55 protein-coding genes are annotated in these 57,671 nt (G+C 39.0%); 43 read left to right on the top strand and 12 right to left on the bottom strand.

Features of this window, described 5'->3' with window-relative positions; genetic code table 11:
* Positions 1 to 379: 379 nt before the first annotated feature.
* The 3 genes from ACVRWY_RS01410 to ACVRWY_RS01400 all read left to right on the top strand — a co-directional run bounded on the left by ACVRWY_RS01410 (position 380) and on the right by ACVRWY_RS01400 (position 3,226).
* On the top strand, positions 380 to 760 hold the full coding sequence (locus ACVRWY_RS01410; protein WP_354367395.1) for a PH domain-containing protein: 381 nt from the start codon (positions 380 to 382) through the stop codon (positions 758 to 760).
* Positions 761 to 932: 172 nt separating this feature from the next.
* Positions 933 to 2,495, top strand: coding sequence for a degradosome RNA helicase CshA (gene cshA / locus ACVRWY_RS01405; protein ID WP_354367393.1), 1,563 nt, complete (start codon positions 933 to 935; stop codon positions 2,493 to 2,495).
* Positions 2,496 to 2,614: 119 nt separating this feature from the next.
* On the top strand, positions 2,615 to 3,226 hold the full coding sequence (locus ACVRWY_RS01400; RefSeq protein ID WP_354367391.1) for an NAD(P)H-dependent oxidoreductase: 612 nt from the start codon (positions 2,615 to 2,617) through the stop codon (positions 3,224 to 3,226).
* A 45-nt stretch (positions 3,227 to 3,271) separates the two neighbouring features.
* Here the strand turns inward: ACVRWY_RS01400 and ACVRWY_RS01395 are convergent, their stop codons facing one another.
* The 4 genes from ACVRWY_RS01395 to ACVRWY_RS01380 all read right to left on the bottom strand — a co-directional run bounded on the left by ACVRWY_RS01395 (position 3,272) and on the right by ACVRWY_RS01380 (position 5,764).
* Positions 3,272 to 3,625, bottom strand: coding sequence for a potassium channel family protein (locus tag ACVRWY_RS01395; RefSeq protein ID WP_354367389.1), 354 nt, complete (start codon positions 3,623 to 3,625; stop codon positions 3,272 to 3,274).
* Positions 3,626 to 3,835: 210 nt separating this feature from the next.
* The gene (locus tag ACVRWY_RS01390; RefSeq protein ID WP_354367387.1) at positions 3,836 to 4,102 is read right to left on the bottom strand and encodes a GIY-YIG nuclease family protein; all 267 of its coding nucleotides are present in this window, start codon (positions 4,100 to 4,102) and stop codon (positions 3,836 to 3,838) included.
* Entirely contained in the window at positions 4,089 to 4,838 is a 750-nt protein-coding gene (locus tag ACVRWY_RS01385; protein WP_354367385.1) for a tRNA1(Val) (adenine(37)-N6)-methyltransferase, read from the bottom strand. Before ACVRWY_RS01385 ends, ACVRWY_RS01390 begins: the two co-directional genes overlap by 14 nt.
* Complete coding sequence (locus ACVRWY_RS01380; RefSeq protein ID WP_354367383.1) at positions 4,838 to 5,764, bottom strand: polysaccharide deacetylase family protein; 927 nt, start codon at positions 5,762 to 5,764, stop codon at positions 4,838 to 4,840. The genes ACVRWY_RS01385 and ACVRWY_RS01380 overlap by 1 nt, the downstream gene beginning before the upstream one ends.
* Positions 5,765 to 5,893: 129 nt before the next feature.
* On the opposite strand from ACVRWY_RS01380, the gene ACVRWY_RS01375 reads away from it, so the two are divergent.
* The 9 genes from ACVRWY_RS01375 (at position 5,894) to ACVRWY_RS01335 (ending at position 15,405) form a co-directional block, all read left to right on the top strand.
* The gene (locus tag ACVRWY_RS01375; protein ID WP_354367381.1) at positions 5,894 to 6,637 is read left to right on the top strand and encodes a lysophospholipid acyltransferase family protein; all 744 of its coding nucleotides are present in this window, start codon (positions 5,894 to 5,896) and stop codon (positions 6,635 to 6,637) included.
* A gap of 84 nt (positions 6,638 to 6,721) precedes the next feature.
* On the top strand, positions 6,722 to 7,378 hold the full coding sequence (locus tag ACVRWY_RS01370; RefSeq protein ID WP_354367379.1) for a helix-hairpin-helix domain-containing protein: 657 nt from the start codon (positions 6,722 to 6,724) through the stop codon (positions 7,376 to 7,378).
* Complete coding sequence (locus ACVRWY_RS01365) at positions 7,362 to 9,599, top strand: DNA internalization-related competence protein ComEC/Rec2 (protein ID WP_435533027.1); 2,238 nt, start codon at positions 7,362 to 7,364, stop codon at positions 9,597 to 9,599. The genes ACVRWY_RS01370 and ACVRWY_RS01365 overlap by 17 nt, the downstream gene beginning before the upstream one ends.
* 139 nt (positions 9,600 to 9,738) lie before the next feature.
* On the top strand, positions 9,739 to 10,368 hold the full coding sequence (locus ACVRWY_RS01360) for a Maf family protein (RefSeq protein WP_354367375.1): 630 nt from the start codon (positions 9,739 to 9,741) through the stop codon (positions 10,366 to 10,368).
* A gap of 173 nt (positions 10,369 to 10,541) precedes the next feature.
* Entirely contained in the window at positions 10,542 to 11,771 is a 1,230-nt protein-coding gene (locus ACVRWY_RS01355; protein WP_354367373.1) for a DUF1958 domain-containing protein, read from the top strand.
* Between the two features lie 97 nt (positions 11,772 to 11,868).
* Complete coding sequence (holA, locus tag ACVRWY_RS01350) at positions 11,869 to 12,903, top strand: DNA polymerase III subunit delta (RefSeq protein WP_354367371.1); 1,035 nt, start codon at positions 11,869 to 11,871, stop codon at positions 12,901 to 12,903.
* A 71-nt stretch (positions 12,904 to 12,974) separates the two neighbouring features.
* A complete protein-coding gene (gene sodA / locus ACVRWY_RS01345; protein ID WP_354367369.1) occupies positions 12,975 to 13,580 on the top strand; it encodes a superoxide dismutase SodA in 606 nt (201 codons plus the stop codon).
* Positions 13,581 to 13,783: 203 nt separating this feature from the next.
* Entirely contained in the window at positions 13,784 to 14,881 is a 1,098-nt protein-coding gene (locus ACVRWY_RS01340) for a serine hydrolase (RefSeq protein WP_354367367.1), read from the top strand.
* A gap of 128 nt (positions 14,882 to 15,009) precedes the next feature.
* On the top strand, positions 15,010 to 15,405 hold the full coding sequence (locus tag ACVRWY_RS01335; RefSeq protein ID WP_354367365.1) for a DUF5684 domain-containing protein: 396 nt from the start codon (positions 15,010 to 15,012) through the stop codon (positions 15,403 to 15,405).
* A 46-nt stretch (positions 15,406 to 15,451) separates the two neighbouring features.
* Here the strand turns inward: ACVRWY_RS01335 and queA are convergent, their stop codons facing one another.
* Positions 15,452 to 16,480, bottom strand: coding sequence for a tRNA preQ1(34) S-adenosylmethionine ribosyltransferase-isomerase QueA (gene queA / locus ACVRWY_RS01330; RefSeq protein ID WP_354367363.1), 1,029 nt, complete (start codon positions 16,478 to 16,480; stop codon positions 15,452 to 15,454).
* Between the two features lie 179 nt (positions 16,481 to 16,659).
* Between queA and ACVRWY_RS01325 the strand changes: the two genes are divergently transcribed.
* Positions 16,660 to 17,367 carry a glucosamine-6-phosphate deaminase gene (locus tag ACVRWY_RS01325; RefSeq protein WP_354367361.1) on the top strand — a complete coding sequence of 236 codons (708 nt, stop codon included), beginning with the start codon at positions 16,660 to 16,662 and terminating at the stop codon, positions 17,365 to 17,367.
* A gap of 40 nt (positions 17,368 to 17,407) precedes the next feature.
* On the opposite strand, the gene ACVRWY_RS01320 is transcribed toward ACVRWY_RS01325, so the two are convergent.
* Together ACVRWY_RS01320 and ACVRWY_RS01315 are read right to left on the bottom strand one after the other, a co-directional pair.
* Complete coding sequence (locus tag ACVRWY_RS01320; RefSeq protein WP_354367359.1) at positions 17,408 to 18,514, bottom strand: low temperature requirement protein A; 1,107 nt, start codon at positions 18,512 to 18,514, stop codon at positions 17,408 to 17,410.
* 63 nt (positions 18,515 to 18,577) lie between these two features.
* A complete protein-coding gene (locus ACVRWY_RS01315; protein ID WP_354367357.1) occupies positions 18,578 to 19,534 on the bottom strand; it encodes a glutathione S-transferase family protein in 957 nt (318 codons plus the stop codon).
* A 90-nt stretch (positions 19,535 to 19,624) separates the two neighbouring features.
* On the opposite strand from ACVRWY_RS01315, the gene ACVRWY_RS01310 reads away from it, so the two are divergent.
* The 24 genes from ACVRWY_RS01310 (at position 19,625) to ACVRWY_RS01195 (ending at position 43,844) form a co-directional block, all read left to right on the top strand.
* A complete protein-coding gene (locus tag ACVRWY_RS01310) occupies positions 19,625 to 20,344 on the top strand; it encodes a pseudouridine synthase (protein ID WP_354367355.1) in 720 nt (239 codons plus the stop codon).
* A 30-nt stretch (positions 20,345 to 20,374) separates the two neighbouring features.
* Positions 20,375 to 21,319: a competence protein CoiA gene (locus tag ACVRWY_RS01305; RefSeq protein WP_354367353.1), complete on the top strand. Its 945-nt coding sequence runs from the start codon at positions 20,375 to 20,377 to the stop codon at positions 21,317 to 21,319.
* A gap of 38 nt (positions 21,320 to 21,357) precedes the next feature.
* Entirely contained in the window at positions 21,358 to 23,157 is a 1,800-nt protein-coding gene (gene pepF / locus ACVRWY_RS01300; protein WP_354367351.1) for an oligoendopeptidase F, read from the top strand.
* 90 nt (positions 23,158 to 23,247) lie between these two features.
* Positions 23,248 to 23,859, top strand: a complete 612-nt coding sequence (locus ACVRWY_RS01295) for an HAD-IA family hydrolase (RefSeq protein WP_354367349.1) — start codon at positions 23,248 to 23,250, stop codon at positions 23,857 to 23,859.
* A gap of 185 nt (positions 23,860 to 24,044) precedes the next feature.
* Positions 24,045 to 25,205: an L-lactate MFS transporter gene (locus ACVRWY_RS01290; protein ID WP_354367479.1), complete on the top strand. Its 1,161-nt coding sequence runs from the start codon at positions 24,045 to 24,047 to the stop codon at positions 25,203 to 25,205.
* A gap of 104 nt (positions 25,206 to 25,309) precedes the next feature.
* Entirely contained in the window at positions 25,310 to 26,017 is a 708-nt protein-coding gene (locus ACVRWY_RS01285; protein WP_354367347.1) for an O-methyltransferase, read from the top strand.
* Positions 26,018 to 26,077: 60 nt separating this feature from the next.
* Entirely contained in the window at positions 26,078 to 27,091 is a 1,014-nt protein-coding gene (prsA, locus tag ACVRWY_RS01280) for a peptidylprolyl isomerase PrsA (RefSeq protein WP_354367345.1), read from the top strand.
* A gap of 635 nt (positions 27,092 to 27,726) precedes the next feature.
* Positions 27,727 to 30,345 carry an alanine--tRNA ligase gene (gene alaS / locus ACVRWY_RS01275; protein WP_354367343.1) on the top strand — a complete coding sequence of 873 codons (2,619 nt, stop codon included), beginning with the start codon at positions 27,727 to 27,729 and terminating at the stop codon, positions 30,343 to 30,345.
* A gap of 73 nt (positions 30,346 to 30,418) precedes the next feature.
* A complete protein-coding gene (locus ACVRWY_RS01270; protein ID WP_354367341.1) occupies positions 30,419 to 30,871 on the top strand; it encodes a cytidine deaminase family protein in 453 nt (150 codons plus the stop codon).
* Between the two features lie 185 nt (positions 30,872 to 31,056).
* Positions 31,057 to 31,245, top strand: coding sequence for a hypothetical protein (locus ACVRWY_RS01265; RefSeq protein WP_354367339.1), 189 nt, complete (start codon positions 31,057 to 31,059; stop codon positions 31,243 to 31,245).
* A gap of 62 nt (positions 31,246 to 31,307) precedes the next feature.
* Positions 31,308 to 31,496 carry a hypothetical protein gene (locus ACVRWY_RS01260; RefSeq protein ID WP_354367337.1) on the top strand — a complete coding sequence of 63 codons (189 nt, stop codon included), beginning with the start codon at positions 31,308 to 31,310 and terminating at the stop codon, positions 31,494 to 31,496.
* Positions 31,489 to 31,680 carry a hypothetical protein gene (locus ACVRWY_RS01255; RefSeq protein ID WP_354367335.1) on the top strand — a complete coding sequence of 64 codons (192 nt, stop codon included), beginning with the start codon at positions 31,489 to 31,491 and terminating at the stop codon, positions 31,678 to 31,680. Before ACVRWY_RS01260 ends, ACVRWY_RS01255 begins: the two co-directional genes overlap by 8 nt.
* Before the next feature lie 164 nt (positions 31,681 to 31,844).
* Entirely contained in the window at positions 31,845 to 32,411 is a 567-nt protein-coding gene (locus ACVRWY_RS01250) for a DUF3267 domain-containing protein (RefSeq protein ID WP_354367333.1), read from the top strand.
* A 12-nt stretch (positions 32,412 to 32,423) separates the two neighbouring features.
* Positions 32,424 to 32,645 (top strand): helix-turn-helix transcriptional regulator, encoded by a 222-nt coding sequence (locus tag ACVRWY_RS01245; protein ID WP_354367331.1) that lies wholly within the window; start codon positions 32,424 to 32,426, stop codon positions 32,643 to 32,645.
* Positions 32,638 to 33,018 (top strand): hypothetical protein, encoded by a 381-nt coding sequence (locus ACVRWY_RS01240; protein ID WP_354367329.1) that lies wholly within the window; start codon positions 32,638 to 32,640, stop codon positions 33,016 to 33,018. Before ACVRWY_RS01245 ends, ACVRWY_RS01240 begins: the two co-directional genes overlap by 8 nt.
* A 57-nt stretch (positions 33,019 to 33,075) precedes the next feature.
* On the top strand, positions 33,076 to 33,828 hold the full coding sequence (locus tag ACVRWY_RS01235; protein ID WP_354367327.1) for a DUF3169 family protein: 753 nt from the start codon (positions 33,076 to 33,078) through the stop codon (positions 33,826 to 33,828).
* A gap of 9 nt (positions 33,829 to 33,837) precedes the next feature.
* The gene (locus ACVRWY_RS01230) at positions 33,838 to 34,155 is read left to right on the top strand and encodes a hypothetical protein (protein ID WP_447455777.1); all 318 of its coding nucleotides are present in this window, start codon (positions 33,838 to 33,840) and stop codon (positions 34,153 to 34,155) included.
* Between the two features lie 139 nt (positions 34,156 to 34,294).
* Positions 34,295 to 35,317, top strand: coding sequence for an N-acetyl-gamma-glutamyl-phosphate reductase (gene argC / locus ACVRWY_RS01225; protein WP_354367323.1), 1,023 nt, complete (start codon positions 34,295 to 34,297; stop codon positions 35,315 to 35,317).
* Positions 35,318 to 35,328: 11 nt separating this feature from the next.
* On the top strand, positions 35,329 to 36,519 hold the full coding sequence (gene argJ, locus ACVRWY_RS01220) for a bifunctional glutamate N-acetyltransferase/amino-acid acetyltransferase ArgJ (protein WP_354367321.1): 1,191 nt from the start codon (positions 35,329 to 35,331) through the stop codon (positions 36,517 to 36,519).
* Between the two features lie 8 nt (positions 36,520 to 36,527).
* Positions 36,528 to 37,259: an acetylglutamate kinase gene (gene argB / locus ACVRWY_RS01215; protein ID WP_354367319.1), complete on the top strand. Its 732-nt coding sequence runs from the start codon at positions 36,528 to 36,530 to the stop codon at positions 37,257 to 37,259.
* A gap of 8 nt (positions 37,260 to 37,267) precedes the next feature.
* Positions 37,268 to 38,395, top strand: a complete 1,128-nt coding sequence (locus tag ACVRWY_RS01210; protein WP_354367317.1) for an acetylornithine transaminase — start codon at positions 37,268 to 37,270, stop codon at positions 38,393 to 38,395.
* 218 nt (positions 38,396 to 38,613) lie between these two features.
* Positions 38,614 to 41,592, top strand: a complete 2,979-nt coding sequence (locus ACVRWY_RS01205; protein ID WP_354367315.1) for a type I restriction endonuclease subunit R — start codon at positions 38,614 to 38,616, stop codon at positions 41,590 to 41,592.
* A 4-nt stretch (positions 41,593 to 41,596) separates the two neighbouring features.
* Entirely contained in the window at positions 41,597 to 42,622 is a 1,026-nt protein-coding gene (locus ACVRWY_RS01200; RefSeq protein WP_354367313.1) for an AbiH family protein, read from the top strand.
* A 10-nt stretch (positions 42,623 to 42,632) separates the two neighbouring features.
* Positions 42,633 to 43,844 (top strand): restriction endonuclease subunit S, encoded by a 1,212-nt coding sequence (locus ACVRWY_RS01195; protein ID WP_354367311.1) that lies wholly within the window; start codon positions 42,633 to 42,635, stop codon positions 43,842 to 43,844.
* A 189-nt stretch (positions 43,845 to 44,033) separates the two neighbouring features.
* On the opposite strand, the gene ACVRWY_RS01190 is transcribed toward ACVRWY_RS01195, so the two are convergent.
* Positions 44,034 to 44,180 carry a putative holin-like toxin gene (locus ACVRWY_RS01190; RefSeq protein WP_002940481.1) on the bottom strand — a complete coding sequence of 49 codons (147 nt, stop codon included), beginning with the start codon at positions 44,178 to 44,180 and terminating at the stop codon, positions 44,034 to 44,036.
* Positions 44,181 to 44,267: 87 nt separating this feature from the next.
* Between ACVRWY_RS01190 and ACVRWY_RS01185 the strand changes: the two genes are divergently transcribed.
* A complete protein-coding gene (locus ACVRWY_RS01185) occupies positions 44,268 to 45,863 on the top strand; it encodes a type I restriction-modification system subunit M (protein WP_354367308.1) in 1,596 nt (531 codons plus the stop codon).
* A 45-nt stretch (positions 45,864 to 45,908) separates the two neighbouring features.
* Here the strand turns inward: ACVRWY_RS01185 and nrdF are convergent, their stop codons facing one another.
* The 4 genes from nrdF to nrdH form a co-directional block, all read right to left on the bottom strand.
* On the bottom strand, positions 45,909 to 46,865 hold the full coding sequence (gene nrdF, locus ACVRWY_RS01180; protein WP_354367306.1) for a class 1b ribonucleoside-diphosphate reductase subunit beta: 957 nt from the start codon (positions 46,863 to 46,865) through the stop codon (positions 45,909 to 45,911).
* Positions 46,866 to 47,314: 449 nt separating this feature from the next.
* The gene (gene nrdE, locus ACVRWY_RS01175) at positions 47,315 to 49,474 is read right to left on the bottom strand and encodes a class 1b ribonucleoside-diphosphate reductase subunit alpha (protein WP_354367304.1); all 2,160 of its coding nucleotides are present in this window, start codon (positions 49,472 to 49,474) and stop codon (positions 47,315 to 47,317) included.
* Complete coding sequence (gene nrdI, locus ACVRWY_RS01170) at positions 49,464 to 49,829, bottom strand: class Ib ribonucleoside-diphosphate reductase assembly flavoprotein NrdI (protein WP_354367302.1); 366 nt, start codon at positions 49,827 to 49,829, stop codon at positions 49,464 to 49,466. Before nrdI ends, nrdE begins: the two co-directional genes overlap by 11 nt.
* Positions 49,829 to 50,056, bottom strand: coding sequence for a glutaredoxin-like protein NrdH (nrdH, locus tag ACVRWY_RS01165; protein ID WP_354367300.1), 228 nt, complete (start codon positions 50,054 to 50,056; stop codon positions 49,829 to 49,831). Before nrdH ends, nrdI begins: the two co-directional genes overlap by 1 nt.
* A gap of 273 nt (positions 50,057 to 50,329) precedes the next feature.
* Between nrdH and acnA the strand changes: the two genes are divergently transcribed.
* The 5 genes from acnA (at position 50,330) to ptsP (ending at position 57,536) form a co-directional block, all read left to right on the top strand.
* Complete coding sequence (gene acnA, locus ACVRWY_RS01160; RefSeq protein ID WP_354367298.1) at positions 50,330 to 53,008, top strand: aconitate hydratase AcnA; 2,679 nt, start codon at positions 50,330 to 50,332, stop codon at positions 53,006 to 53,008.
* Complete coding sequence (locus ACVRWY_RS01155; RefSeq protein ID WP_354367296.1) at positions 52,995 to 54,113, top strand: citrate synthase; 1,119 nt, start codon at positions 52,995 to 52,997, stop codon at positions 54,111 to 54,113. The genes acnA and ACVRWY_RS01155 overlap by 14 nt, the downstream gene beginning before the upstream one ends.
* A 3-nt stretch (positions 54,114 to 54,116) precedes the next feature.
* Positions 54,117 to 55,310: an NADP-dependent isocitrate dehydrogenase gene (icd, locus tag ACVRWY_RS01150; RefSeq protein ID WP_354367294.1), complete on the top strand. Its 1,194-nt coding sequence runs from the start codon at positions 54,117 to 54,119 to the stop codon at positions 55,308 to 55,310.
* A gap of 224 nt (positions 55,311 to 55,534) precedes the next feature.
* Entirely contained in the window at positions 55,535 to 55,798 is a 264-nt protein-coding gene (locus ACVRWY_RS01145; RefSeq protein ID WP_354367292.1) for a phosphocarrier protein HPr, read from the top strand.
* A 4-nt stretch (positions 55,799 to 55,802) separates the two neighbouring features.
* The gene (gene ptsP / locus ACVRWY_RS01140) at positions 55,803 to 57,536 is read left to right on the top strand and encodes a phosphoenolpyruvate--protein phosphotransferase (protein ID WP_354367290.1); all 1,734 of its coding nucleotides are present in this window, start codon (positions 55,803 to 55,805) and stop codon (positions 57,534 to 57,536) included.
* Positions 57,537 to 57,671: the final 135 nt, after the last annotated feature.

The following is a 57,671-nucleotide window of genomic DNA, read 5'->3' as shown; positions in this document are numbered from 1 at the left end:
GAATCCAAACGAAGTGAAGGATGATTGGCCGAGACCTACTGCGTCTCTGTACAGAAATCAGTAATCAACAAAGCTGATGTGATGTCGTCATCTTTCCCTTGCAAGATCGTCCAGTAATGTGTTAATGCCTGTTGCGTCGAGGTCTAGTAGGCCTTGTCTAGCGTGAAATGAGGTTTGACAGCAGTCAGTTTGCAACGATTCAGTTTTGAAAATCAGGTTAAAACCGTTGTGAAGTCACTTTGATGAACTTTAGTGTTATTTTTAGAGTTTAAAAAATTTCTGTTATTATCTGAAAAAGCAAGCCTTTCCTAAAGGTTTTTGCTTTTTTTATGGGCAGATTTTAAGTACAATAGTATTAAATGAGTAAAGGAGAACTGTTATGGGTTTATTTTCAGGTTTAATGGGAAATGCTTCTCAAAAAGATAATGACAAAGTAGAAAGAGATTTGGCTGACGTATTGCTAGAAAATGAGCAAGTTGAGATGGCTTTTGCTTTAGTCCGTGACTTAATTGTGTTTACAGAATATCGATTAATTTTAGTGGATAAACAAGGAATGACAGGAAAGAAAGTCTCTTATAAATCAATCCCCTATGGATCGATTTCACGTTTTACAGTTGAAACCTCAGGGCATTTTGATTTGGATTCAGAATTAAAGATTTGGATTTCCTCAGCTGCAGAACCAGCAGAAATCTTGCAGTTCAAGAGTGATAATAGTGTGATTCAGATTCAAAAAGCACTAGCTGCAGCTGTTTTGAAATAAAAATGATGTCGTTTCTTTATTTTGTGATAAAGAGAGAAAACGTTATCTTCTAGGAATGAAGAATAATTCGTGCAATATCCTACTTGGTGTGTTATACTAGGTAAGTTGTTTAACAAAATTTAGGTTTGATAAGGCAGCCTCGCACTGCCTTTTTAGAAAGAAGAAAAACACATTGAAATTTACAGAACTTAATTTATCTGATGCTATTTTAGCTGCAATTGAAAAAGCAGGCTTTGAGACTCCATCACCAATCCAAGAGCAGACGATTCCACTGGCTCTTGAAGGAAAAGATGTGATTGGTCAAGCACAGACAGGAACAGGTAAAACCGCAGCATTTGGTTTACCGACTTTAAATAAAATTGATGTTGAGAATCCCGCTATTCAAGCTTTAGTCATTGCTCCAACTCGTGAGTTGGCGGTTCAGAGTCAGGAAGAACTTTTCCGTTTTGGACGTGAAAAAGGGGTTAAAGTTCGTTCCGTTTATGGTGGATCAAGTATTGAAAAACAAATCAAAGCCTTAAAATCTGGAGCTCACATCGTTGTGGGAACACCAGGGCGTTTGCTTGATTTGATTAAGCGTAAGGCTTTGAAACTAAATGGTATTGAAACCCTAATCTTAGATGAAGCTGATGAAATGCTTAATATGGGCTTTTTAGAGGATATCGAAAGTATTATTAGCCGTGTTCCAGAGAGCCGCCAAACCCTTCTTTTCTCAGCGACAATGCCAGATGCTATTAAACGTATCGGTGTTCAGTTCATGAAAGATCCTGAGCATGTTAAGATTGCGGCCAAAGAGTTGACAACGGATCTTGTTGACCAATACTATATCCGTATCAAAGAGAATGAAAAGTTTGATACCATGACACGTTTGATGGATGTGGATCAACCCGAATTATCAATTGTTTTTGGACGTACAAAACGTCGTGTTGATGAGTTAACACGTGGATTGAAACTACGAGGCTATCGTGCAGAAGGTATTCATGGTGATCTTGATCAAGGGAAGCGCCTACGTGTTCTTCGTGATTTTAAAAACGACAATCTTGATATTTTAGTAGCAACAGATGTTGCTGCACGTGGGCTAGATATTTCAGGTGTGACGCATGTTTATAACTATGATATTCCACAAGATCCTGAAAGCTATGTTCACCGTATTGGACGTACAGGTCGTGCAGGAAAATCTGGTTTATCCATCACTTTTGTCTCACCAAATGAGATGGGCTACCTAAAAATCATTGAAGATCTGACAAAAAAACGTATGAAAGGGATGAAACCTGCAACAGCAGAAGAAGCCTTTAAAGCATCAAAACGCGTTGCTCTTAAAAAGATTGAACGTGATTTTGCTGATGAAAAAGTACGAGCTAACTTTGATAAGTTCAAAGGTGATGCCATTAAATTAGCTCAAGAGTTTACACCAGAAGAGTTAGCACAGTATATCTTGACCTTAACTGTTCAGGATCCTGAAATGATGCCAAAAGTTGAAATTGCAAATGAAAAGCCATTACCATTTAAATATGTAGGTGGTAAAGGTGGTGGTAGAGGCCGTTCAGATCGTCGTAGTAACGATCGCAATCGTGGTGGCCGTAATCGCTCAGATCGTAATGGTGAGCGCCGTGAGTTTAAACGCACATCAAATAAAAACCGTAAAGATTTTTATAACAAGGACAACAAAAAACCACACCGTACCTCAAGTGAAAAGAAAAATGGCTTTGTTATCCGCAACAAAGGTGATAAATAATTCAATGGAAACCTAAAAAAGCTGAACATCTGTTCAGCTTTTTTCAGTGAGCAAATGATTTGCTATCTGATTTGAAAGTGATACACTATAGTCATTAATTAGTATGAAGAGGAGAAAAAATGGCAAAAGTCTTATTTGTAAAAGGTCATCCTTTAGAAAAAGAACAATCCTATTCCTTAAAAGCATTTGAAGCCTTTAAAGATAGTTATCAATCGCTTTATCCAGATGATGAGATCATTGAAATTGATGTTTATGATGGTACGATTCCATCACTTGACAAGGAATTGCTAGAGGCCATGTCTTTAGCTAAAAAAGGTGGGGAGTTGACGAGTTCACAAGCAGATAAGCTAGATCGCTTTAATCATTCAACAGAAACCTTTTTATCTAGTGATAAAGTTGTTATTGCTAACCCTTTATGGAATCTGCAGATTCCAAGTCATCTCTTATCTTGGATTAATACCATTACGGTGGCTGGAAAAACCTTTAAATACACTCCAAATGGAGTTGTAGGGCGTGCAACCGATAAAAAACTTCTCCATATTCAAGCTAATGGTGGTCTTTATAATGGTCAAGATACTGCTAGTCAATATATCAAATCAATTTTTAACTTTATTGGTATTGATAGCATTCAATCTGTTTATGTGGAAGGACATGCTTATCAGCCAGACCAAGCTGATGATATTTTAAATCAAGCGATTAATGACTTAAAAGAAATTGCTAAGACGTTTTAATAAAAAAGCAGTAGGAAATCTAGAAGATTGATTTCCTACTGCTTTTTAAGATGATGATTTCTTTTTGTCTTTTTGTGTTATTGCTAAAGAATAGTGTTTACTAACTTCAGTATAGTAACTTACCACGATACCAGATAAACAACCAAAAAATAGCAAACCATACAGGGCTAAAAGGATACTCACGATACGTCCGATGGTTGTTTCAACCAACATATCACCATAGCCGAGTGTTGTAGAAGTGACAAAGCTATACCATAGACTATCTCCATAAGTTGTAAAATCTGGCTCTACCCAAAGCAAAATACCAGAAGCTACAAAAAGGTAGAGAATGAAAGAACTGATAAAGGTAGTAAAGCCTGTGACGGTTAAAATATGCCAAAGAATTTTATAACGTTTCATGCGAATCTCCTTTTTGATGAGAAGAGGTAAATTGTTTTGATAGGATAAATAGGAATGTGATAAGGATACTAATTGGCCATAGATTAATTGGGAAAAAGAGTGAGATAAAAAAAGTGAGAACTTGCCTTTTCTAATATCAAAAATAAAAAGGCAATTAGGGCAATCCCTGTGCTTAATAACATACCGTAGAGAATCAGCCCGTATTTTGATTTAGTGGTCATGAGGTTGTCTTTCTATATAATCTAACTTTTCTTTTCTAGATTTTTTTTTAAAAGCAGCTTCAGCTTTCATGGCTGAACTTTTATCGGGAAATCTTTCTGAGTAGAGCAGTTTTACGGGGCGACGATGGCGTGTATATTTTGCTCCTTTCCCGCTGTTATGGGTTTTTATACGTCGTTCAAGATCAGTGGTATATCCTGTGTAAAGAGTACGATCAGAACACTCCACAACATACATGTAAGCACTAGCTTTTTCCAAAATAAATCTCCGAAATCTCTTTTGTGTAACTACCATCTTCGTTGTGAACAAATAATGGGGGGAGGATTTTTAATCCCTCCAATGAGCCATCTTTGATCGCTTCAATTAAGAGCATGTTGGCTTCTTTACCGACTTTAGGGTAAACAAATTGAATCCGTTTTGGTGCTAATTTATAAGTCTTTAAAGTGTCAATAATTTCAAGAAAACGATCAGGTCGATGAACCATAGCTAAACGCCCATTAGTTTTTAAAGCTTGTTGACTAACACGACAGATTTCATCAAGATTAGTTGTGATTTCATGTCGGGCGAGTAGGTAGTGTTCACTAAGATTTTTAATAGAGGTCTCGCTAGCTTTGAAATAAGGTGGATTACAGAGAATCAAATCAATCTGAGAACGTGGAACATGCTCAAGAAGGTTTTTCAAATCATCATTGACAATAGTGACTTGTTCTTCTAGATGATTGAGAGAAATAGAGCGTCTAGCCATGTCAGCTAAACGTTCTTGCAACTCAACAAGAGTGATATGAGCCTTGGTTTGACTAGAGGCAAATAAGCCTACAGCACCATTACCACTACAAAGATCAACAATTTTTCCTTTGCTGGGTAGTTTTGGAAAACGTGAGAGAAGAACACTATCGACAGAATAGCTGAATACTTCTTTATTTTGAATAATTTTGACATCAGTAGAAAAGAGCTGGTCAACCCGCTCTTTTTTTTGTAATAGATTAGTTGGCATTAAGATAGTACTCCGAATTTATAACCTTGATCCCTATAGTATTTGATGATATGAGGAAGAGCTTCAACTGTTAATTCTTTATCATAAGCATCGTGCATGAGAACCACTCGCACATCACTTTCTGGAAAATGACTATAGGATAAGGTGTGATAATCTAGCATCTCTTGGAGATTGTTTGGTCGAATATTGGCTGCTTCAGCATCACCCACACTAGCATTCCAATCAATCCACTCAAAACCATTTTGAGCAAGAACAGCATTGCTTTCTTCTATGCCTTGCCATGACATTGCTCCACCTGGGTAACGCCAAACTTTTGAATTAAAATCAGCTCCCAAGATATTTTTCAAGTATTGTTGCTCTTCTTGAGCTTCTGATAGGATTTGCGTGACATTTGGTACCCCTCCAGGATAAAGAAGGCCCATGTCATGTGAAACACTATGAAGACCGATAGCGTGTCCTTCTGCAATTTGCCTTTGGAAAATGTCTGCAAATTCATCATAAACAGTTCTACCGATGACAAAAAAGGTTGCAGGGACTTGCTGATCTTTTAGGATATCTAAAATACGCGGTGTAATGTTATGGTTGGCACCATCATCTATGGTGATAAAGACCAATTTTTCTCCTGTGTATTCTTTTTCCCCTCTCATATAAGCTCTGATCTCAGCAGTATCATAAGCGTAGCTAGAGGCAGCGTTATTATGATTTGTACCAGTAGCGAGAGCAGTGGGATCTAAGACAACTTCTTCTTTTGGTTTAACTTTTTTTTCATATTTGATAAAAGGAAAAATGGCATTGAGTTTTTCATAGTCTATACTTCTTGTTCCTAGAACATAGAGAAGTGACAGGATGGTAATCAAACTGGCAAGTCCGATCATACCATTGATAGCAGGCAATTCCTTTTTCTTTGTTGATGATTGATGAGACAAAATTAAGCTCCTAAAAAATTTCTTTTATTACTATAATACACACAAAACCTATCCTTGTCTACTAACTCTATCAAAATTTTAAAAATTTTAGTATAATAGGAGAAATAATGTGAAGAAGGAGATAAGCAGATGTTTTATGCTTACTTACGTGGTTTAGTGGTATCATTATTGTGGATTGTTAACGGTAATGTTCACTATCATCATACGCATAACATTTTAGATGAAGAAGAAAATTATATTTTAGTATCCCCGCATAGGACATGGTGGGATCCTGTTTATATGGCTTATGCGGCGAGACCTAAACAGTTTATTTTCATGGCTAAAAAGGAATTGTTTGCTAATCGTGTTTTTGGTTGGTGGATTAGGATGTGCGGTGCTTTTCCGATTGATCGAGAAAATCCAAGCCAACAAGCCATTAAACATCCTATCAATGTCTTGAAAAAAGGGAACCGTTCTTTAGTCATGTTTCCAAGTGGTAGCAGGCACTCCACAGATGTTAAAGGTGGGGTAGCTGTGATTGCTAAGATGGCTAAGGTTAAGATTTTACCTTGCGTGTATGTAGGGCCAAGAAGTTTAAAAGGGCTTTTAGCACGCGAGCGTGTTGATATGAACTTTGGAGAAGCTATTGATATATCAGATATTAAGCGCATGAATGACGAAGGGATTGAAGAGGTTGCAAGACGTGTTCAAACGTCCTTTGATGCCCTTGATCAAGAAGCGCAAGCTTATCAAGATGGTAAAAAGCCAAATGTTTTATGGTTTTTCATTCGTATTCCAGCAGCCGTACTTGCTCTTGTTGTGGTAGTGTTAACCTTAGTTTTTAGCTATTTGGCAAGTTTTGTTTGGGATCCTGAAAAACACATTAAATTATAATCAAACGAAAAAGTGAGATTACTAACGCAAAAGTGACCTCACTTTTTATTTACCTTTACGAATAGAATCAATGGAGGTAAGTTTATGTTTGATTGGATTATGGATTTTATTGAGGATAAAAAGGCGTGGGTGGTAAGCCTAGTTTTAGGGGTTCTAGCGATGATACTTGCGGTATTTCTTTTGTTAGAGAAAGCACCTACCACTGAGTCTCAAACTCAACTGATGAGTTCAACCATTGAAAGTTCAATATTGACTTCTTCGGTTTCAAGTCACCAAGAAAGAGAAGCTAGTGATGAGCTTGTTGTTGATATCAAGGGCGCTATTCAAAAGGAGGGGGTCTATCACCTTAAACAAGGTAGTCGGGTGACAGATTTAGTCGAAAAAGCAGGAGGTCTAAGGCCAGATGCTGATAAAAAAAGGATCAACTTAGCTGCTAAGCTCACTGATGAAGAAGTTATTTATGTTGCGCGTGAAGGTGAGGAAGGTGCAGATGACGTTTCTGTAGCTTCTTCAATGTCATCAGATTCTTCTCATACTTCAAGTGAAAAACAAATTAATCTTAATAAGGCTACAGTCACTGATTTAACCAGTATTTCAGGTATTGGTGAGAAACGAGCACAAGATATTATTGATTACCGTGAACAAAATGGTGGTTTTCAGTCTATTGAGGATTTGAAAAATATTTCAGGTATTGGCGAAAAAACGTTTGAAAAGTTAAAGGATAATGTCAGTGTGGAATAAAATTTTTCCTTTAAAACCCATTGAAGTAGCATTTTTGTTGATTTGGCTATACGGGAGTTTTTACCTTCAAAATTGGTACTTACTCCCTATTTTTTTAGTATATTTACTTTGGATCGTTGTTAGTCGTGGACTTAAGTTGGGAGTTAGGTTGATTTTAACGTTACTCCCTTTTGCTCTTTTCTTTTCATTTTTAAATTGGAAAGTGGCTCTCTCATACCACTCAGCTCCTAAAGAGCTTACACAAATCACTATGCTCGTTGATACCATTAAAGTTAATGGTGATAGTTTGTCTTTTAGAGGACAAAATTCAGGAAGAACTTATCAGGTTTATTATCAATTGCAATCTGAGGAGGAACAAGCTTACTTTAAACGTTTGGATCAAACGGTCTTATTGATGGTTGAGGCTAAGACGCAAGAAGCTGAAGGAAGACGGAATTTTTCTGGCTTTGATTATCGGGCCTATTTGAAGTCGCAGAAAATCTATCGAACGTTGAAGGTTTCAAAGATTAAGTCTATTCACAAGTCAAGCAAATGGAACATAAGATGGCAAATTGCACAGTGGCGTCGACAATTATTGGTTTTTATTGAGACGCATTTTCCAACGCCTATGCGCCACTATATGACAGGTTTGCTCTTGGGTTATTTAGATGTCAGTTTTGATGAAATGGAAGATCTTTATTCTAATTTGGGAATTATTCATCTTTTTGCTTTGTCAGGAATGCAAGTGGGCTTTTTTATGAATAGAGTGCGCTATGTTATCTTAAGGTTAGGGGTGACACAGGAACATTCATTTTGGCTACAGATTCCTCTCTCCTTTTTATATGCAGGTTTAACAGGTTACTCCATCTCTGTTATCAGAAGTCTTTTACAACTTAGTCTGTCTCTAATGGGCTATAAAAAACTAGATAATTTTGCCCTGACCATAATTTTACTAATGCTTATCCTGCCAAATGCCTTGGCAAGTACGGGAGCGGTCTTAAGTCTAGCTTATGCTTTTATTTTAACTATTATGGATTGGGAGCATTTAAAAGGGGTTAAAAAGCTACTAGCAGAAGTCATGACCGTTAGTTTAGGGATTTTACCGCTTTTAATGTGGTACTTTGCAAGTTTCCAACCCTTATCTATTATCTTAACAGCTCTCTTTGCTTTAGTATTTGACCTCCTCATTTTGCCACTTTTGAGTATGGTCTTGCTATTAAGTCCCTTATTTATTATGGATTGGTGGAATCCTTGTTTTGAGTGGTTGGAAGTTGTGATTCGTCTTGTGGCTCACTATTCCCCAAAGCCACTGATATTAGGTACTCCAATGTTGATAGTTGGTGCGGGCATGTTATTTTTCCTAGCACTATGGCATGATTTTTATTTTGTTAAAAGCTTGCGCAGACTTAGTATTTGTTGCTTGCTTTGTTTATTTTGTTTCACCAAGCAACCTTTAACCAATGAAATTACTATTGTTGATGTTGGGCAGGGAGATAGTATTTTTATAAGAGATCAAAAAGGGAAAACAATTTTGATTGATGTAGGAGGTAAAGTTAATTTTAAGGCTCAGGAAAAATGGCGGAAAAAGGTATTGGATACGAATGCCGATAGAACCTTAATCCCTTATTTAAAAAGCAGAGGAGTAGGTAAAATTGATCAATTGGTATTGACCCATACCGATACTGACCATGTTGGTGACTTAGAATCGGTAGCAGATGCTTTTACGATTGGAGAGATTTTAGTCAGTCCAGGGGCTTTAGGAAAAGTAGATTTTGCAAGACGTTTACAGGCATTAGGCTATCCTGTTAGTGTGGTACAGGCAGGAGATCGCTTAGCCATAATGGGAAGTTCCTTGCAGGTTTTATATCCTTTTTCAGTAGGAGATGGCGGTAATAATGATTCCATTGTCTTATATGGAGAATTACTATCTAAGCGATTTTTATTTACAGGTGATTTGGAAGATGGAGAATTGGACTTGATCAAAGCCTATCCCAGCCTTGATATTGATGTTTTGAAAGCAGGGCATCATGGATCAAAAGGGTCGTCCTATCCAGAATTTTTAGCACAGGTCACACCAGAGGTTGCGCTGATATCTGCAGGAAAAAACAATCGCTACAAACATCCACACCAAGAAACTTTAGAGCGTTTTGAGAAAGCAAAAATACGTGTTTATCGAACTGATCAACAAGGTGCTATACGGTTTAGAGGGCGTAAAAGCTGGACGATTGAAACGGTGAGGTGAGTGTATTTTTTTAACAAAAATGTTATAATAAGACTCGGTTTTTAACTTCAGGGAAAGTACAGGTGAAATTTTTACTGGAGAGTTTTCTATAAGATAAAGAATTAGAAAGTAATAAAAGGTATAGGAAGAAGAGGAGAAGATGTCTTATTTAGTTGATTATGAAAAAAGAGGAAAAATAATACCAGCTAAACACGTTGTGCTATTAAGTCAGTCACCAAGAAGACGGCAATTATTATCTTTTTTATCTCCAGAGATTGCATCTGTTGAAGTGGATGAACGTGGTATTGAAACTACTTATATGGAGAAATTGAAACATTTGCCTTTTTTAGAGCGTGCTGCTAGGACGTGTTGTGAAATTTCTAAAGCCAAGTCAGCTGGAAAAGATGATAAGGAAACCTTGTATATTTCAGCTGATACCATGGTGGTTTTCAATGATCGCATTTATAACAAGCCTAAAAATCAAGAAGAAGCGAGAGAGATGTTTCATTCGTATTTTGGACATAAGCATCATGTGGTGACTTCGGTTTGTTTACGGACACGAGATGCTATAGAGGTATTTTATACCATAGCAGAGGTAAGTTTTGTTAAGTACTATCCTGCTCTACAACCAGTAATCGAAGATTACCTATCTTCTAAATCTCCCATGGATAAGGCTGGTGCTTATGGTTTTCAAGATTTAGATCCTCGTTTTATAGACTATGTTGCAGGTGATATTCATACTATTATTGGTTTGCCTGTGGCAGAAGTGTCTAAACGAATATATTCATAAGACACCGTTATCTAATGGTGTCTTATTTAATAATAGAAATAGTGGTTTCATTGTTATTAGATAAGGTATGAGAGCAGGGTGTAAAGAAAGGGCACTTGAATGTCGTTAATCTGAAATCTATGGTATTAAAAATTATGGTAGAATAGATAAGAAGTTAGGATGGAGGAGATGTGATGAAAAAATTAGGATTAGCCTTTATTGTAATCCTATGCGGGTTACTCATACCTGTTAGGATTCAGGCAGAGGATCTTTTGACCATGACCAAGGATGCGGGTTATAAGGTATCTAAGACAGATTTACCAAAGGCTTATATTCTTGTTGATTTGGAGACTGGTCAAATTTTAGAAGAAAACAATAGTGAGCTTAGCCGTGATCCAGCTAACTTAACAAAATTAATGACAGTTTATCTTGTATTGGAGGCTGTTGAAAATGGGCAATTGAAATTGGAGAAGAAAATTAATATCAATACCACTCTTAGCTACAGCCCTAATTATTACACTGTTGAAGACTTAGTAGCGCTAAGTTTGATTTCTTCTTCTAATGATGCCGCAATAGCTTTAGCTTCTACCCTACAGACTTTGACAGGCACTGATTTCGTTGAGAGTATGAACCAAAAAGCTAAGGATTTAGGAATGTTGCACACTAAATTTGTCAACGAAACAGGTGCTGCATCACTAAATGGAGAGACCACTCAAAGCGTCACGACAGCTAGAGATCTCGCTCTTTTAAGTTATGATATATTAACGAATTATCCAGAGGTGTTAACCTACACAGAGCAGACGACCTATACCATCCAAAAAGGGACGGCATCTGAAGAAATTCTTACCTCCTATAACCACTCACTTGAAGGCGATACAGAGGGTCTTGGGATGTCAGGGGTCAATGGTTTGATAACAGGTTCTAGTGCTAATGCTGGTTTTAATGCAATCGTAACAGCTAAACGAAATAATCGCCAGTTGATTAGTATTGTTTTAGGAGTTGGAGATTGGAATAATCAAGAAGGGGTTTATACACGTCATTATTTTGCGAATACCTTACTGGAGCATGGTTTTTCAGATTTTTCTTATCAGTTATTAGCCAAAAAAGGAGAGTATGAACTAGCTGGTCAAACTTATGACCTTAATAATAATCTGTATGGTCTGATTAAAAAAGGAGAGAGTAAACCTAAGTTAGAAGTGACAGATGGCTATCTTCACCTGAAATCTTCTAGCAGTTCTTCCTTGTTGACACCTCCAAAAGGGGTCAAAGCAACTCTTGTCAAAAAAGGTCTATTTAGCTCTAAATCTTCAACCAAAGATTATCCTTTTGTGGACATCATGTTTTATATTGGCTTACTCACGACGATAGCTGTTCTTATAGGAATGACATTTTTTGAACAACTCCGCCAGTTGATTAAAAGATAAATAGTGTTATGATGTAAAATAAAAACAGGAAATGAAGATTTTTAGGGATCCCCACTTCACTTCCTGTTTTATTTTTAGATTTGGTATAATAGATATTATGTTAGCGATTGAAAAAATAAAAAAACTAAAGCGCGATCATCTTCCACAGATTACTCTTGTCACAGGGGAGGATCTTGGTCAATTTGCGGTGATGAAACAAGCCTTACTTCAAGCTATTGCTTATGATCCTGCGGACCTCACCTATTCTTATTTTGATCTAGCAGAGACGGATTATTCTCTTATTGATATGGATTTACAGAGTTTACCTTTTTTTGCAGATCAAAAGGTGGTTATTTTAGATCACGTGTTGGATTTAACCACCCAGAAAAAGTCCTATTTAAGTGATACTGAAGCAAAACAGTTTGAAACTTATTTGGAACAACCTGTTGAGACCACGCGATTGCTGATTTTCGCGCCAGGAAAGTTAGATGGTAAGCGCCGTTTGGTCAAACTATTAAAGCGCGATGCCATGATTTTTGAAGCTGAGGCATTAAAGGAAGCTGAGTTAAAAACTTATTTTCAAAAATTAGCCCACGAAAAAGGGCTGGTGTTTGAAACAGGGGCATTTGATACGCTTTTGATAAAGTCAAACTTTGACTTTAGTGAGCTGGAAAAGAACTTGTTGTTTTTGGCATCTTACAAATCTTCTGGTCAGATTAGTCAGCAAGATATTTCAGAAGCTATTCCTAAAACGTTACAAGATAATCTTTTTGATTTGATTCATTTTGTGTTGACAAAAAAAGTAGATCAAGCAAGAGATTTAGTTAAGGATTTAGTCTTGCAAGGAGAAGATGAGGTGAAGTTGTTGTCTATTTTAATAGGACAATTTCGATTGTTTTTACAAACAAAGCTGTTGCTACAAAAAGGACAATCAGAAAATCAGATTGTAAAAGAGCTGTCTGATTATTTAGGGCGCCGTGTTAATCCTTATCAGGTACGATTTGCTATTAGAGATTCTAGGGCCTTATCTGTGGATTTTTTAAAAAAGAGTCTCTTACTTCTGATTGAAACCGACCGTGATATCAAAACAGGGCGTTTGGAAAAGGGTTATCTATTTGAGGTTGCTTTATTGAAAATCATGTCTATTCTTTAAGCAGATTGTTTGAATTCATCACTTTTTTGCGTTATGATTATGTCAGATGAAATAATGAAAGAGGTACCAACATGGCAATTATTTTACCAGATCTTCCGTATGCATATGATGCTCTAGAACCTTATATTGACGCTGAAACAATGACACTTCATCATGATAAGCACCATGCGACTTATGTGGCAAATGTCAATGCAGCACTAGAAAAACATCCAGAAATTGGTGAGGACTTAGTAGCTCTTCTTTCCGATGTTGAACAAATTCCAGCTGATATCCGCCAAGCTGTGATTAATAATGGTGGTGGTCATCTCAATCATGCACTCTTTTGGGAATTACTTTCTCCAGAAAAAACAGAGATTTCAGCAGAATTAGCAGCTGAAATTAATGCAACTTTTGGTTCTTTTGAAGCTTTCCAAGAAGCTTTTACAGCTGCTGCAACAACTCGTTTTGGATCAGGTTGGGCATGGCTTGTTGTAAATCAAGAAGGTCAACTTGAAGTGCTTTCAACGCCTAACCAGGATACACCTATTATGGATGGGAAAAAACCAATCTTGGCGCTTGATGTTTGGGAACATGCTTATTACTTAAATTACCGCAATGTTCGTCCAAATTATATCAAGGCTTTCTTTGAGATTATCAACTGGAACAAGGTTGAGGAGTTGTACCAAGCTGCTAAATAAACAGTGATAAAGTAAGCATTAGTTTGAACACAAAAACAGAGATTTACCGATATCGAGATGAGTCTCTGTTTTTTATTTTTTTGTAAAATATTTAACAAAAACTTTATCTTTTAATAAAAAACTAATGATATATTATAAAAAAGTAAATAGGGCTTGCTATTTTAGAAATAATTTTTTATAATACGAAGGTTGGGAGAATTATTGTGAGAAAAAAAGTTTTATCAATTATTTGTAAGAGTACACTCACCCTAGTGGTGACCATGGGTTCTATTAGCCAATCTTCCCTTGTTTATGCACAAGAGAAAGACACGCAGACAGTGGAGAATTGGTTGCTTCAGTTAGTGACAGGTGATTTAATCTCTGAGACCACTAAATCCATTTTTAGTGGTAAAAAGACTGATACCAGTGTGGAGAAAGAGACTGTCAAGCAGACAAATAAAAGTCAAGCAGCAAAAGATTCTGTGATGCAAGCTGATTTAGCGACGATGTCATCTTACGGTTTATACTATGACTATGCACACTTGAGTTTGGAAGATACGATTAAAGCTTATTTGGATGAGCATGGCATTCCACATTCTAGCATTGCTTTTTCTTATAAAAATACCAAGACTGGTGAAACTTTTTCAATGAATGACACACAAGTTATGACTGCGGGAAGTACTTATAAATTACCTCTTAATATGTTAGTCGTTGACGAAGTAGAAAAGGGTAATCTAAGTTTAGATGAAAAATTTGACATTACAGGAACAACTTACGAGTATGAGGGAGAGCATGATGCTTATGTTTCCGCTTTCAATGGTCAGATGACTATCCCAGACATGCAGGAATATTCTTTGGTTTATTCTGAAAATACACCAGCTTATGCTCTTGCCGAAAGATTAGGTGGTATGGATAAAGCCTACAGTATGTTCGATCGTTATGGAGAGTCAAAAGCAGAGATTAAAACCATTAGCCGGCAAAATAAGACAACTACCGACTATTATATTCAAGTCTTAAATTACCTATGGCAACATCAGAAGAAATATTCTGATATCTTATCATTTTTGGGTCAATCTTTCCCAGGAACTTATTATAAAACTTATCTGAATGATTTAACGATTTATCAAAAACCTGGATATGTTGGTGAGGCTTTAAATGTGGATGCCATTGTACTTGAAGAGGTACCTTATTTAATCGCCCTATATACAGCTGGACTAGGTGGTTCGACTGAATATAGTACAGAAATTAGTAATGAGGGACTTCTGCAAGTGGGTCAGCTAGCTTATGTGATTAATGAATGGCACCGTGTCAATATGAATTAAAGTGAACGAGACTATCAGTAATAGGAGAGATTAACCGAATCAGTGGGGTTAATCTCTTTATTTTTACTTTTTCTATTGTATTATTTAAATAATACTGATATAATAAAATTATAGAAAGGGTGATAAAAATGGAAGAGACATTTGTTAATGGATTATTTTTAGGTTTTTGGGGTGTGTCAGTAATCTTTTCATTTATCTGGTGGATTCTGACGATTATTTCAAATATTCTTCTTTTTAGTAAGGCTGGATATGCGGGTTGGAAATCAATTGTTCCAATTTATAATTTTTATATCCAACAATGTATTACTTTTGGAAAAGAAAAAGGTATTTTTGCTCTCCTATTGATCGTACCTTTGGTAGGTCAAGTTTATGGAGTTTACCTCTACTATTCTTATGCGCGTGCTTTTGGATTATCACAAGTTCAAGCGGTGCTATATATTTTCTTTGCACCATTATTTAATGTTTATATGGCTTTTAGTGATAACGTCACTTATGATGGGCCTCGTGCGTTCTTTATCGATTAATAAAAAAAGCTCCTTGATAGCCATCAGGGAGCTTTTTGAGTCATTTTTATTTTACAAACATGGCATCACCAAAACTGAAGAAGCGGTAGTGTTCCTCAACGGCATGTTTATAGGCATCTAGAGTAAATTCTCTACCGGCAAAGGCTGAAACCAGCATGACCAAAGTTGACTTTGGAAGATGAAAGTTGGTTGAAAAAGCATCAACAACTTTAAATTGGTAACCTGGTTTGATAAAGATATTGGTCCAGCCAGATTCAGCTTGTAGTTTACCTTGATACTTTTGTCCAATGGTTTCCAACGTACGAATTGAAGTCGTCCCAACTGCGATGATACGTCCTCCTTTTTCTTTGACTTGGTTTAGGGTATCAGCAGCTTCTTGAGATAAGGTGTAAAACTCAGAATGCATCTCATGCTCATCAAGATTCTCAACAGAGACTGGTCTAAAGGTGCCAAGACCGACATGAAGGGTCAGATAAACCAACTTAACCCCTTTAGCCTCAATTTTTTCAAGCAGCTCTTGAGTAAAATGCAGACCAGCGGTTGGGGCAGCCGCAGAGCCATTTTCTTTAGCATAAACGGTTTGGTACCGTTCACGATTTTCTAATTTTTCGTGAATGTAGGGAGGAAGAGGCATCTCACCTAAACTTTCTAGAACTTCAAGAAAAATACCCTTGTAGGAGAATTCGACAATACGTCCACCATGTTCTAATTCCTCAACAATAGTTGCCATCAAGCGTCCATCACCGAAAGACACTTGACTGCCAACTTTTAGGCGTTTGGCAGGCTTGGCGAGAACTTCCCATTGGTCTGCATGAAGATTTTTTAAGAGAAGCAGTTCCACATGACCATGGGTATCAGGTTTCTCACCATAAAGGCGAGCAGGAAGAACGCGCGTGTTGTTCATGACTAAAGCGTCTCCCTCATTGAGTTCATCGATAATATGGTCAAAATGGCTATCTGTCATGCTCTGCTTTTCTTTATCAATAATCAACAGTTTTGAGCTGTCCCGTTTTTCAAGTGGGGTTTGTGCAATCAGCTCATCTGGTAAGTGGAAATCAAAATCCTTAGTATTCAAAATAGTCTCCTTAGATCAAGTATTTTAGCTCATCTATTATACCATGTTCACTCTTATCCGTCAGTTTTAAATGATATGATGAGGATTTATTAATTTTCAAACCTTTTACTTGACAAAAATTGGTCTATACCATAAAATAAAACTATCAGTTATCGGTCTATACCAAATAGGAGGTTTTTATGAAAGTGATCGTTGTAAAGAGTCAACAAGAAGGTGCAGAGATTGCCTTTGACTTATTAAAAAATAAATTGGCAACTGGTGCGCAGGTTCTTGGCTTGGCGACTGGTTCTAGCCCAATCGAATTTTACAAAAACATTCGCCAGAGTGATTTAGATTTTTCTGAAGTGACATCTGTTAACTTGGACGAGTATGTTGGTTTGGATGAGGAGAGCGACCAATCCTACGCTTACTTTATGAAAGAACAACTCTTTTCTGCCAAACCGTTTAAGAAATCTTATTTACCAAATGGCTTAGCAAGTGACCTTGCAGCTGAGGTGGAACGTTATAATCACGTATTGGCAGAGCATCCAATCGATTTCCAAATTTTGGGAATTGGTCGCAATGGCCATATCGGTTTCAATGAACCAGGTGCTCCATTTGATGGTCAGACCCACTTGGTTGACTTGGCGCCGTCAACCATTGAAGCTAATGCTCGCTTCTTTGACAACTCAGAAGATGTACCAAAACAAGCTATCTCAATGGGCATCGCCAACATTATGGCAGCCAAGACCATTGTCCTCATGGCTTATGGTCAGGAAAAAGCTGACGCTATTAAGGCGACTGTGGAAGGTCCCGTGACAGAGGAAGTTCCAGCAAGTGTCCTTCAAAACCATGAGGATGTCGTCCTCATTATTGACGAAGCTGCAGCGAGTAAATTGACAAAATAAGAATTAAAAACCGACCACCTTTCTAGGCAGTCGGTTATTCTTATTCTTCTAAACTCTCTCTAACTGAGGTTCGATGGCGGTAGGTAATTCTAACCATCGTGTAAGAACTGATAGCTAATATGATAGCCATAAGAAGTAAATGATGTTGACTTATGATTAGCAGCGTAATGGTTGTTAACAAAGTGAAGGCATATTGTAACCAAACTGCCTTTCCAAGTCGATAAAGGTCTTGGTTATAACGAGTGGTCATAAGGATGCCGAGATAGTAGAGAAAGAATCCGATAAGTAGGAAAGGTAAACCAAAGCTAGCATGTTCACCATATAAGACTTCCACAGCAACGGTAAAGAAGTTAATTCCTAAAACTAAGACCATATGAGCATAAAGTAATACTGCAACATTTGTTTTCTGATGGTGATTGATATTAAGATAGGTTTGCGAAATGTAGAACATAAATGAGAAGGCCATAGCTAGGAAGAAGAAGATACCTGCTAGCAAGTGCGTTTGAATAGGATAATTCTTCAAAATAGCAATAACTGTTTCACCAAAGGTGATAATAGTAATCAGCTGGCAGCGTTCTACGATATGAGGAAAGTTCATCACATCATGGCTGAGTTTATCTTTGAACAAGTAAGAAATCACAAATGGAAGGTAGAAAACTAATAAACTTTTTTCATCGTAAGTCCAGACATTCAAAGCCATGGCAATACAAGATAGGAGAAAGACAAGAATATAAGCTCCGTACATGTATAGACTATTTTTAATATCATTAGTAAAACCGATACGTTTCCCACGTAGATAATACTGAAGTGAAATTAGCCCATAGGCTAGGCTGATAAAAATAAAAAATGGTAGAGCAGTCTGCTCAAAATCATTACTAAAGTTTAGAGATAACTGCCCTACTACAAACATAGAAGCAATGATAGTGTAAATATCTAGACCATCTCTTTCACCATACTTGTTGAGGTAGATAGTCTCATCGATCCACAAACTCATAATAATCAAGTTTGCAGTGATAAAGGTCGCTATCTCCTTAAAACCAATGTGGTCCCCATGTAGCAAGCCTGTTAGAGAAGAAGTGGCTAATACAAAGACCAAATCATAAAACAATTCGTAATTGGATACACGTTTTGCCTTAATGTCAGACATAAAAATCTCCTTTTCGTAAAAATCTGGATTATAAAAAGAGAGGCTGTCACCTCCCTTTTGACTCTAAAGTGTCCAATCCAAATCAGGTCCTACAGGAACAATGCCAGTTGGGTTGATGGTCTTGTGGCTACCATAGTAGTGCTGTTTGATATGGTCAAAGTCAACCGTCTCCGCAATACCAGCATGGTTGTAAATCCGCTTGGTATAATTCCACAGGTTTGGATAGTCAACCAAGGCCTTGATATTGCATTTGAAATGCCCAAAGTAAACAGGATCGAATCGTACTAAGGTTGTGAAAAGTCGGATATCTGCTTCTGTCAACTGGTTACCAACCAGATAGTCCTGATCTGCTAAATGTTCTTCCAGTTTATCCAAGGCAACAAAGAGATTTTTGACTTCTTTTTCGTAAACGTTTTGATTAGTTGAAAAACCTGCCTTGTAAACGCCATTGTTGATGTTTGGATAGACAAAGTCATTCATGGCATCAATCTCAGCTTGTAGGTGTTCTGGATAGTAGTCGTCATGATTGCCCGTAATATCATTAAAGGCACTGTTGAACATCCGCATGATTTCAGCAGATTCATTGCTGACGATGGTATTGGTTTTCTTATCCCAAAGGACAGGAACAGTGACGCGACCAGAATAGTGTGGATCAGCTTTCAAATAAACTTGATAAAGATAGTCGCTGTTAAAGAGGGAATCCTTGATGACGCCAGGTCCATCCGCAAAAGTCCAACCATTTTCCAACATCAAGGGATGAACGATAGAAAGTGAGATATGCTCTTCCAAGCCTTTCAATTTCCGCATAATAAGCGTTCGGCTAGCCCAAGGACAAGCCAGAGAAACGTAGAGATGGTAGCGACCCGACTCAGCCTTAAAACCACCTGTTCCTGTCGGACCCGCTTGTCCATCAGGTGTAATCCAGTTACGAAATTGTGTGACAGTACGGACAAACTTGCCACCTGTTGACTTGGTATCATACCATTTGTCCACCCATCTGCCATCTTGTAAAAGTCCCATAAGTTAACTCCTTTATTATATTACTAATTAGTATTATATCACATTTCATCCCTTAGACAAGGCTTATGTTTGTGTGTTAGAATAGAGAGTATGAGATTGGATAAATGTTTGGAAAAAGCGGGACTTGGTTCACGGAATCAAGTGAAAAGGTTGTTTAAAGCAAAACAAATTAAGGTTGATGGAAAAAGGGCAACGCGGCTTAGTCAGATTGTGGATCCAAATCTACAAGATATTACTGTTTCTGGGAAAACTATTGAGCTTGAGCCAGCCGTTTATTATCTCCTAAATAAACCAGCTGGTGTTGTCACGGCTGTCACAGATAAAAATCACCAAACAGTGATTGATTTGATAGATAAAAAAGATTTCCGTCAAGGGCTTTATCCGATTGGCCGTCTAGATCGTGATACGGAAGGTTTATTACTTCTAACCAATAATGGTCCGTTAGGTTATCGAATGCTACACCCAAAACATCATGTGAAAAAGACCTATGAGCTGGTAGTTAATGGCTTTTTAGCAGATGATGCTGTAGACTTTTTTGCAAAAGGGGTGAGATTTTTAGATGGTAGAGTTTGTCAGCCAGCAGAGTTGAAGATTGTAGAGGCTAATGTTCAAGAAAGCAGAGCCTTTATTACAATTTCAGAAGGAAAATTTCATCAAGTGAAAAAAATGTTCTTAGCTTATGGTGTAAAAGTGATTTTTTTAAAACGGGTCAGCTTTGGAGGTTTTAGGTTAGATCCGAATTTGCAAGTCGGAGCCTATCGCCCTTTAAACGATGAAGAGCAACTTCTTTTAAAGACTTATTTGGATTAATTTTCGAATAAAGTGAGTAAGGAGGAGTCTATGTTACAAGCAAGAAATCAGAAAGGACAGATGATCAACTTACTACAAGAGATTCCTGCCAAAAGGCAGGAATTTTTCTGTCCACTTTGTCAAAATCCTGTCCGCTTGCGACAAGGTGAGGTGATGCGTGCGCATTTTGCCCATGTTTCTCTTAAAAACTGTCACTTTTTTTCTGAAAATGAAAGTCAAGAACACCTTGCTTTAAAAGAAATGCTATATCAGGTTTTATTAGCTAAAGGAGAGGAGGTCGCCTTAGAAGCTCCGATTAAAGAAGTGTCACAAGTTGCAGATGTCCTTGTTAATCATCGTATTGCTCTAGAGGTTCAATGCAGTCGTCTATCCTTGAAACGATTAAAAGAACGGACACTTGCTTATCACCAAGCGGGTTACTATGTTTGTTGGCTTTTAGGGAAAGAACTTTGGTTAAAAGATAAGTTGACGTCTCTTCATCGTCATCTACTTTATTTTTCTAAAAATATGGGATTTTATCTCTGGGAGTTAGACCTTGATTTTTCTCAGATTCGATTAAAATATCTTATTCATGAGGACTTGCGTGGAAAGGTTCATTACTTGGAGAAATCTTGGAGCTTATCTGATTTTTCACTTGCTGTTTTACGCCTACCTTTTTTAAAACAGCCGTTATCTTTTTTAGAGGTAAAGGTAGATAAGGGGATTAAAACTTATATTCAGCGCCAGCTTTTTTATGGTTCAAAACGCTGGTTAAAAGAACAGGAGGCCTGTTATCTTAAAGGACAAAATCTGTTAAACCAAGACCTTAATGCTTTTTTCCCGCAAGTCAGACCTCCCTCTCTTGAGGCTGGTTTTTTGCAAGTACAAGAGCAAATCGGGTGGTATTATCAACATTTTTTGACTTATTATCAGCGTCAAAAGGAAAAACAAAGGCAAATCCTCTATCCACCAGCTTTTTATGATAAAATAAAATGATAATAATCATCCGTTTGATGCGGCTAAAGGAGGACAACATGTCAGAAAATCGCGCACATTTGAAGGAAAAGGATACTTGGGATTTAACCACTATTTTTGCGACAGATCAGGATTGGGAGCAGGCACTTGAGGATTTAGCGAGTGAATTGGAGAAGGCTGCAGACTTTGAAGGACACCTTTTAGATTCCGCGGCCTCTCTTTTGAAGATCACACAGACAGAGCTAGATGTGGAGCGTCGGTTGGAAAAACTCTATGTTTATGCTTCTATGAAAAATGATCAGGATACAACTGTTGCTAAATATCAAGAATATCAAGCTAAGGCCATGAATCTTTATGCTCAATGTAGTCAGGCTTATGCTTTTTATGAGCCAGAATTAATGGCACTAACACAAGAAAAATTGGCTGACTTTATAGCAGAAGAGCAGGAGCTTGCTCTTTATGCTCACTTTTTTGAAAAACTGCTGAGTAAAAAAGCCCATATTTTAAGCAAAGAAGCAGAAGAGCTACTAGCAGGGGCAGAAGAAATATTTAGTGCTGCAGGAGAAACCTTTGAAATCTTAGATAATGCAGATATTAGCTTTCCATATGTACCAGATGGTGAGGGTGATTTGATTGAGTTGACTCATGGCAACTACATTCGTTTGATGGAGTCTAAGGATCGTATGGTTCGTCAAGAAGCTTATGAAGCCATGTATGGTATTTATGAGCAATATCAACATACTTATGCTAAAACCCTACAAACCAATGTAAAAGTACATAACTATAAAGCTAAGGTTCGTCAATACGATTCGGCTCGTCAGGCAGCTTTATCGAGCAACCATATTCCAGAGGCGGTTTATGAGACGTTGATTGAAACTGTTAATCGCCACTTGCCTTTACTGCATCGTTATATCAAGCTACGTCAAGAGATTTTGGGACTAGATGAGCTTAAGATGTACGATGTTTATACCCCGTTAGCTGAGACGGATTATCACTTTACCTATAACGAGGCTTTGAAAAAAGCAGAACAAACCTTGTCTATTTTTGGAGAAGAGTATGCCAGTCGTGTCAAACGTGCTTTTAATGAACGGTGGATTGATGTCTATGAAAATAAAGGAAAACGTTCAGGAGCTTATTCAGGGGGATCTTATGATACTAATGCCTTTATGCTCTTAAACTGGCAAGACACCTTGGATAATCTTTTTACCTTGGTGCATGAAACAGGGCATAGCCTACATTCGACTTTTACGCGTGAAAATCAACCCTATGTTTATGGAGATTATAGTATCTTTTTAGCTGAGATTGCTTCCACAACTAATGAAAATATTTTAACCGAAACCTTGTTAAAAGAAATCAAGGATGAAAAATTACGTTTTACTATCCTCAACAATTACCTTGATGGCTTCAGAGCAACGGTCTTTCGTCAAACACAATTCGCAGAGTTTGAGGACTTGATCCATCAAGCTGATCAAGAAGGCGAGGTCTTAACAAGTGAGTATCTTAGCGAGTTGTACGCAACTTTAAATGAAAAATATTATGGTCTTTCTGCCCAAGAAAATCCCCAAATTCAGTTTGAATGGGCTAGAATTCCACATTTTTACTATAATTATTATGTTTATCAGTATGCTACTGGATTTGCAGCAGCAAGTTACCTAGCAGAAAAAATAGTTCATGGAAATGCAGAGGATAAAGAGCGCTACTTAGACTACCTAAAAGCAGGAAATTCTGATTATCCCCTTAATGTGATTAAAAAAGCGGGTGTGGATATGTTAGATGCCACGTATCTTGATGAGGCTTTTGCAGTCTTTGAAAAACGCTTGATGGAGTTAGAGACCTTAGTTGCAAAAGGGATTCGCTAAGGTTTTAAAAATGAGATTATAGGAGTGTGAGGAAGTAAAGTAAATCCCCTTATTTTCCAAACACTCCTTTTATCAAGAAAAGGAGATGCTATGCCCCTTAATTTTATTTGGGATTTGGATGGGACCCTTTTAGATTCTTATGGTGCTATTATGAAGGCACTGGAGGCAACTTATTACCATTATCAATGGGAGTTTGATGATAAAATGATTTTGGCTTTTATCCTAAACGAGTCGGTGGGGGCATTATTAAAAGATAAGGCTAGGCTTGAAAATGTAGATGAGCAAATGGTGAAAAGCTATTATTCTACTGATTTAAAAACAAGAGACCAAGAAATTCAGCTAATGTCTGGAGCGCGTGAGATTTTAGATTGGACTAAAGAGCGGGGAATAACGAATTTCATCTATACCCATAAAGGAGATAATACCTTCTCTGTTTTGAAGCAACTGGACTTGGAGTCTTATTTTACAGAAGTTGTTACAGGAGATTCAGGTTTTAAGCGCAAACCTCACCCAGAAGCTTTAGACTATTTAATCCAGACTCACCACTTGGATAAAAACAAGACCTACTACATTGGGGATCGTAAATTAGATATGGAGGCAGCATTGCAAGCAGGTATCTTTAGTTTGAATTTAAAGGAAGTTAGTCAAGGTAAAAACCAAAAAATAAAGAACTTATTAGATATTAAAAACCGAACATTCTAGTGTATTTTCCAGGAAATATAAAGGAAACGTTTTCTGGTTAAAATGATAGAGTTTTCAAATTAGGTGTGATAACCTTTATATACGAACATTTCGCGAAAGTGAAACTAAAAAAGTTCGTCAAAGGAGAAGTGGTGAAGAAAACTAATCGTTATTTAGTGGCTGCAGCAGGGGTGACTTTGCATTTGATGTTGGGTTCAACTTATGCTTGGAGTGTCTATCGTAATCCTATTATGGCTGAAACAGGATGGGATCAATCAGCGGTGGCCTTTGCTTTTAGCTTGGCAATCTTTTGCTTAGGTTTATCTGCTGCCTTTATGGGACAGTTGGTGGAAAAATTTGGTCCCAGAGTGACAGGGACCATTTCAGCTATCCTATATGCTGCTGGAAATATTTTAGCTGGTTTTGCACTAGATCACCATTCCCTTCCTCTACTTTATCTAGGGTATGGGATTTTAGGTGGCATGGGATTGGGTGCTGGCTATATTACCCCTGTATCAACCATTATCAAATGGTTTCCAGATAAGCGAGGTTTGGCAACAGGTTTAGCCATTATGGGATTTGGCTTTGCATCCTTGTTAACAAGTCCTATCGCTCAATATTTGTTATCTCATATTGGTCTAGCGAATACTTTTTATAGTTTTGGTCTACTTTATCTACTGGTCATGTTAGTGGCTGCGCAGTTTATTGTTAGACCAAGGCAGGAAGATTTAAAAGCCTTTGGAAATTATGGGCGCTCTGGAGAGAGTCAACGAGTAGTTGGCGAAGGAGTTCTAGCCAAAGAAGCTATTAGACGTCCCTCCTTTTATTTACTTTGGAGTCTTTTATTTATCAATATCAGTTGTGGTTTGGGACTTATCTCGGCTGCCTCACCGATGGCTCAAGAAATGACAGGAATGTCAGCAGAATCTGCAGCTTTGATGGTGGGAGTACTTGGTATCTTTAATGGGTTTGGTCGCTTGCTATGGGCAAGTTTATCGGATTATATTGGCCGTCCCTTGACTTTTAGTCTCTTGTTTATTGTAAATCTCTTCTTATCAGCTTTACTTTTAGTCTCGCAGATTCAACCGATTTTTATTTTTGCAATGGCGATTCTTATGACTTGTTATGGTGCAGGGTTTTCTTTACTTCCAGCTTACTTAAGTGATCTATATGGGACCAAGCAACTGGCTATTTTACATGGTTATAGTTTAACTGCTTGGGCCTTGGCGGGATTAGTAGGGCCTGTCCTTTTATCCTGGACCTTTAGTCTATCAGGAAGCTACATGACGACTCTACATGTTTTTATTGCTTTATATGCTTTAGGGCTAATTTTCTCTCTTTATTTGGGACGAAGTCTCAAAAAATAGGCAAACAAAGGCTGTTGCTCAGGCGCAGCTTTTTGTTTTGAAAAAATAACGAATAATAAGGGTAGAGGGATGAAAAAATAGCAAGAAGGTTGTATAATAAAGAAATGGTTAAATCATATAGTAAAAATGCAAATCATAATATGCGTCGTCCTGTTGTTAAAGAAGAAGTGGTTCGCTATATGCGCCACCACCTAGCACAAAATAAGGGACATTTAGAAGTTTTAGAGTCTTTTGCCAAAACAGAAAATATACCGATTATCCCACATGAAACAGTGGCTTATTTTAGATTTTTAATGCAAACTTTGAAGCCCAAAAAGATTTTAGAGATTGGGACAGCCATCGGTTTTTCAGCACTTTTGATGGCAGAGTATGCACCTGAAGCAGAAATTGTGACCATTGATCGTAATCCAGAGATGATTGGTTTTGCTAAAGAAAATTTTGCAAAGTATGACACACGTCAACAGATTCGTTTGGTAGAAGGTGATGCAGCAGAGGTTTTAGCTGATTTAGAGGCTGGTTTTGATTTTGTCTTTATGGATTCTGCAAAATCAAAGTATATTGTTTTCTTGCCTGAGATCCTAGAGCGACTAGAAGTTGGTGGTGTGGTGGTTTTAGATGACATTTTCCAAGGTGGTGATATCGCAAAACCGATTGAAGAGGTTCGACGTGGACAACGGACTATTTATAGAGGACTTCATAAACTTTTTGATGCGACCTTGGACAACCCTTCTTTGACGGCTACCTTAGTTCCTCTAGGAGATGGTTTGTTGATGCTTCGTAAAAATTCTGAACAAGTGACTTTATTAGATTAAGTCAATTTTAAGAAAATATGCTATAATAAGACAGTTAATGTAAAAAGGAGTTAAAACTAAATGAAATTAAGAAAAAAATGGGCAGCAGGTCTGGTAACGTTACTTTCTGTAACAACCTTAGCAGCGTGTAGTTCAACAGACAACGCTAATAAAGACATTGTCACAATGAAAGGTGACACAATTAAAATCACCGATTTTTACAATGAAGCTAAGACAACTTCAGCTGCTCAGATGTCTATGTTAAATTTGATTATGAGTAAAGTGTTTGAAGAGCAGTATGGTGATAAGGTTTCTGATAAAAAAGTAACAGAAGAATATAATAAGACAGCGGAATCTTATGGTGATTCCTTCTCGGCAGCACTGGCTCAAGCAGGAATGACAGTAGAATCATATAAACAACAGATTCGCACAACTATGTTAGTAGAGTATGCTGTTGAGCAAGCTGCTAAAAAAGAATTAACAACAGAAAACTATAAAGCGGCTTACACTGAATACAACCCTGAAGTAACAGCTCAAATTATCAAACTAGATAGTGAAGATAAGGCTAAGGAAGTTCTTGAAAAAGCTAAAGCAGACGGCGCAGACTTCTCTAAGCTAGCTAAAGAAAACTCAACAGATTCTGTGACTAAAGATAAGGGTGGCGAAGTTAAGTTTGACTCAGCTTCAACAGAAGTACCAGCAGATGTTATGTCAGCAGCCTTCAAGTTAAAAGAAGGTGAAGTGTCTGATGTCGTTACAGTCGTAGATACCTCAACTTATACAACAAGTTATTATATTGTGAAACTCACAAAAGCTGGTGAAAAAGATACAGATTGGAAAACTTATAAATCACAACTTAAGAAAATCATTATGAATGAAAAAACAAGTGATACCAATTTCAAAAATACTGTTATCGCAGCAGCCCTTAAAAAAGCTAACGTGAAGATTAAAGACGATGCCTTCTCATCGATCTTATCACCATATACAACAACAAGCTTATCATCAAGTAGCGCATCAAGTGCTTCATCTTCTGAAACAAGCTCATCCTCAACAGAAGCATCAAGCACAACAGAAAGCTCATCATCAGCTGAGTAAGCAGTTGACGAAAGTTTAAAAAGTCTCTATAATAGAGTGGTTGAGAATTGATTTTTCATCCCTTTACTTCAGAAAACTGGCGGTTGTTGCGAGCCAGGTAAAGCGAAAAGTCATGCTACTTAACCTTACAATTGCATCATAAAAGAGAATGACAAGTCATTGAATGAAGGTGGTACCGCGGTTTTTCGCCCTTCGTTTAGTTTCTTGTCATTTTTTGGAGAGTGTGATAAGCCACTTTAAGTGAGAAAATATTTTACCTTTAGTGGTGAAATGTTTAATCTTCACGACAGTCATAATCAGCTAGTAACTGAAATCTCCAAAGCTCTTTTTTACTTGATATCTCATGACATCGTAATCGTTGATGTCATGGAAGATTCTTTCAACTAAATTTATCATTTATGAAAGGAAAGGTTCAATTTAGCAGGTTAGTTAAATTGAACCCGCCCGAAAGGCTTACTTCTTTCTAACAACAACTTTTCAAAAATATCTAAACGAAAGGAAAGGGTATCGAGTTCATGTTGAAATGAACTCGGGTTACGGACTTTGTCAAAAAGAGAAACACTTCCTAGACGCAAGCGTCTTCGTCAAGTTTCCTATTTTGACGGTGTCCGCTTAACACCCTTAGTATCTTAATTATGAAACAATTATCATCTGCACAAATCCGCCAAATGTGGCTCGACTTTTGGAAATCAAAAGGACATTCTGTTGAGCCATCTGCTAATCTTGTACCCGTCAATGATCCAACTCTTCTTTGGATCAACTCTGGTGTGGCGACGTTGAAAAAATATTTTGATGGCTCTGTTATCCCAGACAATCCACGCATTACCAATGCTCAAAAATCCATCCGTACTAACGATATTGAAAATGTCGGAAAAACTGCTCGCCACCATACCATGTTTGAAATGCTTGGAAACTTCTCAATTGGTGATTATTTCCGTGATGAAGCGATTGAGTGGGGATTTGAACTTTTAACTAGCCCAGAATGGTTTGCTTTTCCTAAAGACAAGCTTTATATGACTTACTATCCAGATGATAAAGATTCTTACAACCGTTGGTTAGCCCTTGGGGTGGATCCTAGTCATTTGATTCCACTCGAGGAGAACTTCTGGGAAATTGGTGCGGGTCCTTCAGGTCCTGATACTGAAATTTTCTTTGACCGTGGCGAAGCTTTTGACCCAGAAAATATCGGCATTCGTTTGCTAGAAGAAGATTTGGAAAATGATCGCTACATCGAAATCTGGAATATCGTATTATCTCAGTTTAATGCTGATCCAGCTGTTCCACGTTCAGAATACAAAGAATTACCAAATAAAAATATTGATACGGGTGCTGGTTTGGAGCGTCTAGCAGCCATCTTCCAAGGGGCTAAAACCAACTTTGAAACAGACCTCTTTATGCCAATTATTCGTGAGGTAGAAAAGATTTCTGGTAAGACTTACGACCAAGATGGCGACAATATGAGCTTTAAAGTGATTGCTGACCATATCCGTGCCCTTTCCTTTGCGATTGGTGATGGCGCTCTTCCTGGAAATGAAGGGCGTGGTTATGTGCTTCGTCGTTTGCTCCGTCGTGCTTCTATGCATGGTCAAAAATTAGGCATTACAGAGCCGTTCTTGTATAAACTTGTGCCAACGGTTGGTCAAATCATGGAAAGCTACTATCCAGAAGTTCTTGAAAAACGTGATTTTATCGAAAAAATCGTTAAAAGTGAAGAAGAGTCCTTTGCACGCACTATCCATACAGGGTCACAATTTGCTGAACAATTGATGGATAAATTAACAACTGAAGGTAAGACAGTTATTGATGGGCGTGATATTTTCAAACTTTACGATACTTATGGTTTCCAAGTAGAGTTGACTGCTGAGCTGGCTGAACACCGAGGCATGACACTTGATATCGCTGGCTTTGAAGCCGCTATGAAGGAACAGCAAGACCGTGCGCGTGCTTCAGTCGTAAAAGGTGGTTCAATGGGAATGCAAAACGAAACCCTGGCAGCTATTACAGAAGCTTCAACTTTTGTTTACGAAGCAGACCAATTAGATGCGACTTTATCCGTTCTTGTGGTTGATAATAGTCGTGTAGAAAACACTAACTCAGGTCAAGCCCTTCTTGTCTTTGATCAAACACCGTTTTATGCTGAAATGGGTGGTCAAGTAGCAGACCATGGTCAAATTTTGGATGCAGAAGGTCAATTAGTGGCTCGCATCACTGATGTTCAAAAAGCCCCTAATGGACAGCCACTTCACACTGCTGAGGTTTTATCAGAGATCAAGGTGGGAGAAACTTACCATTTGGCTATTGATACAACTCGTCGTCACCGTGTGATGAAAAACCATACTGCCACACACTTGTTACATGCAGCCCTTCACAATGTGATTGGTCAACATGCGACTCAGGCAGGTTCTCTTAATGAACAAGAGTTTCTACGCTTTGACTTTACGCACTTTGAGGCAGTGACTGCAGAAGAACTTCGTCGCATCGAAGAAGAAGTGAACCAAAAGATCTGGGATGCTATTCCAGTTGTGACAGTAGAAACAGATATTGACACTGCTAAAGAAATGGGAGCAATGGCACTCTTTGGCGAAAAATATGGTAAAGAAGTTCGTGTGGTGACTATTGGTGATTACTCTGTCGAACTCTGTGGTGGTACCCATGTTGGTAATACGGCAGAAATCGGAATCTTTAAGATTTTGAAAGAAGAAGGAATCGGATCAGGAACACGACGTATTGTAGCGGTGACTAGCCGTGAAGCCTTCTTGGCTTATCGTGACGAGGAAGATGCCCTTAAAGAAGTGGCAACGACCATTAAATCTCCTCAAATCAAAGAAGTGCCAAATAAGGTGGCAAGCCTTCAAGAGCAGTTACGTGACTTACAAAAAGAAAATGCTGAGCTAAAAGAAAAAGCAGCAGCAGCAGCGGCGGGTGATGTCTTTAAAGATGTAAAAGAAGCTAATGGTGTTCGTTACATTGCTAGCCAAGTTCAAGTCTCAGATGCAGGCGCCCTCCGTACTTTTGCAGATAATTGGAAGCAAAAAGATTACTCTGATGTCCTTGTCCTTGTAGCAAGCATTGGTGAAAAAGTGAATGTCCTTGTCGCAAGTAAAACCAAAGATGTTCATGCTGGTAATCTTATCAAGGTTCTTGCCCCAATCGTATCAGGTCGCGGTGGTGGTAAGCCAGATATGGCCATGGCAGGTGGTTCTGATGCCTCTGCTATCCCAACGCTATTAAACAGTGTAGCGGAGAGCTTATAATATAATTTGTGTATATCCCTTTGTTAGAACAACTGACAAGGGATATCTTTCTATTCTAATGTGAGGAATAAGTATGGAACACATAAACGATATTTGGCAAGAGATGTATGAGAAAGCAAAACGTCACTATGATCCGCATTATGTCTCACCTTTCATTTATTCAAATCATGTCGTCGCTGCCATTGAAGCTAAAAATGGGAAAATTTATACTGGTTATTGTGTCGAGGCGACGGCTGGTGTATTTCACCTTTGTGCAGAGCGATCAGCAGCCTTTAATATGTTTCAAGATAGTGGTCAGACAGCAATAAAACGTATCATAGCATTTCGAGATCAAGCTCCCTTTGGAGAGGGGTCGGGAATGCCTTGTGGAGCTTGCCGTGAATTTTTGATGCAGCTGTCGGCTGATAATGTACAAACAGAAATCATGCTTGATTTTGATAAACGAGAAATCATCAAACTAGGAGAGCTCATGCCTTACTGGTGGGGTGCAGAGCGTATGCAAGCTGGTATCGACAATTTAGAATAATTCCTAAACTCTTTTATCCTATGGGTAAAGGAGTTTTTTGTATGAGATTTTATTGATTTTGACAATAATAATAAACTTTTTGACAATGATAGTTGTCAAAATGAATAAGAAGTGTTACAATGATATCAAGATAAAGAGATGAAAACGCATTCATCGAACAAATAAGTAGAAAGTAGGAAACAATTATGAAAAAGGCAAATACTATTCACATCGTACGATTTGTACAACTAATGGCTATCGTCTATCTGGTTTTTATCCTACTAGCAGACATCATGAAGTGGCAGCAGTTGGATACAACCCATGTCGTTCTTGCCATTTGTACCATCGCAGTGACAGATGAGCGCTTGAGGAAGCTAGCTGGCAGAAAAGAGTAAAAGGAAAAATTAGTCGAGAGTAAGTGGTGGAAAGTTATGAAAAACAATAACAATAAAAAAGAATGCTGATTACAGGAACAAGTGTTGTGCGAGGAGTGCAGGTTCTAGTTGCACTATATTTGATTTATAGTTTAGTTAAAAACATCGTATTTGGTCGGGAGATAGATACCATGCTACTCTTGATGATGACGAGTTCTTTCCTTCTTTTAGAAGTCACTCTCAGCAGAGAAAAGGAGAAGAAAAATGAATAAGATAGTTAAAAGTGGAATGAAAGTAGTCCTACTGTTTTTCGCACTCTCCTTGATAAATATTTTGGTGTTTAAAATTTTAGCCTTACTAGGATTTGACCTTAGTTTGACGGAAATGAGTTATCTTTTTCCTCCATTGATGGCGACACTGGTGTTAGCTCTTCAATTTAACAAAAAGAAGAAATAATGACAAAATCAAGAAAAAGATAGGAGATTACTTATGAAACGTAGAATTTCATCAGATATGGCAGCGATTATGATTGCAGGAGCCTGTATTATCGGCTTACTGATTGGAGTTGCTCTAGGACTATATAGTTTAGTCTAGCTTGTAGGCAAATGAGGAGTAGAAAAATGGAAGTTAGACAAAAAATATATGAAGTCAATATCATGGAAAATAAGAAATTTGTTTGGGGATTGAATATTCTTGCTGTGGTACTCATCTTTCCATTTGCCTTCGTATTTGGAATGATAGGCAGTTGGTTGATAGCTAACGGTTCGCAATACTTGGAACTGAGCGTGTCGGAGGTAGGGTTACTTTTCCCTCTCTATATTCTTTTAATAGTTGTGCACGAGGCTATCCACGGCATCTTCTTCAAAATTTTTTGTCCCAAAAATCCTGTCAAATACGGGTTTAAATGGAAATCAGGGATGGCCTATGCGACCAGTCCAGGTTCCCTCTACAATCGGATGCAAATGCTAGTAATCAGCCTGGCACTCTTTGTTGTGATTAGTTTTGGCTTGACCATGGTAGCAGGTTTTGGGATGATGAATATTACTCTTTACTTCATGCTGGCAACCATGCATGCTGCCTCTTGTGCAGGTGATTTCTACTATACCTATCTTTTGTTGTTCAGGTTTGCCAAGGGGGATATAGCTGTCGAAGACACAGAAACAGGCTTGATCATCTACCAAGCCTAGAAAGGAAATATCATGGAATATGTCTTAAAAAATCGGCTCAAGGAATTGCGAGCTAGAGATGGAATCAATCAGACGGAAATGGCAAAATTAGCTGGTATTTCTAGACAGACAGTTAGTTTAATTGAGCGTGGTGAATACACTCCCTCCATTTTAATTGCTTTAAAAATAGCACAAACCTTTAAAGAACCTGTTGAACAAGTTTTTCATCTTGAGGAGGTAGAAAATAATGATTGAGCGTTCTTTTCGTAATACGAGATTCGTGGGGATTATCTTAATAGTAATAGGTTTATTATTGATTGGATTAGATTGGTATGCGGGTGAACCCATTTCTCTTTTTAGCATACTTTATATTCTAACAGGAGTGCTAGAGTTAGCTAATCAAAAGGTGACAAAGTTATTGATTCAAAAGCGAGCGGTGGTAAAACCTTTTCTAATCATACTCCTTGTCTTGCCTATCTCATTGTTAATCTTATCTAAACTGGGCTGGCTGTCTCTACCACATTGGGTGCGAGTAGAGGAAGTTCCACTGGTTTATCTCTATTTACTATTGTTCATCAATAAAATTGACAAATCATCACGAGATAGCAGAAAAACTCATCAAGATTAGGGAAATTCCCCCTTTTAGTGCTATGGGAATGTCATCAAAAATTAAAGGAGAAAAATAATGAAACAAGGTAGAAATGTAGCAGTTAGGATTTTACAATCACTCGGAATTGGTGCCCTTATCGGAGGGCCGATTGGTTTTTTATCAGGCTATCTCAGTTTAACATCTTTTGAAGACATCATCAGTATGGATCAAGTACTTGAACTTTGTTCGTTAGGTTTATCTATAATAGCGGGGCTTTTACTTGTTGTGGTGCTTTATTATCTTGTTCAAAGCAACAAGGTGTTTACAACTTATCAGAAGGTGGATGAAGAGAGTGAGCAAGGAGAGGAGCTTTATCGTGTGTTGAACTTGAGACATTCTTATACGTCAACTTTTAATGCTCTCTTATCTATTATTTGTATTTTAAACCTTATGCTTAGTCTTCGTTTGGATGTTTCTGAACTGGGGTTCAATGTATTTTTTGAGTTTTGGCCTATTTTGGGAATTGCTTTTACAACAGGTGTTCAGATATTTCTTTTAAAACGCTACAATCAGATGCGTGGTATAGAAGCCCCTTTGTCACCGACCCTTAAAGAGTTAAAAAATAATATCCTTGAACAAGATGAAGCAGAGCTAGAGGCTAACTATAAAAACTCTTTTGAGATTGTTATGAATCTTAGTGGAGCTATCTTACCTGTATGCTATATCGTCTGTTTAGCTGTTTCTTTTTTGACAGGAAAAGTAGAGTTGTTGGCGCTCTTAATAACGGCTATGATTCATATTTACATTATGTTGAAGCAGTTTAAAATGGCGAAAGAGTTTTATAGATAGGAGTAAGGTATGGGATTTTTATTGCTATCATTACCGTTTATCTTGATGTACATTTTTTCCGTGGAAGAAAAGCTTAAAAAAATGACGAAGCAAATCCAAAAACTCGAAAAAAGTAAAAAAGGAGAAGAGTCAATGTCAAAAATGCTAGAAGAATTGGTCGGTCAAAAGGTTAAACTGATCTTTGATGGGATTATCAATACAAACGAGCCTTATCATATTTTGGCTGTTGATGAAGAGTGGCTTAAGGTGAGTCGTGTCCATAAAAACGGACAAGAAGAAACAAGGTTAGTAAGAATTGATACACTTCAAGAGGTGAGATGGGATTAGGGCTTCTCTACTTGGTCACTTATAAGAGTGAAAGATCCAGTTTAACTGGATTTTTTTGTATTTTTATACAAAAAATATTGACATTTGTATAAAAATGCTATAAACTATTCTGCATAAAGATTCTAAAAGAGGTATAAATATGAAAGTATCAGTTGTAGGAGTAACAGGGTATAGTGGGTTAGAATTAGTAAAGATATTGGAGAGTCACCCTAATGCTGATTTGGTTTCCGTTTATGCCACTAAAGAGGTTGGTCAAGAGTTATCGTATATTTATCCACATTTGGATGAGGTAACAGCCTTAAAAGTAGAGGCTTTTGATGCAGAAAAAATAATGTCAGAAGCAGACTTGGTCTTTTTTGCCACCCCAAGTGGTATTGCAAAAGATTATGCGCACTATTTTGTTGAAGCTGATTTTCCTTTTATTGACTTATCAGGTGACCATAGACTTCCAGCTGAGACTTATCAAAAATGGTATCAAAAAACGCCAGCTAAAACGGAGGTCTTAGAGCAGTTTACCTATGGCTTGTCTGAGTTTACTGCCTTGAAATGCAAACATCACATTGCTAACCCAGGTTGCTATGCAACTGCTACTGAATTAGCGCTCATTCCTCTCTTAAAAGCACAAGTGATTGATTTAGAATCCATTATTGTTGATGCCAAGAGTGGTTTAAGTGGGGCAGGGAAAAATCCAACCAGTGCCAGTCATTTTGTTCATGTACATGACAATTACGTCACTTATAAGCTGAACCAGCATCAGCATATCCCAGAAATTGTTCAGACATTGCAGAGTTATGAACCCAACTTATCCCATATCCAATTTTCAACTTCCTTAATACCTGTAGCACGTGGCATTGTAGCTACCTTATATTTAAAATTGACCGCAGATTTAACAGAAAATGAGCTTTTAGAGATTTATCAAAAAGCTTACGAGAATAAGCCTTTTGTCCGTGTGAAATCTCACCTTCCTCATCTACACCATGTGATTGGTTCAAACTATACTGACATTGGCTTATCTTACAATCCTCTTACTCAAGTGCTGACAGTAGTTGCTGTGCTTGATAATCTTGTAAAAGGGGCAGCAGGTCAAGCTGTTCAAAATATGAATCTGATGTTCGGCTTTGCCGAAACAGCAGGCTTGTTGGCAGCGCCAGCTTTTATCTAAAGGAGAAAAAAATGAAACTTATTGATGGTAATATAGCCAGTCCGCTAGGTTTTTCAGCAGATGGTTTGCATGCAGGATTTAAAAAGAGAAAGTTGGATTTTGGTTGGATTGTTTCTGAAGTGCCAGCCAGTGTAGCAGGTGTTTATACGACCAACCAAGTTATTGCCGCCCCTCTTATCGTTACGAAGCAAGCCCAGCAGCTAGAAAAGATGCAGGCTATTGTCGTAAACTCAGGTGTTGCCAATTCCTGTACTGGTCAAAAAGGACTAGAAGATGCCTACACCATGCAAGAGTGGACTGCTAAAAAATTAGGGATTGCAAACGATTTGGTTGGGGTTGCTTCAACAGGTGTTATTGGCGAGTTTTTACCACTGGATAAGCTAGAAAATGGCTTATCTAAGATTGTGGTTAATGGCAATGCAGATGATTTTGCCCAAGCAATCTTAACAACAGATACGGTCACAAAGACCATCACAGTTGAAGAGACATTTGGAAAAGATGTGGTGACCATGTCAGGAGTGGCTAAAGGATCAGGGATGATTCATCCTAATATGGCTACCATGCTCGCATTTATTACCTGTGATGCTAATATTTCAAGTCAGACTCTGCAAAAAGCTCTCAGTCAAAAGGTTGAAACAACATTCAATCAAATCACGGTTGATGGTGATACGTCAACTAATGATATGGTCCTTGTCTTATCTAATGGTTGCACCCAAAATCAAGAAATCATTGAAGGAACAGAAGATTATGATCGCTTTGTGGCGATGTTGCATGTTGTGATGACTGATTTGGCTAAAAAGATTGCAAAAGATGGCGAAGGGGCAACCAAGCTGATTCAAGTTGATGTGACAGGAGCTAAGGACAGTCTGTCAGCTCGTATGGTGGCAAAAAGTATAGTGGGATCTAGTTTGGTGAAAACCGCCATTTTTGGTGAGGATGCCAACTGGGGACGCATCATTGCAGCTATCGGTTACGCTGGTGTGGATCTGGATGTGGAGAAAATTGATATTGCACTAGAGCATCTTCCTGTGATGATCCAATCTAGTCCTGTCAGCTTTGATCAAGAGGAGATGGAGGAGGTCATGCAAAAAGATCAGATCACCATCTCTGTTAATCTCAATTCTGGTTTGGAGAGTGGGCGAGCTTGGGGATGTGATTTATCCTATGATTATGTCAAAATCAATGCCTTGTATCGCACTTAGGAGGAAAGATGAAAGAAACAATTGTGATTAAAATTGGGGGAATAGCGAGTCAACAATTACCCCCTGACTTTGTTCAAGACATCAAAGAGTGGCAAGCAGCTGGCAAACAAGTGGTGATTGTACATGGGGGTGGCTTTGCCATCAATAAAATGATGCAAGAAGAGGGGATTTCAGTTGAAAAGATTGATGGATTGCGCGTGACCAGTAAAAGAGCCATGCAGCTGGTGGAGAAAGCTTTATTTGATCTTGGAGAAAAGCTTACAGCCACTCTCTTAAAAGCTGATTGTGACGTTATCCAACTCCAAAGCAACTTGGAAAACCTCTTTGAGGCAGATTTTTTAAATCAGGATAAGTATGGCTACGTGGGGCAGATCAATCAAGTCCATGAGCCTGTTTTAGAGAAGTTTTTTAAGGTAGGTCTGATCCCTGTGATCGCCTCTATGGCAGCAAAAGGTGGGGAGTGGCTAAATGTCAATGCTGACTATGTTGCAACAGCACTTGCCATTGCTGTTAAAGCAGACCAACTTATCTTGATGACAGACGTTCCTGGTGTCAAAGAAAACGGTCAAGTCTTAGCACAGTTACCCCTGCATCAAATTGATCAGAAAATCAACTCAGGCATCATCACAGGTGGTATGGTTCCAAAAATCAAAGGAGCTAGCCAAACGGTAGAAGCAGGCGTACAAACTGTCTTAATCAGCGATAACCTCAAAACAGGAACCTTAATTTGTCAAGCTTAGGAGAAGATATGAGTAAATTATTTCAAAACTACAAACGTGATGCGATTGAGTTTGTTAAAGCTAAAGGCAATACCCTCTACGATCAAGAAGGAAAGCCCTATCTTGATTTTTCATCTGGGATTGGCGTGACCAATCTTGGTTTTCATCCTTTGGTAAAAAAAGCTGTCGCAGAGCAGTTAGAGGCCATCTGGCACACCCCTAACCTCTATCACAATCAGCTACAAGAAGAAGTAGCCAGTCGCTTAATTGGTGACAAAGACTACCTTGCCTTTTTTTGTAATAGTGGAGCAGAGAGTAATGAAGCAGCGATTAAATTAGCCCGAAAAGCAACCAACAAATCCCATATCATCACCTTTAAGCGGTCCTTTCATGGAAGGACCTATGGAGCAATGTCTGCGACAGGTCAAGAAAAGATTCAAGTGGGTTTTGCTCCTTTAGTGTCAGGTTTTTCTTACGCTACCTATAACGACCTTTCCTCTGTCAAAGCCTTGGTGACAGAGGAAACTGCTGCTGTGATGTTGGAGCTGGTGCAAGGTGAGGGAGGCGTGATTCCTGCAGATGCCCAGTTTGTCAAAGACCTGGCAGATTTTTGTCAGAAAGCATCGATTCTCTTGATAGTAGATGAGGTTCAGACTGGTATCGGACGGACAGGAAGCTTATATGCTTTTGAGCAATATGGGATTTTACCAGATATTGTGACCTTAGCCAAAGGCTTGGCAAATGGTTTGCCAGTTGGTGCCATGTTAGGTAAGACAGGGTTAAGCTCTGCTTTTTCCTACGGTAGTCATGGCACAACCTTTGGAGGAAACAAGATAGCTTTAGCTAGCAGTCAAAAGGTCCTAGACATTTTAACACCTGAGTTTTTAGATGAGGTCCGTCAAAAAGCAGCCTACCTCAAAACTCAGTTAGAAGAGCGTCTTTCCTCTTATGACAGTGTTAGTGCCATTCGAGGGATGGGGATGATGCTTGGGATTGAGACCACTAAAGACCTTTCTCAAGTCTTAGATGAGGCTAAGAAAAAAGGGCTTATTCTCCTAACAGCAGGAAGCAATGTGATCCGCCTTTTGCCCCCTCTTACCATTAGTAGGTCCGAGATAGACTCAGCACTTGAGGTTTTAGAGGACGTTTTGTCTTAAAAGAGACTTCATAGATGATTAAAAATATGATAAAATAGTTGTCAAACTAAGACCATAAAAGGAGAGCCTCATGCTCAGAAACCTTGTAACACTATATATATATATATATATATATATATATATATCAACGCCTATCGGCTAAAAGCATTATCTCATCTACTAAAAACAACCTGTCAGAGATGGCAGGCTTTTTGCGTTGTCAAAAGGAGGTGGTCTAGATGCCAGCTCAGCCATTAACTAGTGAAGTTCAGTTTGAAGCTGAGTTGATTCGTCAGCTGATTACAGGTGACAGTCAGTGGGTCTATCGCCCAGACTTGACTACAGAAGAGCAACTTTGGGACAACTTTTTTGACAAGCTAGAAGCTAACAACGTCCGCCTCCTATCTGACCATCCCTTGACTGATCAAGAAAAGCATCAGATTAAAAACCAGCTAAACTTTGTCAATTTCTACGAGGCGGCCAAGTGGTTAGCAGGTGAAAACGGCATCGCCAAAGTTCAAGTACAACGTGAAGATGCTAGCTTAGGTATCGTTCGTTTGGAGGTCATTTGGCGCCACAATGTCGCAGGTGGCAAGTCCAGTTATGAAGTTGTTCACCAAGTTGTGACCAAAGGAGAGGCCAATCGTCAACGACGAGGTGATGTGACGCTCTTAATCAATGGCCTGCCCATGATTCAGATTGAGCTGAAAAGCCGTTCTCATCCGTTTATGGATGCCTTTCGTCAGATTAAAAAATACGAAAAAGAAGGACAGTTTAGAGGGATTTTCTCAAGCCTCCAGATGTTTGTGGTCTCAAACATCAATGAAACCCGCTACATTGCAGCGGCTAAAGAAACCAAGCTCAACGACCGCTTTCTCACCAAGTGGGTAGATAAGAATAACCAAGCCCAACCTCATCTTTTTGACTTTGCCCAAGGGGTCTTGTCCATCCCGATGGCTCACCAAATGGTCATGCAGTATAGCGTGATTGATGACGATAAAAAAGCCCTGATCTTACTTCGTCCCTATCAGGTCCATGCCATCGAGGCTATTAAGGATGCTAGTCGCAACCGTCAGTCAGGTTATATCTGGCATACCACAGGCTCAGGAAAGACCCTGACCAGCTACAAGGTAGCAAGAAACCTCCTGCAGATCCCTTCTATCGAAAAGACGATTTTTGTCATTGATAGGACTGACCTTGACCAGCAGACCACAGCAGCCTTTTTGTCTTACGCTGAAAATGACATGATCGATATTGACGAGACTGATGATACCAAGCACTTGATCAAAAACCTGGCCTCAGAAGATCGACGTGTGGTGGTGACTACCATCCAAAAGCTTAATGCCATGTTACGTCAGTTTGAGGAAGGCCGCCACCAAAAGTCTTATCAGCGAATTAAAACGCTCAAGCTGGCCTTTGTGGTCGATGAGTGCCACCGTGCAGTGACACCAGAGCGAAAGCGGATCCTAGAGCAGTTCTTTGTCAACTCTCTCTGGTATGGCTTTACAGGCACGCCCATCTTTAAGGAAAACAAACGGGAACAAAAAGGTGACTTGGCACAGACCACCAAGGATCAGTATGGGCCTTGCTTACATGAATACACCGTCAAAGAAGCCATTCATGACCGAGCGGTCTTAGGTTTTCAAGTGGAGTACCAGACTACTCTTCCAACTTGGGCAGAAGAGGACATTGAAGATCATTTTTATGATGATGAAGACCACATGCTTAGGGTATTGGATGCGATATTAAACAAGTCCAAGCGCAAGCTCGGTTTTCAAAACGGTGTCGGAAAGACCTATGAGGGGCTTTTGACAGTTAAGTCAATCGCGCGTGCTCAGGCTTACTATGAGCTGATACAAAAGATCAAGGCAGGACAAAGCAAGCTTACTATCTCCGAGTCCAGCAAAAAAGTCCTTCCAGACTTTCCAAAGGTTGCCATCACTTACTCCGTAACGGAAAACGATGATACCTCCATGCTTAACCAAGAGCAGATGACAAAGAGTTTGGACGACTACAATGCCATGTTTGGCACCCACTTTAGCTTAGCCACCTTAGGAGCTTATAACACCGATCTCAACGAACGCTTGGCACGTAAAAAAGACAAGTATGCCTTTCGTGAGGAGCAACTGGATCTGGTTATCGTGGTGGATCGCTTGCTGACAGGATTTGATGCGCCTTGCTTATCGACCATCTTTATGGACAGGCAACCTATGAAACCTCAGCACATCATCCAAGCCTTTTCACGGACCAATCGTCTCTTTGATGAGGGCAAGAAGTTTGGGCAGATCGTCACCTTCCAAACGCCACAGCGCTTCAAGGAAAAAGTTGATGAGGCGCTAAGTCTCTACTCAAATGGTGGAGAGCATGCTGTCCTTGCGCCAACTTGGTTGGAAGAAAAAGCCAAGTTTGAAGAAAAGGTAGCAGGGCTTCTAGCTGTTTCTCCAAGCCCAGAAGAAACCCCAGACCTAGATAGTAGCTCAGATGCTGAGCTAAAGCGTTTTGCTAAGGCATTTCAGGAGTTTGATAAGCTCTTTGCCTCGGTTCAAGTCTATGCCGATTATGATGAAGCTACCCTCCTTCAAGAAGTTGGACTCACACGTGACATCATAGAGGACTTCACCGCCCAGTACCAAAATATCATCGACGAACTGAGACGCCGCCGTCAGGAAGATGATGACGACGGGCTTCCCTTTGATATTGAGTATGAGCTGGAGTCTGTCCGTACAGATGAGATCAACTACCACTATATCCTCTCTTTGATCCAAAACTTGATCGACCTCAAACGTCAAACTATCCCAGAAAAAGAAAAGCAGATGATAGATCACTATCTCTCAGACCTTGATAAGACCAACCCTAAACTGTCTCAGCTCATCTCAAAACTCTGGCAAGATGCCCAGACTAATGCCAGCCACTATCAAGGGCAATCCATCGCCCACAAGCTTGACGAGATGATTGACCTAACCATCCGTGAGCAAGTCGTCACTACAGCACGAGATTGGTGTGTTGGCGAAGACGAACTCCAGTTTATCGTGGACAACTACCGAGTCGGCAAGGACAAGCAAATCGGAGAAAAAGCCCTGGTCGATACCTACGACTATACAAGCTACAAGGAAAACAAGGGCGACCAAGCCCTCAACAAGCTTAAATACAAAAAAGCCCTCAAAGAGGACTATATGAACATGATTGCGGAAGAAATCCTACCATTGAGGGGGAGGTAGAAAGATGGATAAACTATTCATTATTGGAAATGGGTTTGATTTGGCACATGGATTAAAATCAGACTATCTGTATTTTAAAAAGTATGTCTATGAAAAAGCTTATGGTGAAAATCAAATCTTATCCTCCTTAGACGAGATAGAACAAATTGAAGAATTTTTCTTGGAAGAAGACGAAAAGATTGAGATAGAACTGGATAGCATTGAGTTGCCAACTTCAATTAACTTTGAGTATTCAATAGATAATAATTTTTATCGCTATTTCTACCAAATACTATTAAAGATATCCAAGATAGAAGAATTTTGGAGAGATTTTGAAAAATCTTTGGTTAATATTGGTGGATTGTTTGTCGAAACTTTTCCATCAAGCCCAGAATATGCTCCACATACAGCGGAAGATACAGCAGAAAACATCAAGGAGTTTGTATCTTATGCAATCCCAAAGTTATTAGGAGAGTGGATTTATTATGTTTATCAGGATTGGGAAAAAGAGTTAGAAGATAGAACAATTACAAAGCATATTTCAAAAGATACGATTATGCTTTCAAAGGATGCCTACTTCTTGACTTTTAACTATACGCATGTTTTGGAAGATTATTATGGTATTTCTCCAAAACAAATTTGCCATATTCATGGCGAGTTAGTTAAAACAGAACTTTTAATGGGGCATGGTAATTACTATTCGAAGTTACATGAGGACCCAACTTCAACTCCATACTATTTAGATGGGGCTGTTGAAGCAACTAGGAAACCTGTTCAAAAGCAATTGCAAAGACACGCTGAGTTTTTTGATGGCTTGAAAGATGTTAAAGAACTCTATGTAATTGGTTTTAACTTGACCGATAGTCATACAGTAGATAGACCATACTTTGAGGAAATATTTAAACGAGTACCTCAGGTGGACATTTTCATCGATAACTACAAATATAACGAAGAAAAGGAACGTAATATCAAACGAACTTTACAATCTTGGGGTGCTAAAAAAGCTCATCAATTGAGGTTTATTGATACAGATACAAATACAGTAGTGTAAAGGAGATTTAATGAAAACAAACAATAATATCCCAGCCTATCGTTTTCAAAGCTACACTGACGCTTGGGAACTGCGGAAGTTGGGGGAAGTAATTGAACAGCAAATAAGAGAAGTTGATAAACCTGATGACGCTTATAGGAGGCTATCTGTACGTTCTCATGCGAAAGGAACTTTTCATCAGCTTGTTGAGGATCCAAGCACCGTTGCTATGGATAAACTTTACATTGTTAAAGCAGATGATTTAATAGTAAATATTACATTTGCTTGGGAACATGCTATTGCAGTTGCGAATTTGTATGATGATGGTTTACTGGTTTCTCATCGCTTCCCTACTTATAGAGCTAAGTGCAATTCAGATATAAAATATTTAAAATATTTAGTATCACAAGAAGACTTTCGTCGAAAATTAGAATTTATCTCTCCAGGTGGGGCAGGACGAAACAGGGTAATGAATAAAAAGGATTTCATCAATTTAAAGGCTGTTTTCCCCACCCTTCCCGAACAAACCACCATCGGCACTTTCTTCTCCACCTTGGACCAACACATCACCCTTCATCAGCGTAAGTTGGACACGCTCAAGGAGCAGAAGAAGACCTATCTCAAACTCCTCTTTCCAGCCAAGGGACAAACCAAACCAGCCCTCCGCTTCCGAGGCTTTGAAGACGACTGGGAAGAAGTGAAGTTGGGGGAAGTGTTGATTAAAAATTCTAAAAGAAATAAAGATTTAAGAATTATCAATGTAGAAAGTGTTTCAAATAGGCTAGGATTTGTAAAACAAACAGAACAATTTGAAGATTATTCTGTTGCGAGTTCAGATTTATCTAATTACTATGTTATTTCAGAAAAGCAATTTGCATATAATCCTTCTCGAATTAATGTTGGTTCAATAGCTTATAAAAAACTTGGTGAGGAATCTTCTGTGGTATCACCGTTGTATGTTTCATTTTCAACCAGTGAAAATGTTGAAGATTATTACTTATGGTACTGGTTTAAAACAGAGTTATTTCACTCGCAACGGATAGTCTTTTCAGAAGGTGGAGTACGAGATACACTATCTTATAATCAACTTTCTGAAATTATTCTCTCCCTCCCTTCCCTCCCCGAACAGGAAGCTATCGGCACTTTCTTCCAAACCCTCGATCAAGAGATTGCTCAGGTAGAGGATAAGCTGGCTAGCTTGAAAGAGATGAAAAAGACCTTACTCCGTAAATTATTTGTATAGCTCTGCTAAGCCTCAAATGCTCCTAAGTTATCCAATATAAAAATCTTGATAAACTGACGATATTTTGTTAGAATAAGCATAGAAAAAGAGTTGGACGGCAATCCAACTCCTAGTAGAGCCATTTCGGTGGTTCACAATGTTTGTTTTATATTAAAATAAAATCGTCAGTGTCCCAAAATATTGACGGTTTTATTTTTTGTCTGCGAATGTTTTATAGATAATAATGACTAAATTGATGAGATTTAAGATAAATCCACCGAAGGCAATCATTACCATCAAAACATCAGTTAGAGACATTTGTTCCCCCTTTCTGTAAGATTTCGGACTTATTTCCATAAGCACCACCTCCAGTTAGAAAGTTGGAACCACCGTCATATTTCTCTACCTCTCGATTATACCATATCTTTAGAAAGAATCACAGACATGAACAATTCAAACAACTCTCAATCCCTTTACCAGTCCCTTTGGAATGCGGCAGATATTCTCCGTGGCAAGATGGACGCTAACGAATACAAGTCCTACCTTTTGGGCTTGATTTTCTACAAATACCTGTCAGATAAGTTGCTTTTGGCAGTGTGTGACAACCTTGATGAATCCTTTGACAGTTTGTCACAGGCTCAAAGGCTCTATGAAGAAAATTTTGCGGATCCAGATGTTAAGGAAGATTTGCTAGATGTCCTTGATGATGAGCTAGGTTACTTTATCGAGCCTGGTCTGACCTTTACGGCCTTGGTAGCAAAAGTCCATACTAGCAACTTCCAGTTGGAAGACTTGGCACAGGGCTTCCGTGATATTGAGCAGTCCAATGAGATTTTTGAAAACCTGTTTGAAGACATCGACCTCTACTCTAAAAAGCTAGGGCCAACACCACAAAAGCAGAATCAGGTGATTTCAGCCTTGATCAAAGAACTCCATGAACTCAACCTCAGCAACCATGATGGAGATGTCTTGGGGGATGCTTATGAGTACCTGATTGGTCAGTTTGCCAGTGACTCCGGTAAGAAAGCAGGCGAATTCTACACACCTCAAGCTGTTTCCCACCTCATGACCCAGATTGTCTTTCTTGGACGGGAACATCAAAAGGGCATGACCCTCTATGACCCAACCATGGGATCAGGTTCCCTCCTTCTTAACGCCAAACGTTACAGTAAAGAGGCTTCGACTGTTTCCTACTTCGGTCAGGAGATTAACACCTCGACTTACAACCTTGCTCGCATGAACATGATGCTCCACGGGGTGGCCATCGAAAACCAAAAACTTCATGTTGGTGATACCCTTGATGCGGACTGGCCAACGACTGAGCCGACAGACTTTGACGGGGTGCTCATGAACCCACCTTATTCTCAGAAGTGGAGTGGGGACGCTGGTTTCCTGCAAGACGCACGTTTCTCCAGCTATGGTGTCCTTGCACCCAAGTCCAAGGCTGACTTCGCCTTCCTCCTTCATGGTTTCTACCACCTCAAGCATTCAGGTGTTATGGCCATTGTTCTCCCTCACGGGGTTCTCTTTAGGGGAAATGCAGAGCAGAAAATCCGTCAGCATCTTCTAGAAGAAGGAGCCATTGACACCGTGATTGGACTGCCAGCCAACATCTTCTACAATACCTCCATTCCAACGACTGTCATCATTCTCAAGAAAAACCGCACCAGCAAAGATGTCCTCTTTATCGATGCTTCTAAAGAATTTGACAAGGGCAAAAACCAAAATATCATGACCGATGACCATATCGCCAAGATTTTGAACGCCTATCAAGACCGTCAAGATGTGGACAAGTTTGCCCACCTAGCCAGCTTTGAGGAGATTGTGGAAAACGACTACAACCTCAACATCCCTCGCTATGTCGATACCTTTGAGGAAGAGCCTGTTGTTCCACTGACAGAGCTTGCGGACAAGCTGGCCCAGACCGATGAGGAAATCGCAGCAACCACAGCCCAACTTGAAGCTATGCTTGGTCAGCTAGTCGGTACCACACCAGAAGCACAAGCAGAGCTGACAGCCTTTTTGGATAAAATCAGATAATCAAAAAAACGAGTTTGGATTTTCCAAGCTCGTTTTTGGGTAGGATTAAAGTCCGATGGTGTAGTCGTCATCTTGCATGGCTTCAACACTACCAAGCAGATAACCATTTCCAACTTGTGAGAAGAAGTCGTGGTTGGACGTCCCTGTTGAGATACCATTCATGACGATAGGGTTAACATCGTCTGCTGTATCAGGAAAGAGAGGATCTTGTCCAAGGTTCATCAAAGCCTTATTGGCATTGTAGCGAAGGAAGGTCTTAACCTCCTCGGTCCATCCAACAGGATCATAAAGTAGTTCAGTGTAAGCTTCTTCATTTTCATAAAGCTCATAAAGCAGATCATACATCCAGTCACGGAGTTTATCTTGTTCTTCCTCACTAAGCTCATTAAAACCAAGCTGGAACTTGTAGCCGATATAAGTTCCATGCACAGACTCATCACGGATAATCAACTTAATAATCTCAGCAACATTGGCTAATTTATTATTTCCAAGGTAGTAAAGTGGTGTGAAAAAGCCAGAGTAAAAGAGGAAGGTTTCTAGGAAAACAGAAGCCACCTTGCGCTCAAGAGCGGTACCATTACGGTAAATCTCAGTAACGATACGAGCTTTCTTTTGGAGAAACTCATTTTCTTCTACCCATGCAAAAATAGCTTCAATCTCAGACTTAGTATTAAGCGTTGAAAAGATAGAAGAGTAGGATTTGGCATGGACAGACTCCATGAACTCAATGTTGTTTAAGACAGCTTCCTCGTGTGGGGTACGGACATCTTTTTTGAGTTGGCTCATGCCCACCTCTGATTGCATGGTATCAAGTAGGGTCAGACCGCCAAAGACCTTTCCTACCAAGTCTTTTTCCACATCAGAGAGCTTGCGCCAATCATCAAGGTCGTTTGACAATGGGATGCGGGTATCTAACCAAAACTGTTCCGTCAACTTTTCCCAAGTGGACTTATCAACAGCATCCTCGATTTCATTCCAGTTTATGGCTTTGTAGTAGGTCATGAAGAACTCCTTATTGTTTGATCTTAATTGAAATATTATACCATATTTTAGGTAAAATTGCCTTTGAAAATCATCTTCTCTCAGAGCAAAATGAGAGGAGGCTAAGGGCAAATCCCCCACCTCCTCTGTAGTGTTACAGCTTGTTTATCTTTTTAATACCTTTTAATGTGGCAGAAGTGCCCTATCTTTTTAGATTTTTAAACGGTCTTAGTATCTTTTTAATTGAACTCGCCCTAAAATCCTTGTGAAAATGTTGTACTTTCTTGTGTCTTGCGACCCTGCGTAAGTCTCCCATTTTCCTACGGATTTTTAAACGGGCTTAGTATCTTTTTGAATCGAACTTTTGTTACAAGACTGGACAAAAATGATAACTTTCCTTGAGTATGAGATACTCTGCGTCAAGTTCCTATTTTTGTCAGGTCTTGCTTAACACAAAAGTATCTTATTTTCTAAATCACGCAACTTTCACATTGGTTTGAGCCGACTTCTGCACCGTCATCGGTATAGGTGCGGACGTAGTAGATAGACTTGATGCCTTTGTTGAAGGCGTAGTTACGAAGGATAGAGAGGTCACGGGTAGTTTGCTTACTTTCTGTTTTCCACTCGTACAGTCCTTCTGGGATTTCGCTACGCATAAAGAGGGTCATGGATAAACCTTGGTCCACATGTTCTGTTGCAGCGGCGTAAACATCAATGACCTTACGCATGTCCATGTCATAAGCAGAGGTATAGTAAGGGATGGTATCTGTTGATAAGCCGTTAGCAGGATAGTAGATTTTACCGATTTTTTTCTCTTGACGCTCTTCGATGCGTTGAGTGATAGGGTGGATCGAAGCAGAGCAGTCATTGATATATGAGATAGAACCATTTGGTGCGACAGCAAGACGGTTTTGGTGGTAAAGTCCATCTTTCATGACAGCTTGGCGCAAGGCTTCCCAATCTTCTGCTTGAGGGATAAAGTGCCCTTCAAAAAGTTCTTTAACACGGTCTGATTGCGGTGTAAAGCGACCAGTCACATACTTATCAAAGTAAGTTCCATCTGCGTATTTTGAGTTTTCAAAATTATGGAAAGTAACACCACGTTCACGCGCAATGTTGTTAGACTCAACCAATGTCCAATAATTCATGAGCATAAAGTAGATATCAGTAAATTCAACGGACTCAGGGCTTCCGTACTCGATATGACGTTTAGCCAAGTAAGAGTGAAGTCCCATCGCCCCTAACCCAAAGGTATGCGCTTGAGCATTACCATTTTTGATACTTGGGACAGCATCAATACTTGAGCTATCTGTAACAAAAGTAAGGGCACGTGTCATAGTACGGATAGATTTCCCAAAATCAGGTGAGGTCATCATGTTCAAGACATTAGTTGACCCTAAATTACATGAAATATCGGTTCCCATTTGTAAAAACTCTTGCTGGTCATTGATGAGACTCGGAGTTTGGACTTGAAGGATTTCTGAGCAAAGGTTACTCATCACGATGCGGCCATCAATAGGATTTGATTGGTTAGCTGTATCGATATTGATGACATAAGGATAACCTGACTCTTGTTGGAGTTTTGAAATTTCAGTTTCAAGTTCACGCGCATTGATCTTAGTTTTTGTAATTTTAGGATTAGCAACTAATTCATCGTACTTTTCCGTGATATTGATGTAGTTAAAAGGCACACCATATTCTTTTTCGATAGAGTATGGGCTAAAGAGGTACATGTCCTCATTTTGACGTGCTAATTCATAAAACTTATTTGGGATGGTTAGACCCAGTGAGAGAGTTTTTACGCGAATTTTCTCATCGGCATTTTCTTTTTTAGTGGAAAGAAATTGCATGATATCTGGATGGAAAACATCAAGATAAACCACACCAGCTCCCTGACGTTGGCCAAGCTGATTAGAATAAGAAAAGCTATCTTCAAAAAGCTTCATCACAGGAACGACACCAGAGGCAGCGCCAGCATATCCCTTGATAGGAGCACCAGCTTCGCGGAGGTTACTCAAAGAAATCCCTACCCCACCACCGATACGTGACAATTGTAGGGCAGAGTTGATGGAGCGGCCAATAGAGTTCATATCATCTGTTACTTGGATCAAGAAGCAAGAGACCAACTCTCCACGACGGCTACGACCAGCATTTAGGAAACTAGGTGTCGCAGGTTGATAACGTTGATGAATCATCTCTTTTGCCAAATCACGCGCCAACTCTTCATCACCATTTGCAAAGTAAAGGGCATTAAAGAGAACACGGTCTTCAATACTTTCTAGGTATTCTTCACCATCATTCGTTTTAAGGGCATACTGTTGATAAAACTTGTAGGCAGCCATAAAAGATTGGAAACGAAAATCAAGTGAGTGGAGATAGCGTGAGAGCTCTTCGATAAACTCTGGACGATAATTTTGAATAAACTCCGATTCAATATAGTTTTCTTCAATTAGATAGGTAATTTTCTCAGTAATCGAATTAAATTTTTTAGAATAAGGTTTTACATTTTCAAGGAAAAAAGCACGAAGAGCTTCCTTGTCCTTATGGAGAGGGATTTGCCCATTGATTGGACGGTTGATTTCATTGTTTAGGCGGAAGTAAGAAACATCGCCGATAGATTTAAGACCCATGAGATAAGATTCCTTTTACTTTTTCAACATCTTCAGGTGTTCCGTTAAATTCAAATTCATATAAAACGGGAATACCATAAGTTTTGGCATAACGACGAGCAACATGACAAAATTCTGGTCCAAAATTTCGGTTACCAGATCCCATCAGTCCCCTCATATAGTGATGGTTGCTTTCAACAAAGCGATCGAGAAACTCTAGCCCATCTTCATAAGTAGGGGTGATAAGGATAAAGTCTTCATCTAAAAGAAGGGTTTCTTCTTGTCGTTTGATTTCAATGATTTGCTCTTGAGGTAAATTTAACTTTTTGACAAAACGTCTAGTCTGTCCCGTAAGAGAATAAAAAGCCAATTTCATTAGTTTAAAATTTCTTTTAATTTAGCAGGCTGAAAACCTGAAAAAACAACCTCTCCTGCTTCAATGACAGGTGCAGAGGTGAAGCCTAGGCTTTTAACATACTCCACCTTATCTGGCTGCTCATCAATATTGATTTCTTGGAAATCCGCTCCATTTTGCTCTAGAAATTTTTTAGTCATTTTGCATTGCATGCAATTATTTTTTGAAAATACTGTAATAGCAGCCATTTTTCGTCACTCCTATAAATTTTTATTATTCTTGCTAAAAAGCACCCTACTAGAATACCCAAAAATAGATAAAAAATCAAGTAGGTAATTTGCTAATTACACTATATCTAGTACAGGATAAGAATAAAGCCCACTAGATATAGTGTTTTATGCTGGTATAAATATTTTTTATAGCATTTGTCACTTTTTCTAACATCCGAGGTGATTTGTTAGTAGATATAACATCTTTTGTGGGGTATAATGGAGGTCAATTCTTAACAAAGGAGATGAATTATGAGGGATTATCAGTCGATTATTCAAATTGATGGTAAAAAATATACATACATTGATTTGAAAAAAATCAGTCAAGACTATGGTGTAGAGCTAGCTAGCCTTCCTTACACTATCCGTATTCTACTTGAAAGTTTATTCAGAAAATATGATGGTTTAGATGTGACAAAAACTCACTTAGAAAACCTTCTTTATTTTAATCCTCAGTCTCCAAAAGGTGAGGTTCCTTTTAAGCCTAGCCGAGTGATTCTGCAAGACTTTACGGGGGTTCCTGTTGTGGTGGATCTGGCAGCGATGCGACAAGCCGTAGTACAGCATGGAGGAAATCCTGACTTAATTAACCCAGAGATTCCAGTCGATTTAGTGATTGACCATAGTGTTCAAGTCGATGTGGCTGGATGTGAGTCAGCTCTGTCAGAAAATATTACTTTGGAATTCGAGCGAAATGATGAACGTTATGCTTTTTTGAAATGGGCAGAGCATTCTTTTGAAAATTATCGAGCAGTTCCTCCAGCTACAGGTATTATCCATCAAGTGAATATTGAGTATTTATCAGATGTCATTATTGAAAAAGATGGTTTCCTCTATCCTGATTCCATGTTTGGAACAGATAGCCACACGACAATGATTAATGGTATCGGTGTACTTGGCTGGGGTGTCGGAGGGATTGAAGCAGAAGCTGCGATGCTGGGAGAGGCTTCTTACTTCCCAGTTCCAGAAGTGGTTGGGGTGCGTTTGGTTGGTAAACTACCAAAGACAGCCACAGCAACAGATTTAGCCTTGAAAGTCACACAAGTTCTTCGTTCTGCCAATGTGGTTGGAAAATTTGTAGAGTATTTTGGCTCAGGGTTAAAACACCTTAGTTTAGCTGATCGGGCTACCGTAGCCAATATGGCTCCAGAATATGGTGCAACCTGTGGCTATTTCCCAATTGATGATGAGACCTTGACCTACATGAGCTTAACCAATCGTAGTCAAGCGCAGGTTGAACGAACTGAAACATATGCTAAAGTGAATGGTCTATTCTATGACGACAATACAGAAGCTCAATATAGTCAAGTGATTGAGATTGATTTATCTCTTATTGTTCCAAGTATTTCAGGACCTAAACGTCCTCAAGATTTAATCTCCTTGGATCAGGCAAAAATAGCCTTTGAAGATGCCCTAGTAAGAGAAGAAGGGGTGCAAGGCTTTGGATTGACCAAAGAAGAATTATATAAAACAGCCACAGTTATCTACGATAATCACACAGAAATCATCAAAACAGGGCATGTGGCTATTGCAGCGATTACCAGTTGCACCAATACTTCTAACCCTTATGTATTAATGGCGGCAGGTTTACTGGCTAAAAAAGCCGTCGAAAAAGGTCTGAGCGTATCAAAAACAGTGAAAACATCCCTAGCACCAGGTTCTAAAGTGGTTACAGGGTATTTAAAAAATAGTGGTTTGCAAGCTTATTTAGACCAACTAGGTTTTCAAGTGGTGGGCTATGGCTGTACGACTTGTATTGGAAACTCAGGCCCTCTTAGCCCAGAGGTTTCAAAAGCTATTTTAGAAGAAGATTTGTTGGTCAGCGCAGTTTTATCAGGGAATCGAAACTTTGAAGGTCGTATTAACCCGCTGGTTAAGGCAAACTTTTTGGCAAGTCCTCCTTTAGTAGTCGCCTATGCTCTTGCTGGAACAACCCATATTGATTTGACGTCAGATCCTTTAGGGTTTGATGAAAAAGGCCAAGCGGTTTATTTAGTTGATATCATGCCAGATGAGAAAGAAGTGACAGCTTATATCGAAAAATATGTCACGCGTCAGCTTTTCCAAGAAGAATATGCTCAAGTTTTTACGGATAGTGACAAGTGGAATGCCATTCCTGTGAGCTCTAGTCCAACTTATGATTGGGATCAAGCTTCAACCTATATTCAAAATCCACCTTATTTTGAGACGTTAGATCAAGAAGTAAACCTAGCTCCTTTAAAAAATATGCGTGTTTTAGCCAAGTTTGGAGATACCGTCACCACGGACCATATCTCTCCAGCTGGAAATATTGCTAAAGGCAGTCCTGCAGCTACTTATCTTGAGGAGCATGGCGTAACCTATCAAGATTTTAATTCCTATGGTAGTCGTCGGGGAAATCATGAGGTGATGATGCGAGGGACTTTTGCCAATATTCGTATTAACAACCAGTTAGCAGAAGGGAAAATTGGTGGTTATACGCGATATAAGGGAGAGATGGTTTCGATTTACGATGCGGCGATGGCCTACAAAGAGAGTGATGTTCCTACATTAATTATTGCAGGACGTGACTATGGCATGGGGTCAAGTCGTGACTGGGCTGCAAAAGGGACCAGCCTTTTGGGAGTGAAGGCTGTTTTAGCTGAGAGCTTTGAGCGTATTCATCGGTCTAATTTGGTGATGATGGGAGTTCTTCCTCTTCAGTTTTTGGAGGGTCAATCTGCTGACAGCTTAGGTTTGACAGGTTTTGAGAGCTATGACATTATTTTGCCAGATACTCTAGAAGTAGGGGCTTTGGTAACGGTTTATGCTAAAGATGACAAAGCTGAAAAAGTCTTTCAAGTTCGTTTACGTTTTGATGCGGATGCTGATATTCGTTACTATAAAAATGGTGGGATTTTACCAATGGTAGTCCGTAAAAAATTGAAGGGAGCAGGCTATGACGCAAGCTAATGGATTAAAAGATACGATTGCCTGTGATACAAGGATTAGCTCGATTGTTGATGACCGCTTATCATATGCGGGTTATAGTATCTCAGAATTGATGGACAATAATGCCAGTTTTGAAGAAGTCATTTATCTTTTGTGGAATTTACATTTGCCAACACAAATTGAGCTGAAACATTTTGAAAAAGAACTACGTGCCAACTATGCGATTAGCGATGCAGTGGAGCAGTGTATCTTGATTCAATCACGTCAGCACCTTCATCCGATGAGTGTCCTTCGTTCAACTGTGAGTCTTTTGGGGGTTTATAATGTTAAGGCTGAGGAGAATGGTGTTGAAGCAACCTATGAACAAAGTATTCAGTTGATGGCTAAGATTCCAACTATTATTGCTACTTTTGCCAGATTACGTCGGGGAGAGATTCCGATTGCTCCTAGAGAGGATCTTGGGTTTGCAGCGAACTTTCTTTATATGTTAAATGGGAAAGAACCAAGTGAGCTAGAAGTTTTAGCGATGAATCGGGCTCTAGTCCTTCATGCTGACCATGAATTAAATGCATCAACCTTTACAGCGCGTGTTTGTGCTTCTACTCTGACGGATATTTATTCTTGTGTTACGGCGGCTATTGGTGCTTTAAAAGGACCTTTACATGGTGGTGCTAATGAGCGTGTTTTTGAAATGTTAAAAGAAATTCGCGACCAAGGAAGTACAGAAATTTATCTGAAAGAAAAGTTGGATTCTCACGAAAAAATCATGGGCTTTGGCCATCGTGTTTATAAAACTCAGGACCCTAGAGAACCTTATCTTCGTCAAATGGCTAAGGAACTAACAGAAGGGACAGATGAAGCGATTTGGTATGATTTGTCTCGAGAAGTTGAAGATTATATGAAAAACAGCAAAGGGCTGATTCCTAATGTTGATTTTTATTCGGCGACGGTCTATCATGTGTTAGGGATTGATAGTTCTATTTTTACTTTGATTTTTGCCATGAGTCGAGTTTCAGGTTGGATTGCACATATTCAAGAGCAAAAGAAAAATAATAAACTGATCAGGCCACGTTCCAATTATTTAGGACAAGAAAATCTTGAGTATATTCCAATTGGAAGGAGATAACATATGAAAATTGAAATGAAAAACAAGCACCTACTTGTTCCTGACACTCTTACAATTCCTTATATTGAAGGTGATGGTGTTGGAGTGGATATTTGGAAAAATGCAAAAGAGGTCTTGGATGTAGCTATCGAAAAAGCTTACAAAAATAAACGGCGAATAACTTGGAAAGAGTTACTAGCAGGTAAAAAGGCCTTTGAGCAAACAGGAGACTGGTTGCCTAATGAAACACTGAAGACTATTTCTGAATATTTGGTTGCAATTAAAGGACCTTTAGAAACACCAGTCGGTGGAGGACGGCGTTCTTTGAATGTCGCGCTTCGTCAAGAGTTAGATCTTTATGCCTGTGTTCGACCAGTTCGCTATTTTAAGGGAGTCCCTAGTCCTTTAAAGGAGCCTGAAAAAACCAATATAACCATCTTTCGTGAGAATACAGAAGATATTTATGCAGGGATTGAGTGGGAAGAGGGAACAGAAGAAGTTGAAAAACTGATTTCATTTTTACAAGAAGAAATGGGTGTTGATCGTATTCGTTTTCCTAAAAGCTCAAGTATTGGGATCAAGCCCATCTCAAAAGAAGGATCGGAGCGTTTGATCCGCTCAGCGATTGATTACGCCCTAGCTCATGGTTTATCTAAGGTCACTCTTGTTCATAAAGGGAATATCCAAAAATTCACAGAAGGTGGCTTTAGGTGTTGGGGATATGAACTAGCAGAAAGAGAATATTCAACAGAATTGGCAAAAGGACAGCTTGAGATAACAGATGTGATTGCTGATAATTTCTTACAACAAATCTTATTAAACCCAGATCAATATCAAGTGGTTGCTTTAACTAATTTAAACGGTGACTACGCCAGTGATGCTCTAGCAGCTCAAGTTGGGGGAATTGGTATTTCTCCAGGGGCTAATATTAACTATCAAACAGGGCATGCTATTTTTGAAGCGACCCACGGGACAGCTCCAGATATTGCTGGTAAAGATTTGGCAAATCCATGTTCTCTTCTTCTTTCTGCCTGTATGCTCTTAGAATATATCGGATGGAGTGAAGCGTCAGATCTAGTGACAGGAGCGATCGGACAAGCTTTTCTCAATCAAGATGTTACTTCTGATTTTGCCAGTCAGTTGTCAAAAGGAACAGGGCTAACAACAAGCCAATTTTGCCAAAAATTAATAGAAAACATCCATAATTCAAAAGAATAAGCGATTAATATACTAATGTTATTATTGAACATTAGTATATTTGCGTTAAAACGAGAAATTATATAGAAGAAAAATCTGAAAATCAGGAAAGGGATTTCAGTTTTTTTCCTAAAACAATGTTTTTACCTTGAAAAGCAAATAGCACTATGGTATAATATAGCATTGTAAGGGTTATCATTTTATGAAAACCTAAAAATTCAAACAGAAAAAAGGAGAACCATAACATGGCTTCAAAAGATTTCCACATCGTTGCAGAAACAGGTATTCACGCACGTCCAGCTACTTTGCTTGTTCAAACAGCTAGCAAATTTGCTTCAGATATCACTCTTGACTACAAAGGTAAAGCAGTTAACCTTAAATCAATCATGGGTGTTATGAGTCTTGGTGTTGGCCAAGGTGCTGACGTTACTATTAACGCTGAAGGTGCAGATGCTGATGATGCTATCGCAGCTATCGCAGAAACAATGACAAAAGAAGGATTGGCATAAGACTATGACAGAAATGCTTAAAGGAATTGCGGCATCTGATGGTGTTGCTGTTGCTAAAGCATATCTACTTGTTCAACCGGATTTGTCATTTGAGACTGTTTCAGTCAATGATACCAATGCAGAAGAAGCTCGTTTGGATGCAGCCCTCGAGGCTTCACAAAACGAGCTTTCTGTTATCCGTGAAAAAGCAGTAGGTACGCTTGGAGAAGAAGCGGCACAAGTATTTGACGCTCACTTAATGGTTCTTGCTGACCCAGAAATGATTGGTCAGATCAAAGAAACGATTCGTGCCAAACAAGTTAATGCTGAAGCAGGACTTAAAGAAGTAACAGATATGTTTGTTGCCCTCTTTGAAGGTATGGAAGATAATCCATATATGCAAGAGCGTGCAGCAGATATCCGTGACGTTGCTAAACGTGTTCTTTCTCACCTTCTTGGTGTAAAATTACCAAACCCAGCAACGATTGATGAAGAGTCAATTGTGATTGCACACGATTTGACACCATCAGATACAGCACAATTAGATGCAAACTTCGTTAAAGCTTTTGTAACAAACATTGGTGGCCGTACAAGTCACTCAGCTATCATGGCGCGTACCCTCGAGATTGCAGCGGTACTTGGTACAAACAACATCACAGAAATTGTAAAATCAGGGGATGTTTTAGCGGTTAACGGTATCACTGGTGAGGTGATTATCAACCCAACAGAAGAGCAAATTGCAGAATTTAAAGCAGCAGGTGAAGCTTATGCTAAGCAAAAAGCAGAGTGGGCACTTCTTAAAGATGCACAAACTGTTACAGCTGATGGCAAACACTTTGAATTAGCTGCTAATATCGGTACACCTAAAGATGTTGAAGGGGTCAACAATAACGGTGCAGAAGCTGTTGGACTTTATCGTACAGAGTTCTTGTACATGGACTCACAAGATTTCCCAACAGAAGATGAGCAATACGAAGCTTACAAGGCTGTTCTTGAAGGCATGAATGGTAAACCAGTTGTGGTTCGTACAATGGATATCGGTGGGGATAAAGAACTTCCTTACTTCGACCTTCCACACGAAATGAACCCATTCCTTGGTTTCCGTGCCCTTCGTATCTCTATTTCTGAAACTGGTAATCAAATGTTCCGTACGCAATTGCGTGCCCTTCTTCGTGCATCAGTACATGGTCAACTTCGTATCATGTTCCCAATGGTTGCCTTGTTGACAGAATTCCGTGCAGCAAAAGCTATCCTTGAAGAAGAAAAAGCGAATCTTAAAGCTGAAGGTGTAGCAGTTTCAGATAATATTCAAGTGGGTATCATGATTGAGATTCCGGCAGCAGCCATGCTTGCAGACCAATTTGCCAAAGAAGTTGACTTCTTCTCAATTGGTACAAACGACCTTATCCAATACACAATGGCTGCGGACCGTATGAACGAACAAGTATCATACCTTTACCAACCATACAACCCTTCTATCCTTCGCTTGATCAACAATGTTATCAAAGCAGCACATGCTGAAGGTAAATGGGCTGGTATGTGTGGTGAGATGGCTGGTGACCAACAAGCTGTGCCACTTCTTGTCGGAATGGGACTTGATGAGTTCTCTATGAGTGCTACATCAGTTCTTCGTACGCGTAGCCTTATGAAGAAACTTGACACTGCTAAAATGCAAGAATATGCAAACCGTGCATTGACAGAATGTGCAACAGCAGAAGAAGTTCTTGAACTTCAAAAAGAATACGTTAACTTTGATTAAAAATTAAGGGCTCTATAATTTCTGTAGTGGGTAAGAACACCGTGGAAATTATGGAGCCTTTTTGAATATAGAAAAAGGTCCCATATGACCTATAATGAAAAGCGACGAAACTCACATTAGAAAGGGTTCATATGG

This window comes from Streptococcus porcorum (genome assembly GCF_053203725.1).
Note: the sequence above shows the minus strand (reverse complement) of the source record. Positions and strands in the feature narration are given on the sequence as shown.

What these genes read in the sequence shown, in the direction of transcription:
- ACVRWY_RS01295 (WP_354367349.1), top strand. Translation starts at nt 23,248, where the DNA reads ATGCCCCTTAATTTTATTTGGGATTTGGATGGGACCCTTTTAGATTCT.
- ACVRWY_RS01410 (WP_354367395.1), top strand. Translation starts at nt 380, where the DNA reads ATGGGTTTATTTTCAGGTTTAATGGGAAATGCTTCTCAAAAAGATAAT.
- ACVRWY_RS01355 (WP_354367373.1), top strand. Translation starts at nt 10,542, where the DNA reads ATGAAAAAATTAGGATTAGCCTTTATTGTAATCCTATGCGGGTTACTC.
- icd (WP_354367294.1), top strand. Translation starts at nt 54,117, where the DNA reads ATGAAAATTGAAATGAAAAACAAGCACCTACTTGTTCCTGACACTCTT.
- ACVRWY_RS01205 (WP_354367315.1), top strand. Translation starts at nt 38,614, where the DNA reads ATGCCAGCTCAGCCATTAACTAGTGAAGTTCAGTTTGAAGCTGAGTTG.
- ACVRWY_RS01325 (WP_354367361.1), top strand. Translation starts at nt 16,660, where the DNA reads ATGAAAGTGATCGTTGTAAAGAGTCAACAAGAAGGTGCAGAGATTGCC.
- ACVRWY_RS01265 (WP_354367339.1), top strand. Translation starts at nt 31,057, where the DNA reads ATGAAAAAGGCAAATACTATTCACATCGTACGATTTGTACAACTAATG.
- ACVRWY_RS01195 (WP_354367311.1), top strand. Translation starts at nt 42,633, where the DNA reads ATGAAAACAAACAATAATATCCCAGCCTATCGTTTTCAAAGCTACACT.
- ACVRWY_RS01155 (WP_354367296.1), top strand. Translation starts at nt 52,995, where the DNA reads ATGACGCAAGCTAATGGATTAAAAGATACGATTGCCTGTGATACAAGG.
- nrdI (WP_354367302.1), bottom strand. Translation starts at nt 49,829, where the DNA reads ATGAAATTGGCTTTTTATTCTCTTACGGGACAGACTAGACGTTTTGTC.
- ACVRWY_RS01255 (WP_354367335.1), top strand. Translation starts at nt 31,489, where the DNA reads ATGAATAAGATAGTTAAAAGTGGAATGAAAGTAGTCCTACTGTTTTTC.
- nrdH (WP_354367300.1), bottom strand. Translation starts at nt 50,056, where the DNA reads ATGGCTGCTATTACAGTATTTTCAAAAAATAATTGCATGCAATGCAAA.
- ACVRWY_RS01320 (WP_354367359.1), bottom strand. Translation starts at nt 18,514, where the DNA reads ATGTCTGACATTAAGGCAAAACGTGTATCCAATTACGAATTGTTTTAT.
- sodA (WP_354367369.1), top strand. Translation starts at nt 12,975, where the DNA reads ATGGCAATTATTTTACCAGATCTTCCGTATGCATATGATGCTCTAGAA.
- argJ (WP_354367321.1), top strand. Translation starts at nt 35,329, where the DNA reads ATGAAACTTATTGATGGTAATATAGCCAGTCCGCTAGGTTTTTCAGCA.
- ACVRWY_RS01310 (WP_354367355.1), top strand. Translation starts at nt 19,625, where the DNA reads ATGAGATTGGATAAATGTTTGGAAAAAGCGGGACTTGGTTCACGGAAT.
- ACVRWY_RS01250 (WP_354367333.1), top strand. Translation starts at nt 31,845, where the DNA reads ATGGAAGTTAGACAAAAAATATATGAAGTCAATATCATGGAAAATAAG.
- ACVRWY_RS01230 (WP_447455777.1), top strand. Translation starts at nt 33,838, where the DNA reads ATGGGATTTTTATTGCTATCATTACCGTTTATCTTGATGTACATTTTT.
- ACVRWY_RS01395 (WP_354367389.1), bottom strand. Translation starts at nt 3,625, where the DNA reads ATGAAACGTTATAAAATTCTTTGGCATATTTTAACCGTCACAGGCTTT.
- ACVRWY_RS01370 (WP_354367379.1), top strand. Translation starts at nt 6,722, where the DNA reads ATGTTTGATTGGATTATGGATTTTATTGAGGATAAAAAGGCGTGGGTG.
- holA (WP_354367371.1), top strand. Translation starts at nt 11,869, where the DNA reads ATGTTAGCGATTGAAAAAATAAAAAAACTAAAGCGCGATCATCTTCCA.
- prsA (WP_354367345.1), top strand. Translation starts at nt 26,078, where the DNA reads ATGAAATTAAGAAAAAAATGGGCAGCAGGTCTGGTAACGTTACTTTCT.
- ACVRWY_RS01145 (WP_354367292.1), top strand. Translation starts at nt 55,535, where the DNA reads ATGGCTTCAAAAGATTTCCACATCGTTGCAGAAACAGGTATTCACGCA.
- ACVRWY_RS01200 (WP_354367313.1), top strand. Translation starts at nt 41,597, where the DNA reads ATGGATAAACTATTCATTATTGGAAATGGGTTTGATTTGGCACATGGA.
- ptsP (WP_354367290.1), top strand. Translation starts at nt 55,803, where the DNA reads ATGACAGAAATGCTTAAAGGAATTGCGGCATCTGATGGTGTTGCTGTT.
- ACVRWY_RS01270 (WP_354367341.1), top strand. Translation starts at nt 30,419, where the DNA reads ATGGAACACATAAACGATATTTGGCAAGAGATGTATGAGAAAGCAAAA.
- ACVRWY_RS01235 (WP_354367327.1), top strand. Translation starts at nt 33,076, where the DNA reads ATGAAACAAGGTAGAAATGTAGCAGTTAGGATTTTACAATCACTCGGA.
- argC (WP_354367323.1), top strand. Translation starts at nt 34,295, where the DNA reads ATGAAAGTATCAGTTGTAGGAGTAACAGGGTATAGTGGGTTAGAATTA.
- ACVRWY_RS01285 (WP_354367347.1), top strand. Translation starts at nt 25,310, where the DNA reads ATGGTTAAATCATATAGTAAAAATGCAAATCATAATATGCGTCGTCCT.
- ACVRWY_RS01315 (WP_354367357.1), bottom strand. Translation starts at nt 19,534, where the DNA reads ATGGGACTTTTACAAGATGGCAGATGGGTGGACAAATGGTATGATACC.
- nrdF (WP_354367306.1), bottom strand. Translation starts at nt 46,865, where the DNA reads ATGACCTACTACAAAGCCATAAACTGGAATGAAATCGAGGATGCTGTT.
- ACVRWY_RS01375 (WP_354367381.1), top strand. Translation starts at nt 5,894, where the DNA reads ATGTTTTATGCTTACTTACGTGGTTTAGTGGTATCATTATTGTGGATT.
- ACVRWY_RS01185 (WP_354367308.1), top strand. Translation starts at nt 44,268, where the DNA reads ATGAACAATTCAAACAACTCTCAATCCCTTTACCAGTCCCTTTGGAAT.
- ACVRWY_RS01305 (WP_354367353.1), top strand. Translation starts at nt 20,375, where the DNA reads ATGTTACAAGCAAGAAATCAGAAAGGACAGATGATCAACTTACTACAA.
- argB (WP_354367319.1), top strand. Translation starts at nt 36,528, where the DNA reads ATGAAAGAAACAATTGTGATTAAAATTGGGGGAATAGCGAGTCAACAA.
- pepF (WP_354367351.1), top strand. Translation starts at nt 21,358, where the DNA reads ATGTCAGAAAATCGCGCACATTTGAAGGAAAAGGATACTTGGGATTTA.
- alaS (WP_354367343.1), top strand. Translation starts at nt 27,727, where the DNA reads ATGAAACAATTATCATCTGCACAAATCCGCCAAATGTGGCTCGACTTT.
- ACVRWY_RS01335 (WP_354367365.1), top strand. Translation starts at nt 15,010, where the DNA reads ATGGAAGAGACATTTGTTAATGGATTATTTTTAGGTTTTTGGGGTGTG.
- ACVRWY_RS01245 (WP_354367331.1), top strand. Translation starts at nt 32,424, where the DNA reads ATGGAATATGTCTTAAAAAATCGGCTCAAGGAATTGCGAGCTAGAGAT.
- acnA (WP_354367298.1), top strand. Translation starts at nt 50,330, where the DNA reads ATGAGGGATTATCAGTCGATTATTCAAATTGATGGTAAAAAATATACA.
- ACVRWY_RS01365 (WP_435533027.1), top strand. Translation starts at nt 7,362, where the DNA reads ATGTCAGTGTGGAATAAAATTTTTCCTTTAAAACCCATTGAAGTAGCA.
- ACVRWY_RS01400 (WP_354367391.1), top strand. Translation starts at nt 2,615, where the DNA reads ATGGCAAAAGTCTTATTTGTAAAAGGTCATCCTTTAGAAAAAGAACAA.
- ACVRWY_RS01260 (WP_354367337.1), top strand. Translation starts at nt 31,308, where the DNA reads ATGCTGATTACAGGAACAAGTGTTGTGCGAGGAGTGCAGGTTCTAGTT.
- nrdE (WP_354367304.1), bottom strand. Translation starts at nt 49,474, where the DNA reads ATGGGTCTTAAATCTATCGGCGATGTTTCTTACTTCCGCCTAAACAAT.
- ACVRWY_RS01360 (WP_354367375.1), top strand. Translation starts at nt 9,739, where the DNA reads ATGTCTTATTTAGTTGATTATGAAAAAAGAGGAAAAATAATACCAGCT.
- ACVRWY_RS01290 (WP_354367479.1), top strand. Translation starts at nt 24,045, where the DNA reads ATGTTGGGTTCAACTTATGCTTGGAGTGTCTATCGTAATCCTATTATG.
- ACVRWY_RS01240 (WP_354367329.1), top strand. Translation starts at nt 32,638, where the DNA reads ATGATTGAGCGTTCTTTTCGTAATACGAGATTCGTGGGGATTATCTTA.
- ACVRWY_RS01385 (WP_354367385.1), bottom strand. Translation starts at nt 4,838, where the DNA reads ATGCCAACTAATCTATTACAAAAAAAAGAGCGGGTTGACCAGCTCTTT.
- ACVRWY_RS01210 (WP_354367317.1), top strand. Translation starts at nt 37,268, where the DNA reads ATGAGTAAATTATTTCAAAACTACAAACGTGATGCGATTGAGTTTGTT.
- ACVRWY_RS01190 (WP_002940481.1), bottom strand. Translation starts at nt 44,180, where the DNA reads ATGGAAATAAGTCCGAAATCTTACAGAAAGGGGGAACAAATGTCTCTA.